Source organism: Aurantivibrio infirmus, assembly GCF_054767315.1.
Genome location: NZ_BAAFSK010000002.1, coordinates 230,686 through 288,356, shown reverse-complemented (window position 1 = coordinate 288,356; position 57,671 = coordinate 230,686). Strand labels below are relative to the sequence as shown.

The 57,671-nt window shown below is 43.1% G+C and carries 50 protein-coding genes (2 of these 50 only partly in view); 24 read left to right on the top strand and 26 right to left on the bottom strand.

The annotated features are described in order from the left end of the window. Positions 1 to 1,173: the 3' portion of a hypothetical protein gene (locus ACYUCY_RS04985; RefSeq protein ID WP_460225362.1), read on the top strand. The gene continues 153 nt to the left of window position 1, outside the view; only the last 1,173 of its 1,326 coding nucleotides appear in the window; its start codon lies off the left edge, out of view; the stop codon is at positions 1,171 to 1,173. Positions 1,174 to 1,261: 88 nt separating this feature from the next. Here ACYUCY_RS04985 and ACYUCY_RS04980 read toward each other — a convergent pair whose 3' ends face one another. Beyond that, positions 1,262 to 1,855, bottom strand: a complete 594-nt coding sequence (locus ACYUCY_RS04980; protein WP_460225361.1) for a hypothetical protein — start codon at positions 1,853 to 1,855, stop codon at positions 1,262 to 1,264. A gap of 152 nt (positions 1,856 to 2,007) precedes the next feature. Between ACYUCY_RS04980 and ACYUCY_RS04975 the strand changes: the two genes are divergently transcribed. Continuing rightward, complete coding sequence (locus ACYUCY_RS04975) at positions 2,008 to 2,481, top strand: MarR family winged helix-turn-helix transcriptional regulator (protein WP_460225360.1); 474 nt, start codon at positions 2,008 to 2,010, stop codon at positions 2,479 to 2,481. A gap of 79 nt (positions 2,482 to 2,560) precedes the next feature. On the opposite strand, the gene ACYUCY_RS04970 is transcribed toward ACYUCY_RS04975, so the two are convergent. Together ACYUCY_RS04970 and ACYUCY_RS04965 are read right to left on the bottom strand one after the other, a co-directional pair. Further along, positions 2,561 to 3,718 (bottom strand): DUF3089 domain-containing protein, encoded by a 1,158-nt coding sequence (locus tag ACYUCY_RS04970; protein ID WP_460225359.1) that lies wholly within the window; start codon positions 3,716 to 3,718, stop codon positions 2,561 to 2,563. Between the two features lie 295 nt (positions 3,719 to 4,013). After that, the gene (locus ACYUCY_RS04965; RefSeq protein ID WP_460225358.1) at positions 4,014 to 4,712 is read right to left on the bottom strand and encodes a hypothetical protein; all 699 of its coding nucleotides are present in this window, start codon (positions 4,710 to 4,712) and stop codon (positions 4,014 to 4,016) included. A gap of 308 nt (positions 4,713 to 5,020) precedes the next feature. Here ACYUCY_RS04965 and ACYUCY_RS04960 point away from each other — a divergent pair, with 308 nt between their 5' ends. Next, entirely contained in the window at positions 5,021 to 8,914 is a 3,894-nt protein-coding gene (locus ACYUCY_RS04960; protein WP_460225357.1) for a response regulator, read from the top strand. 2 nt (positions 8,915 to 8,916) lie between these two features. Next, complete coding sequence (locus ACYUCY_RS04955) at positions 8,917 to 9,891, top strand: GGDEF domain-containing response regulator (RefSeq protein ID WP_460225356.1); 975 nt, start codon at positions 8,917 to 8,919, stop codon at positions 9,889 to 9,891. Here ACYUCY_RS04955 and ACYUCY_RS04950 read toward each other — a convergent pair. Both ACYUCY_RS04950 and ovoA read right to left on the bottom strand, forming a co-directional pair. Further along, the gene (locus ACYUCY_RS04950; RefSeq protein ID WP_460225355.1) at positions 9,882 to 11,036 is read right to left on the bottom strand and encodes an aminotransferase class I/II-fold pyridoxal phosphate-dependent enzyme; all 1,155 of its coding nucleotides are present in this window, start codon (positions 11,034 to 11,036) and stop codon (positions 9,882 to 9,884) included. The genes ACYUCY_RS04955 and ACYUCY_RS04950 overlap by 10 nt on opposite strands. A 30-nt stretch (positions 11,037 to 11,066) precedes the next feature. Beyond that, positions 11,067 to 13,256 carry a 5-histidylcysteine sulfoxide synthase gene (ovoA, locus tag ACYUCY_RS04945; protein WP_460225354.1) on the bottom strand — a complete coding sequence of 730 codons (2,190 nt, stop codon included), beginning with the start codon at positions 13,254 to 13,256 and terminating at the stop codon, positions 11,067 to 11,069. Between the two features lie 434 nt (positions 13,257 to 13,690). On the opposite strand from ovoA, the gene ACYUCY_RS04940 reads away from it, so the two are divergent. The 3 genes from ACYUCY_RS04940 (at position 13,691) to ACYUCY_RS04930 (ending at position 15,818) form a co-directional block, all read left to right on the top strand. Next, positions 13,691 to 14,470 carry an SDR family NAD(P)-dependent oxidoreductase gene (locus tag ACYUCY_RS04940; protein ID WP_460225353.1) on the top strand — a complete coding sequence of 260 codons (780 nt, stop codon included), beginning with the start codon at positions 13,691 to 13,693 and terminating at the stop codon, positions 14,468 to 14,470. Positions 14,471 to 14,841: 371 nt separating this feature from the next. Further along, entirely contained in the window at positions 14,842 to 15,225 is a 384-nt protein-coding gene (locus tag ACYUCY_RS04935) for a YidB family protein (protein WP_460225352.1), read from the top strand. 212 nt (positions 15,226 to 15,437) lie between these two features. Then, on the top strand, positions 15,438 to 15,818 hold the full coding sequence (locus ACYUCY_RS04930) for a PA4575 family protein (RefSeq protein ID WP_460225351.1): 381 nt from the start codon (positions 15,438 to 15,440) through the stop codon (positions 15,816 to 15,818). On the opposite strand, the gene ACYUCY_RS04925 is transcribed toward ACYUCY_RS04930, so the two are convergent. From ACYUCY_RS04925 to ACYUCY_RS04905, 5 genes are all read right to left on the bottom strand, one after another. Further along, the gene (locus ACYUCY_RS04925; RefSeq protein WP_460225350.1) at positions 15,815 to 16,210 is read right to left on the bottom strand and encodes a hypothetical protein; all 396 of its coding nucleotides are present in this window, start codon (positions 16,208 to 16,210) and stop codon (positions 15,815 to 15,817) included. The two genes, ACYUCY_RS04930 and ACYUCY_RS04925, sit on opposite strands and share 4 nt — an antisense overlap. Positions 16,211 to 16,236: 26 nt before the next feature. Next, positions 16,237 to 17,853, bottom strand: coding sequence for a S41 family peptidase (locus ACYUCY_RS04920; RefSeq protein ID WP_460225349.1), 1,617 nt, complete (start codon positions 17,851 to 17,853; stop codon positions 16,237 to 16,239). Between the two features lie 342 nt (positions 17,854 to 18,195). After that, the gene (locus ACYUCY_RS04915; RefSeq protein WP_460225348.1) at positions 18,196 to 20,352 is read right to left on the bottom strand and encodes a S46 family peptidase; all 2,157 of its coding nucleotides are present in this window, start codon (positions 20,350 to 20,352) and stop codon (positions 18,196 to 18,198) included. Between the two features lie 84 nt (positions 20,353 to 20,436). Then, complete coding sequence (locus tag ACYUCY_RS04910; RefSeq protein WP_460225347.1) at positions 20,437 to 21,417, bottom strand: alpha/beta hydrolase; 981 nt, start codon at positions 21,415 to 21,417, stop codon at positions 20,437 to 20,439. A 104-nt stretch (positions 21,418 to 21,521) separates the two neighbouring features. Then, positions 21,522 to 22,610, bottom strand: coding sequence for a hypothetical protein (locus ACYUCY_RS04905; protein ID WP_460225346.1), 1,089 nt, complete (start codon positions 22,608 to 22,610; stop codon positions 21,522 to 21,524). A gap of 450 nt (positions 22,611 to 23,060) precedes the next feature. Here ACYUCY_RS04905 and ACYUCY_RS04900 point away from each other — a divergent pair, with 450 nt between their 5' ends. From ACYUCY_RS04900 to rpsT, 5 genes are all read left to right on the top strand, one after another. Continuing rightward, positions 23,061 to 23,753, top strand: coding sequence for an OmpA family protein (locus tag ACYUCY_RS04900; RefSeq protein ID WP_460225345.1), 693 nt, complete (start codon positions 23,061 to 23,063; stop codon positions 23,751 to 23,753). Positions 23,754 to 23,941: 188 nt separating this feature from the next. Continuing rightward, on the top strand, positions 23,942 to 24,199 hold the full coding sequence (locus tag ACYUCY_RS04895) for a hypothetical protein (protein ID WP_460225344.1): 258 nt from the start codon (positions 23,942 to 23,944) through the stop codon (positions 24,197 to 24,199). Positions 24,200 to 24,312: 113 nt separating this feature from the next. Beyond that, positions 24,313 to 25,008 (top strand): proteobacterial dedicated sortase system response regulator, encoded by a 696-nt coding sequence (pdsR, locus tag ACYUCY_RS04890; RefSeq protein ID WP_460225343.1) that lies wholly within the window; start codon positions 24,313 to 24,315, stop codon positions 25,006 to 25,008. A 302-nt stretch (positions 25,009 to 25,310) separates the two neighbouring features. Further along, positions 25,311 to 27,533, top strand: a complete 2,223-nt coding sequence (locus ACYUCY_RS04885) for an ATP-binding protein (protein WP_460225342.1) — start codon at positions 25,311 to 25,313, stop codon at positions 27,531 to 27,533. 197 nt (positions 27,534 to 27,730) lie between these two features. Next, positions 27,731 to 27,997: a 30S ribosomal protein S20 gene (gene rpsT / locus ACYUCY_RS04880; RefSeq protein WP_460225341.1), complete on the top strand. Its 267-nt coding sequence runs from the start codon at positions 27,731 to 27,733 to the stop codon at positions 27,995 to 27,997. 109 nt (positions 27,998 to 28,106) lie between these two features. Here rpsT and proB read toward each other — a convergent pair whose 3' ends face one another. From proB to rplU, 4 genes are all read right to left on the bottom strand, one after another. Beyond that, positions 28,107 to 29,240, bottom strand: coding sequence for a glutamate 5-kinase (proB, locus tag ACYUCY_RS04875; protein ID WP_460225340.1), 1,134 nt, complete (start codon positions 29,238 to 29,240; stop codon positions 28,107 to 28,109). 75 nt (positions 29,241 to 29,315) lie between these two features. Next, entirely contained in the window at positions 29,316 to 30,512 is a 1,197-nt protein-coding gene (gene cgtA, locus ACYUCY_RS04870; RefSeq protein WP_460225339.1) for an Obg family GTPase CgtA, read from the bottom strand. Between the two features lie 146 nt (positions 30,513 to 30,658). Then, positions 30,659 to 30,916, bottom strand: coding sequence for a 50S ribosomal protein L27 (gene rpmA / locus ACYUCY_RS04865; protein WP_460225338.1), 258 nt, complete (start codon positions 30,914 to 30,916; stop codon positions 30,659 to 30,661). 70 nt (positions 30,917 to 30,986) lie between these two features. Then, the gene (gene rplU / locus ACYUCY_RS04860; protein WP_460225337.1) at positions 30,987 to 31,301 is read right to left on the bottom strand and encodes a 50S ribosomal protein L21; all 315 of its coding nucleotides are present in this window, start codon (positions 31,299 to 31,301) and stop codon (positions 30,987 to 30,989) included. Between the two features lie 394 nt (positions 31,302 to 31,695). Between rplU and ACYUCY_RS04855 the strand changes: the two genes are divergently transcribed. Together ACYUCY_RS04855 and pgi are read left to right on the top strand one after the other, a co-directional pair. Further along, the gene (locus ACYUCY_RS04855; protein ID WP_460225708.1) at positions 31,696 to 32,676 is read left to right on the top strand and encodes a polyprenyl synthetase family protein; all 981 of its coding nucleotides are present in this window, start codon (positions 31,696 to 31,698) and stop codon (positions 32,674 to 32,676) included. A gap of 103 nt (positions 32,677 to 32,779) precedes the next feature. Further along, on the top strand, positions 32,780 to 34,417 hold the full coding sequence (gene pgi / locus ACYUCY_RS04850) for a glucose-6-phosphate isomerase (protein WP_460225336.1): 1,638 nt from the start codon (positions 32,780 to 32,782) through the stop codon (positions 34,415 to 34,417). Between the two features lie 92 nt (positions 34,418 to 34,509). Here pgi and ACYUCY_RS04845 read toward each other — a convergent pair whose 3' ends face one another. Next, positions 34,510 to 35,859 carry a phosphohexomutase domain-containing protein gene (locus ACYUCY_RS04845; RefSeq protein ID WP_460225335.1) on the bottom strand — a complete coding sequence of 450 codons (1,350 nt, stop codon included), beginning with the start codon at positions 35,857 to 35,859 and terminating at the stop codon, positions 34,510 to 34,512. Between the two features lie 73 nt (positions 35,860 to 35,932). Beyond that, complete coding sequence (gene galU, locus ACYUCY_RS04840; RefSeq protein WP_460225334.1) at positions 35,933 to 36,766, bottom strand: UTP--glucose-1-phosphate uridylyltransferase GalU; 834 nt, start codon at positions 36,764 to 36,766, stop codon at positions 35,933 to 35,935. Between the two features lie 293 nt (positions 36,767 to 37,059). On the opposite strand from galU, the gene fabA reads away from it, so the two are divergent. Together fabA and fabB are read left to right on the top strand one after the other, a co-directional pair. After that, positions 37,060 to 37,593 (top strand): 3-hydroxyacyl-[acyl-carrier-protein] dehydratase FabA, encoded by a 534-nt coding sequence (fabA, locus tag ACYUCY_RS04835; protein ID WP_460225707.1) that lies wholly within the window; start codon positions 37,060 to 37,062, stop codon positions 37,591 to 37,593. A 449-nt stretch (positions 37,594 to 38,042) separates the two neighbouring features. After that, the gene (gene fabB, locus ACYUCY_RS04830) at positions 38,043 to 39,260 is read left to right on the top strand and encodes a beta-ketoacyl-ACP synthase I (protein WP_460225333.1); all 1,218 of its coding nucleotides are present in this window, start codon (positions 38,043 to 38,045) and stop codon (positions 39,258 to 39,260) included. A gap of 126 nt (positions 39,261 to 39,386) precedes the next feature. Here the strand turns inward: fabB and ACYUCY_RS04825 are convergent, their stop codons facing one another. The 6 genes from ACYUCY_RS04825 to pomA form a co-directional block, all read right to left on the bottom strand. Further along, entirely contained in the window at positions 39,387 to 40,355 is a 969-nt protein-coding gene (locus ACYUCY_RS04825) for a sugar nucleotide-binding protein (RefSeq protein WP_460225332.1), read from the bottom strand. Between the two features lie 144 nt (positions 40,356 to 40,499). Then, the gene (locus ACYUCY_RS04820; protein WP_460225331.1) at positions 40,500 to 41,369 is read right to left on the bottom strand and encodes a hypothetical protein; all 870 of its coding nucleotides are present in this window, start codon (positions 41,367 to 41,369) and stop codon (positions 40,500 to 40,502) included. 130 nt (positions 41,370 to 41,499) lie between these two features. Continuing rightward, on the bottom strand, positions 41,500 to 42,090 hold the full coding sequence (locus ACYUCY_RS04815; protein WP_460225330.1) for an HNH endonuclease: 591 nt from the start codon (positions 42,088 to 42,090) through the stop codon (positions 41,500 to 41,502). 1,525 nt (positions 42,091 to 43,615) lie between these two features. Then, entirely contained in the window at positions 43,616 to 44,197 is a 582-nt protein-coding gene (locus ACYUCY_RS04810; protein WP_460225329.1) for a PilZ domain-containing protein, read from the bottom strand. A gap of 27 nt (positions 44,198 to 44,224) precedes the next feature. Beyond that, positions 44,225 to 45,208: a flagellar motor protein MotB gene (locus ACYUCY_RS04805; RefSeq protein WP_460225328.1), complete on the bottom strand. Its 984-nt coding sequence runs from the start codon at positions 45,206 to 45,208 to the stop codon at positions 44,225 to 44,227. Positions 45,209 to 45,265: 57 nt separating this feature from the next. After that, entirely contained in the window at positions 45,266 to 46,030 is a 765-nt protein-coding gene (gene pomA / locus ACYUCY_RS04800; protein ID WP_460225327.1) for a flagellar motor protein PomA, read from the bottom strand. 425 nt (positions 46,031 to 46,455) lie between these two features. Here pomA and ACYUCY_RS04795 point away from each other — a divergent pair, with 425 nt between their 5' ends. From ACYUCY_RS04795 to ACYUCY_RS04760, 8 genes are all read left to right on the top strand, one after another. Then, a complete protein-coding gene (locus ACYUCY_RS04795) occupies positions 46,456 to 46,710 on the top strand; it encodes an exodeoxyribonuclease VII small subunit (RefSeq protein ID WP_460225326.1) in 255 nt (84 codons plus the stop codon). Continuing rightward, positions 46,707 to 47,612, top strand: a complete 906-nt coding sequence (gene ispA / locus ACYUCY_RS04790) for a (2E,6E)-farnesyl diphosphate synthase (RefSeq protein WP_460225325.1) — start codon at positions 46,707 to 46,709, stop codon at positions 47,610 to 47,612. The genes ACYUCY_RS04795 and ispA overlap by 4 nt, the downstream gene beginning before the upstream one ends. Before the next feature lie 210 nt (positions 47,613 to 47,822). Then, entirely contained in the window at positions 47,823 to 49,736 is a 1,914-nt protein-coding gene (gene dxs, locus ACYUCY_RS04785; RefSeq protein WP_460225324.1) for a 1-deoxy-D-xylulose-5-phosphate synthase, read from the top strand. Between the two features lie 90 nt (positions 49,737 to 49,826). Then, complete coding sequence (locus tag ACYUCY_RS04780; protein ID WP_460225323.1) at positions 49,827 to 50,588, top strand: class I SAM-dependent methyltransferase; 762 nt, start codon at positions 49,827 to 49,829, stop codon at positions 50,586 to 50,588. Positions 50,589 to 50,823: 235 nt separating this feature from the next. Then, on the top strand, positions 50,824 to 51,351 hold the full coding sequence (locus tag ACYUCY_RS04775; RefSeq protein WP_460225322.1) for a DUF4136 domain-containing protein: 528 nt from the start codon (positions 50,824 to 50,826) through the stop codon (positions 51,349 to 51,351). 366 nt (positions 51,352 to 51,717) lie between these two features. Further along, positions 51,718 to 52,881 (top strand): DUF418 domain-containing protein, encoded by a 1,164-nt coding sequence (locus tag ACYUCY_RS04770; RefSeq protein ID WP_460225321.1) that lies wholly within the window; start codon positions 51,718 to 51,720, stop codon positions 52,879 to 52,881. 62 nt (positions 52,882 to 52,943) lie between these two features. After that, complete coding sequence (locus ACYUCY_RS04765) at positions 52,944 to 54,272, top strand: MATE family efflux transporter (RefSeq protein ID WP_460225320.1); 1,329 nt, start codon at positions 52,944 to 52,946, stop codon at positions 54,270 to 54,272. A gap of 209 nt (positions 54,273 to 54,481) precedes the next feature. Continuing rightward, complete coding sequence (locus tag ACYUCY_RS04760) at positions 54,482 to 54,964, top strand: NAD/FAD-utilizing enzyme (RefSeq protein ID WP_460225319.1); 483 nt, start codon at positions 54,482 to 54,484, stop codon at positions 54,962 to 54,964. Positions 54,965 to 55,051: 87 nt separating this feature from the next. Here the strand turns inward: ACYUCY_RS04760 and ribA are convergent, their stop codons facing one another. The 4 genes in view from ribA to thiL are tightly spaced (at most 48 nt apart) and all read right to left on the bottom strand, a layout consistent with a single transcriptional unit that may run on beyond the window. Beyond that, positions 55,052 to 55,651 (bottom strand): GTP cyclohydrolase II, encoded by a 600-nt coding sequence (gene ribA / locus ACYUCY_RS04755; RefSeq protein WP_460225318.1) that lies wholly within the window; start codon positions 55,649 to 55,651, stop codon positions 55,052 to 55,054. A gap of 35 nt (positions 55,652 to 55,686) precedes the next feature. Next, entirely contained in the window at positions 55,687 to 56,337 is a 651-nt protein-coding gene (locus ACYUCY_RS04750) for a retropepsin-like aspartic protease family protein (protein WP_460225317.1), read from the bottom strand. 48 nt (positions 56,338 to 56,385) lie between these two features. Next, on the bottom strand, positions 56,386 to 56,874 hold the full coding sequence (locus ACYUCY_RS04745) for a phosphatidylglycerophosphatase A family protein (RefSeq protein WP_460225316.1): 489 nt from the start codon (positions 56,872 to 56,874) through the stop codon (positions 56,386 to 56,388). Next, positions 56,867 to 57,671, bottom strand: the 3' portion of a protein-coding gene (gene thiL / locus ACYUCY_RS04740; protein WP_460225315.1) for a thiamine-phosphate kinase. 158 nt of this gene lie beyond the right edge of the window; the window shows 805 of its 963 coding nt (coding positions 159–963); the start codon falls outside the window, past its right edge; it ends in the stop codon at positions 56,867 to 56,869. The genes ACYUCY_RS04745 and thiL overlap by 8 nt, the downstream gene beginning before the upstream one ends.

Genomic DNA, 57,671 nt, shown 5'->3' with positions numbered 1-57,671 from the left:
AGCGGTGGAAGCTATTCCGCGACACTTAATTCGCCGGACTCTGGAGCCATCAAAAATATCGCAGCTACCAAGGCCTCATTCGCTGACAACAAACTCATCATCGACGTTGCCGATTTAAGTGGTAAGTTCGAAGGCGATTTTGCTGACGGTACGATTGTCGGCGATTGGACTCAACCCGGACAAACCATCCCTTTGACATTAACGCCGTTTGTGGATGGCCCTCTCGATGAATCGATTTTGCAGGCTTATGTGGGTCGCTGGGAAGGTAGCTTAGCCTTACCCGGACAAAGTCTTACTATCGTAATTAATTTTGAAAAAACAGCTAATGGAAAATTAAGTGGCACCATGGAAAGCCCCGATCAAGGCGCGCAAAAATTCCCGGTCGAGAATATTCAGGCGTCTACCTCTGATTTAAAAATTGAAGTCAATGCTATTCGCGGAATTTACACGGCGAAACTGTCAAGCGAGGGACTGCAAGGTGATTGGAGTCAAGGTCGTAGCTTTCCACTCAACATGAAAAGAAAAACACTCGACCCTCTTGAATTTGCTTTGGATTTATCTGCTGATGAAAAACAGCTATTTATGGGGACCTGGCATGGCGAAATGACGACACCGGTCGGCCCAGTGGCTGCCGTGTTTCGAATTGAAGAAGTCGAAGAAGGGTCTATTCTTGGTTTCTTTGACAGCCCTGATCGCGGCGCTAAAAATATTGCCCTTAAAACTGTAAGTCGCGAAGGAGATGATGTTAGCTTTATTGCCCGCAGCGGCAGTACCTTTAAAGGCAAAATTGTCGATGGAAAATTAGTTGGTGACTACAGTCAGCAAGGTCAAAAATTTCCCGTCACCCTCGAACAAGGAGATTTGCCGCCGCTAGTCGTTGCGGCACCTAAGTCTTTACTTGGCAACTGGCAGGGGAAAATTACCACACCGCGCGGTGAATTTACTGTGGTATTTCGATTCGAAGAAACGAGTGCTGGAGTTGTCGTATTTCTTGATAGCCCAGACCAAGGCATGGCCGGAGCGCGAATTAGAATCGCATCGCTTACTGACAATACTGTAAAAATTGCCTCGCCCTTAATTGGAATCAGCTACGAAGGGACACTATCCGACAATAAAATCGAAGGCAAAGCAACTCAGGGAGGACAGACTTTCGATTTAAATTTAGAAAGATAGTTTTTGTTAGCCGATTACTAATACCGCTAAATAAAAAAGCCAACTCTCAAGAGGGTTGGCTTTTTTATTGTCCTAAAACTTTAATCTTTTAATTAAGCAAAGCTTCTAATTGTTTCGCAATCGCTTTCTCTTCATCGCTTAAGCTAATATTTTTACATCGCGGGTCAGTTTTTTGTATAACCGATAACATTTTTTTTGTTAATGGCAAAGGATCACAACCGTGGCCTGTTTCGCAAACTAAATCCCATTTCTTTTCAGCTTTGACATGACAGCCAAAACAATTCCCGCCAAATTTGTTCACAACATCAACAAAACCACGTTTTGCAATTTTACTACTTTCAGCAGACACCTCTAATTCGAAAAATTCCCAATCGTTAGTGGCAACGCTAAAACCTTCATCATGTTTAACCATCACTTCTCCCGGCACTAATTGCACTACAGAACCAGGAGGGTATTTTCCGCCATTTTCCGAGTTAGCTATCTCAAGAGTCTTTTCTATATCTCCGAGCAAATTATCGACGAAAAATCCACGCACGGGTGTCATTTCCATAACACAGCCAAAACTTTCGTCTTTGACCTCGACTGAACTCGTTGCTTCCGCGGCAATAAGGCTTGCAGAAAACAAGGAAAATATAATAAAAACGCTGGAAATACGTATATTGTTTTGCGGAAATAGTTTCATAAAACACCTTGCAGGAAGCAGATCGTCATTTAGATTGTTAGCAAATAGTTTGCGCACAATATATTATCGACCCATATTCGTCAATTGATTTGCGCACAAATTAATGTAATGGTTCGCATACCCTACTGAAGTTAGAGATTATTGGACTTTTTATGTCGATGCTAAATTTGGACCTCCAGGTCTGCCATTCTCTGTATTCCGCAACCAATGCCTTAATTAGGGCATATCGGCCGCTACTGGAACCCCTCGGACTTACTTACCCGCAGTACATCGTGATGTTAAGCCTATGGCAAAACGATGGCGTCAATATTAAAACCTTGAGTACCCATACGCGCTTAGATTCCGGAACACTAACACCTATCTTGAAAAGGCTTGAAAAACAGAGACTTTTAAGTCGAAAAATTTACGATGGCGATGAGAGACAAAAGCGAATTGTGTTAACAACTGAAGGGAAAAAACTAAAAAGAAGAGCTGAAAAAATCCCAGCCAAGTTAAGCTGTATTACGGCACCCGATACCAAACTTACCGGCTTAAGCGACGAGGAAACCAGACAACAACAAGCAAAAAATGCTGAAACGCTAAAACAATTATGCGAAGGTTTATTTCAAGTTCTCCAGCATAAATAGAAAAATTATGAGATATAAAAATGGCCCTTCTGATGACAGAAGAGCCATTTTATCCATCCTTTTAAAGACTTAGCGCCAATTATTTTTGGTAAGCAGCGATTTGTTTTTCGGCGATATTCACAAGATCGCCCATCGCTAGCGCGACATCAATAAGATGTAACCCCCAACCAGCATCGGGCGTGCCACCTGCGCCAATAACGTCACCAGCAATGATGTCTGTACGTGGATCATTCGGGTCACCATTAACGGTAACCTCCAAATACGAATGACTACCGTTGTTAACACATTCCGAACTAATCAATCCCGGTACACTAACAAAATCAGTGTCGACTTTTTTGCCTGCTGCCCACTCTTCCAAACCTGTGCGACCGCTTGCGCTTAGATAAGAATGAAGCTCGTTGTTGCCTTTGGCAAGCTGCGCGGGATTGGTACAAGCGCTTACCGTTCCTTCGCCGCCACGACCAAACAACGCATTTTCTGCCGGTGGAACATCAGAACGAAATGAAGCGTAGGTAATAATACATTGGGTTTGATCTGCCGACGTACAAAGCGGCATTGATTTAAAAGAGCCCCCTACTGTTTCGCCTTCAGGCACTTGTACGTTGGTGCCCAACAACATTGCAGAGATAATTTGTTTTTGAATAGGCTTACCATCAATCTCAGCGGCAATAAGTCGAGTAAGTACACCTGAACCCTGCGAATGACCTACTAAGATAACACCACGACCGTTATTGTCATGCTGCAAATAATAATTCCAAGCATTAAGCACATCGTCGTAACCCATAGCTCTGTCAGGCATCGCTCGATTTTCATCGGTGGAATTTCTAGCGCGAAGTGCGCCAAGCGATATTTGTCTATACATTGGCGCAAATACACGGCATTGCGAAGCAAAACGCGCAAATTGCGATTTAATAACGCTGTATTCCTCAGGCCCGGCTACCAAATCACTATTGGGTGTTGCATCTAAAGAAACGGTTGGATAAACATAGAAGCAATCGACATCAGCTGCTCTATTTGCTTGCCAAGTTTCTGTACTTAGGTCGCCACTAGCTTCGACAATTGTTGCGGTGTTATCAACAACACATGCACCCAAATTTTCACTGCCAGAGCGGCATAGCCAATTTTCTCTTTTTGAATAATCCGCTGGCGCCGTCTCAGCCTGAACAGACGTTAAACAAGTTACACACGCTAATGCAGTTAAGTTCAACAGATACTTAATCCTGAATTCTTTTTTCATTATTTTACCTTTAAGATTATTATTTGATTGATTTTACTCGGCCCACTAGAAACTATATATTTTAAAAGATCACGAGCTGCTTAGATTCGGCTAAGAGTAATAGTGTTCTAAGAAATAGCTATTTGGATACTTTCAATTATTTTTATAAAAAGTATTAAATCTAATTATACTGCATCTAAAAAGTCAGCCAAGTGTTGAATAGTTGAGTTTGTCGAATTTACATTCGTTAACTTATATCTGTTTGTTGATTGATGCCTTTCGTCATAAAAAAGAATGACTAACGCAATTACATATTTTAAAGATCGTTTTGTTTAAACAAATGGGGATTTTTTCGGACGAACTTTTGTATCCAAAGTTCAATAAACGAATGTTCCTTGCGCTCCATATACCACCACCCGAAACCACTTATCGTAATCGCACCTAATGTATCGACAATTAAATCCCACATGGTATCAGTTAAACCAGACGGATCATCAAGCATAGCTTTCTGCATATTGGTGTTAAAAAACTGGTCCATTATAAACTCGAAAATCTCCCACACTGCACCAACGGCAATCGCAAAAAGGCAGGCAAACAGCGCAACAAATCTCGGACGCATACTTAAGTCCGCGCGCTCATTTTCATTCAGAATGTATACCAGCAGGAAGCCAAAGATTCCTAATAACAATCCAGAACTTGTATGCAACACTATATCCCACCACCAGATCTTGTCGTAATAGCTACGAATTTCACCCAAAAACAAGGAAGAAAAAATAAATATCACGGCAAGGATTTGAAATTCAGAAGGGATCTGTAGCTGAAAGCGACGGCCGAGAATGAGCGGGATGAGTATGACCGACATGATTGCAATAATGAGAAAAACATTTAACCAAAGTCCATTGTAAATCGACGCCGCCAATTCAACCGCCATAATCACATGCAAAACGATAACCAAACCCCAATGAATACGACGAGCCATGTCACCAATTGGCGTACTTATGGTTTTCTGTTTCACTTTTTCTCCGAGATTATTCCAAAACGCCACAGTCATCCTGCAGTGCTTTATAAGTTTATGCTCTAAAAAATAGTTTTAAAGTGACCACTTTATCAGGGCCTGGCCCGATTCGAAACAACAAGACATGTTTACGTACAGAGAATTGATAATAATGTCTTTTACTCCCCTGCGGTATTAATCCAAAAGTGGTGAAATTAGCTATGCTGATCTATTCTCAAGCTATATAAACCATCTTTTTCGAAGCGGATTCACCGCTTGTATGGCGATAGGGATTTAATCTTAAAAGTGCGCTCAAGGGTAGGCGCTCATTGAGCTCAATAGCAATGGCACATTATCAGCGGACTATTATTACTTCCACCGCCAACAAAGTCTTACTTTCCCTTTTTATCTTGGGAATTGTATTTGTCTGTATCTCTGTATTGGCATTCGAAGCAAATCGTTACGAAAACTTAGTAGATGAATTCGAAACCCGTGCCAATACTCAGGTCAGCTTGCGACGTCAAGCAATACTCACTGAGCTAGAGGAGTTCCGCAAGAACGTTGTTTTTCTCTCTTTAACTCCTCCTATTAAAGGGATCATACGCGCCATACAAAATGGTGGCGTCGACCCCCAAGAGAATAATGCTAAACAAATTTGGCTGAATCGACTGAGTGTTATTTTTTCGGGCTTTCTGCAAGCTAACCCTCAAGTAAACCAAGCGCGATATATTCAGCTCCACAATAACGGAATCGAAATTGTTCGAGTAGATCGCCGCGCAGATGATATTGTTATCGTAACTGGAGATGGACTACAGCAAAAAGGCCACCGAGATTACGTGGTTGACTCACTTCAAATCTCAGAGAACGAAGTATACATTTCAGATCTAACATTAAATCGAGAAAACGGGGTACTCGCTTATCCGCGCACTCCAACATTACGAGTTACCACGCCGGTCTTTGATGCTGACGGAAGAAGATTTGGGCTCATTGTTATCAACGTCGACGCTCAGCATTTATTGGAACAAATTAAGAATGCGTTTGATAACGAGTTTGAAGCCTATTTAACCAATGATTATGGGGATTTTTTATTACATCCCAACCCGGAGTTAACATTTGGATTTGAGACGGGAAGTCCGATTCATTGGGACCATCAATTTGAAGCCATCACTACCAGCAATAGCTTTAGTAAAATAACATCTCAGGCCACGCCAAAAAAAATCTACTACGGACTTGCTCAACAGATACCCTTAATGGATTCTTCTGACATGCGCTACCTGACATTAGCGGCCACGGTGTCGGACGACCACATACGAGGCATCATTTCAAATGGGCGACCGAAACTTATATTTTATACTGCGGTTATTTATATAATTATTGCGGCAATTGTATTCCTTACTTTTCTTGGTTTTCAGGAACGATTAAAAGCAAATGAGGAACACGCAAAACTCGCTGCCATCGTTGACAACTCAAATGATGCGATTGTTTCTGTAACGCTAGACGGTACTGTCACAAGCTGGAACAAGGCTGCAGAATCAATGTTTGGATATAGCAGCAAGGAAGCAATAGGGAGGTCAATATACGATTATTTAATTCCAAATGATGAAATTAAAGACGAGCAATTCCTTTTCGAAAAGATAAGTCGAGGAGAGACAATCCCTCCATACAATACAGTTCGTATTAAAAGTGACGGTAGCACTTTAGATGTATCCGTAACTGTTTCTCCTACTATTTCCTCAAATAAAGAAGTCGTCGGTGCGGCAAAGATCATTCGTGACATCAGTGAGCAAAAGAGGATTGAAGCAGAAGTGCACAACCTCAATATATCGCTAGAACAAAAAATATCAAAACGCACTAGTGAACTAAATATAGCAAAAGTCAAAGCCGAATCAGCAAACCAAGCCAAATCTGAATTTATTGCTAACATGAGTCATGAAATTCGGACGCCAATGAATGCAATCATAGGTATGTTACAACTGCTTCGACGAACAGAACAAAATTTTCAACAACAGAATTATTCAGAAAAAGCTGAATCCGCCGCCAATGCGTTACTAGCAATCATTAATGACATACTCGATTTTTCCAAAGTGGAGTCGGGCAAGCTCAGCTTAGATCTACACCCTTTTAGCCTCAATAAGCTAATGAGAGATATTGGCGTAATAATGGCAAATAACTTGGACGGTAAAAAAATTGAATTGCTATTTGATATTTCTAAAGACCTACCCGACACCCTGGTCGGCGACTCAACTCGCATACAACAAGTGCTCATTAACCTTGCTAGCAACGCGATAAAATTTACCCCGCAAGGAGAAATTATTATTTCGATAAGATCGATGAGCCATGAGGAAGACACAATTGCCCTTAATTTTTCTATCCAAGATTCAGGAATTGGTATTTCTAAAGAACAACAAGAAAAAATATTTGATGGCTTTTCGCAAGCAGAAGCATCAACGTCCAGACACTATGGTGGCACCGGCTTAGGTCTCGCCATCAGTCGACGATTTGTTGAACTCATGGGTGGTGAGCTAAAAATAGAGAGTGAAGTGGATAAAGGAAGCACTTTTAGCTTTACAATCAACTTGAGAATTGAAAAAGAAAAATACTCGAACAAAAAGAATTTGCTGAAACCTAACATTGAACACCTTAGGGTATTGTTGGTCGATGATAACTCAACTGCGAGAAAAATAATTGGCGGCATGCTTAGAGATTTCGGTTGGCAAGTTACCGTGAAGTATTCAGCGACTGATGCTTTAAAACAAATTTCCGAAGAAAAGTTAAATAATCAATTCTATGATCTCGTGATATTGGATGGTCAAATTTATGATGGTGATGTTTGGAATGCTGCTAAAGAACTAAAAGCTGGCAAATCAGAGACAAAACGAGCAGCAGTTATTGTGACTTCGTCATACGAGCAGGACATTTTAAATTTTAAGGATCTTAATGGTCTTACTGATGGGGTGCTTATAAAACCTATTACCAGCTCTACGCTCTTAGACGCAGTCGTTGATTCCTGCTTTTCTATTAAACAAGATGAATCCGACACGCTCCTTCCTGAAGATGTTAACAAGAAAACAAATACTCCCTTGGCTGGCATAGAAATTCTATTAGTAGAAGATAATCATAACAACCAGATAATCGCCAAAGAATTTTTAGAAGAAGAAGGCGCAAAGATCAAGATTGCTAGCAGCGGCCCGGAAGCTTTGGATATTTTAAAACGCGAAGCTAATAATTTTAATATTGTCCTTATGGATATACAGATGCCCGGTATCGATGGTTACGAAACCACGCGAGAAATTCACAATAGCTTAGGTTTGAAGTCACTACCAATTGTTGCTATGACGGCAAATGTCCTACCGAGTGACAGAGCTGAAGCGCTGGCAGCGGGAATGCTTGACCATATTGGAAAACCATTCAATCTGAAAAAATTGATTGAGGTTATTCTAAAGCATGCACGTACGCCGGTTTTAAAACCCATTGAAGATATTCCGAGTGAAAAGGGAGCTGAGAAAGTCAAAAGCGTGGTTCCTCCGGTAGCATTAGCATTTGCAAACAAGCACCGCATTGATATCGAAGGTGCGGTTATGCGATTCTCTGGAAGAATTTCGCTTTACCAACGCTTAATCCATCAGTTTGATGAATCGATGCAGAAATTACTCCAATCGGGGAAGGAACATATAGAAACTCAAGATTATAAATCCGCGCATCGTGATTACCATAGTTTAAAGGGAAATTTTGCGACTCTGGGTCTACAAGACCTAGCATCAATTTCCGAAACCCTTGAGAAACAACTTAAAAATAATCCCAACGAGATAGATGAGAGCATCGCTGACACGCTTATATCAGAGTTCGACACCTTAAGACCTAAACTTTCGGTATTAGCTAACCTGCTCGACCCCGAACCGCAAAATATCAGTGATACAGGAAACCCTAAAAATGTTACAAGCGACCATGAAACGCTTGAGGCTAGAAAGACCACGAATGAAGGAATTAAGAATAGGTATACAAACGAAAATCAACAGACATTACTTGCAGAATTTGAACGGTTGACGCAATTATTAGAAGCGCGAAACTTAGAAGCTACGAATCTTTTTGAGCAACTCCGCGGCGATATGATTTACATGTCGAAATTCGAATCTAAATCCTTAGCGAAATCGATTGACACTCTAGATTTTTCCACCGCTTTAATTACCTGCCAAGATTTAATCGAAGAAATACGAAGCGTTTAAGAATGGGTACTCAATTGTCTACTTTTGAAGAAAATAACTTAGCTTTCGGTACCGTAAAAAAACGGCCAAAAATTCTTATTGTCGACGATCAAGTCGCCAACATCAAGATTATGCAAAACGTCTTCGATGGTGATTACGAATTGTTCTTTGCACTAAACGGTACCGATGCTTTAACACTTTGTTTGAATAAACCACCCGATATAGTTTTACTCGACATTGAGATGGGCGAAATGAACGGTCTCGTGGTTTGCGAGAAGTTAAAGCAAGATCCCGAAACGGCGAATATACCAGTAATTTTTGTTACCAGTCACGACTCGATTCAACAAGAATCTGCCTGTTGGCAAGCAGGTGGGGTCGATTTCATTCATAAACCAATCAACGTAGTCACAACCAAACACCGAGTCACAACTCACCTCAAACTCAAGGAACAAAGTGATCTTTTATTACAGCTCGCGTTTCAGGACGGATTAACACAATTAGCTAACCGTAGACACTTCGATCAGAATCTGGAAAAGGAGTGGCTTCGAGGTATACGCAGTAAATCACCCATCGCGCTAATCATGATTGACATCGATCACTTCAAACAATTCAACGATTTTTACGGCCATCAAGAAGGCGATGACTGTTTACGACAAGTTGCTCAAGCGCTTCGCATAGCTATTAATCGGCCGGATGACATGGTTGCGCGTTATGGTGGGGAAGAATTTTGTTGCTTACTACCCAATACCGACATTAAAGGTGCTGAACTTGTAGCGAGTAATATAAAAACTACTGTTAACAATCTTGCAATTCCACATAAAAAATCTTCAGTCAGCGATCGGGTAACCCTCAGCATGGGCGTTGCAGTAATGATTCCTGACCAGACTAACCAAGCCTGCGAGCTGATCAAAAATGCAGACGAACTTTTATATCAGGCCAAAAATTCAGGGCGCTCTACGATAGCCTTAGCACATAAAACATTTCCAGCTCATCGTTGAGCAAGAATACTCTCGATTCCTTTTTCAAACGCATTAAGATCTTGCTGAAAGCTTTTTAAGCCTAAACCCAAACGAAAGTGCTGCTGGCAAGAACTCGAGTAATATTTTCCCGGAATAAGTGAAACCGAATGCTCGTTCATTAATGGCCGAATAAGATCTTCGCTATCGCCGGTAGCTGAAAAATCGGTTACAAAACGAGGAAAAGCTAAAAACCCGGCTTCGGGTATAATCCAGCGACATATATTAGAACAGCGCTTTTGAAATGCTTCGAAGACTTTTACGTTAGCGTTTATTAACTCAATATTGCGCTGCAGTATTGCCGATGAATTGCTCAGCGCAATCTTGCTGAGCAATTCATCGACCTTGCTACCGCAAATAGACAAGTATGACTTTATCGACATTACTCTTTGTATAAACTTCTCATCCTGAGAGGCGAGCCAACCGACACGAATACCGCCTAAGGCGTAGGCTTTTGACATAACGCCGATACTGATGCCTTTCTCGTAACAGCTTGCCGCAGTTGGAAGCTGGCGATCGGGTTCTGATTCCAAACCGCGAAATACTTCGTCTGATAAAACCCAAGTATTATTATCGCTAGCGCATTCTAAAATCGATTCAAATTCATTCTTAGCGAGTTGCGCACCCGTCGGATTATGGGGAAAATTTATTGCGAATAGTTTCTCATTCCCTTTTAAAGCTTTAATCGAATCGAATACCTCGTCCAAATCTAGCGTCCATTCCTTTTCGCTCTCTTTTAAACTAACAGTGCTTACTGAAGCGCCAATCCCTTGAGGAACCAAGCGTAAGGGAAAATAAATAGGTTCAACGCAGAGTACCGCGTCGCTAGCAGATAAAAGAGCATGGTAGCTAACAAAGATGGCTTCTTGAGCGCCGCAGAACGTGACAATGTTTTTTGCTTGCAGACCAGGATACTGCGCACTAATCAGTGTTCTTAGCTCTTCATCGCCCTGATCACTGGCATAAGGTAATTGCAAATCTTCCCATTGTTGAAGTTGCTCTTGATTTGCAAACGCCAACAATTCGCGCAAGCTATAAGCCTGCAAAAGCGCCGAGCCCATCTCGTGGCGTATGGACCCCGCGTTGTGCTTTTTGAACTCTGCCAGTTTGTCAGGAGGGAAAATCACTTTGGGCCTGCTTTGTAAATTTTCAAAAAGTTATTTCAATTGCCATACTGTCATTTGTGAGACCGTATGTTGAAATTTTCGCCCGGTTTCACGTATCACAAAAGGCACATCAATGGGTTCACTAATCATATCGAATTGCTCAGATAAACATTCTTTCAAACCATCGAGAGTGGTATAGCTCTCGCCGTTTATTTTGATACCACCTAGCCACTCTTCTTTTTCCGTGAACTCTTCAAGCCAGGTGTACGGAGAAGTTAAAATCAACACCCCAGATTTTTCTAAACGATCGCCAATCATGCTAAGGAATTTTTTCGGCGAATAAAGGCGATCAATTAGGTTACCAGCGAATATTAGATTGTAGCGATCGAATTTCTCATTTAAGTTGCAAGCGTCAGCCTGCATAAATTGGCATCGAGATGCGGTTGCAGCTAGACCGAGCGCTTGTAATTGCGCCTCTTTAAAATTAACAAGTTCGCCTTCTTCCTTGATTGTGTAGCGTTTGATTTCAGATTCTTGCAGCTCTGCCGCCGCTGCTATAAACCTCGCTGAAAAATCGACGCCATCGACATGATCAAACACTTTAGCTAATTCAAAACTGCTTCTACCCACAGCGCAGCCTAGATCCAATGCGCGTACAGTTTTTTTATCCTCCATAAATTTAAGGCATAAATCTGCGCATGCCTTCGCGAAATTGGCGACGCCAAAATACTCGTCACCATAATGAAATTCCAAATATTGAGAAACCTGATCGTCGGTTTCATAGGGGTTTAGTTCAACTTTCACCGGCACCTCCGATTCAATATAACGGAAACCCGCGTGCTGAAAAAAATGTCGTCTGAAAGCATAACGTGAATCCTTAATAGCGTAATTACCGGTAGAGAAAAAGCTACCGCCTTTAATTAAATTATGTTTGCCGTCAAAAGTCGGGGTTGAAAAATCATCGTATACCGGATGCACTTCAAAACCAGGTAAACCATCAATGGGAGTTTCAGTCCATTGCCACACATTACCAATCACATCATAAAACGTAGATCCGTTCGAACAAGCAGTAGCAAATTTATTCACGGGGCAGGCAGAAGCCCAATACTCTAAATTAATGTTTCCCGGCGCATGCTCCCAATCAGGTAGATCTTCGGGGATTTCATTTCTTAGACAATACCATTCGGCCTCGGTAGGTAAACGGATGGGTTTTCCCAGCTTTTCTGATTTCCAATTACAAAAGGCTTTGGCTTCCAAATAATTAACATCGACAGGCCAATCCCAAGGCATGGGAATTATCTGCGTCATGCTGCGGTATTTATAGGTATTTTGATCTGCTATCCAAAACTCCGGTTGGCTAACGTTGGCGTAACTCAACCAATCCCAGCCTTCCTCGGTCCAATAGCATTGCTTTTGATAGGCCCCAGCTTCAACAAAAGCTAAAAACTCTTTATTAGAAACCAAAAACTGGCTCGCTTTAAAATCGCTTACTTTTGTCGAGAGTTTTCCATATTCATTATCCCAACCGTAAAGCCGATCGTTTTTATCTTTATTTTGTTCGATCAAACGCCCACTAACGGTCTGAAGAGAATTATTTGGCGCGACCCCACTCTCTGTACAATCGGCAAATAAGGTATTGGGTTTTACTAGTTCGATAGGTAATTGGCGAATGAGAACGCTAGAGGTCTCTAGATGGATCCGTTCATGTTCGATCGCCATCATAATTATCCAAAACGGATCGCCCCAAGAAATGGGGAGTTTAAGCTCAGCGCTGCAAATGAAATCATCGACAAGCTTCCGTACATTGTCACGATACAACTTTACTTGTTTCGAGCTAGGCCACTGATAATGATTTTCGTCGAGATCATCCCATGACATTTCGTCAACACCAATGGCCAGCATAGATTCGATTTCCGCATCAAGTCGCGCCGGGATGAGTTTTGCCACATGGAGTTTATTCACGAAAAAGACGGCCGTATGGCCGTAATAAAATATCAACGGGTGGCGTAAACTATTGGCCTTATAGCGAAACGCTTCTTCACTTGCCAAACATTCAAACAAACATTCATTCAATGTATAGGTGCTATGAAAATAATTTCGAATTTCTTCGCGTTTTTTTTCAACACTGTTACCAGTTAATAAACAGGATCGTGTAATTTTTCTTTCCCGAATATCATTGGCGAACTTTGATTGAGAAAGTTGACTTAATTCTTCATCAGATCCAATTACTAGCTCACTCATCGCTCTATTGTGTACCTTAGTATTATTCTAAAATTTGAACTCATCGGGAAATGTAGTACTCGAAACCACCGTTATCGCAAATATCAACAAACCAAGGCTGTAGACTGGCGAAATAATAGGTGGATATTTAGCTTATTAATTAACAATCGTATTGTTAATAATATAGTAATGCTATTTATTGTTGTACCGTGTTTACTAATATTACACGCTAAAACCCCTATATACCCTTCGTAACATCAAACAATTTTTCGAACCTTCATTGTTAACACAACAATCCAGTAATACAATATGCCAAATCGTATGGCTACACGCTATATACGGGGTTTAGCAGAAAAAGATTACAGCTCGCGAAATTTAATACCACTTGCCTCTCAGACACCGGATACCTCACCTCAAGATTACCGCACACTTCACGCTTAACGAATAGGATTTTTATGAACGCAATTGATTTTTCACTGAAAGACAAAACGATATTAATTACCGGTGCCTCTAGCGGCATAGGTGCTACGCTTGCTAAAAGTTTAGCACTAGCCGGTGCACGGGTGGCAGTCGCGGCTCGCCGTGAAGAAAAACTGGCTGCATTAGTCATCGAGATAAATGAATTGTGTGACGATCCAAACAGAGCATTTGCTTTGTCAGTAGATGTCAGTAAACGGGAAAGTGTTAACGCTGGCATAACGCGCACTAATGAAAACTTTGGTCTTATTACAACAGTGATCAATAATGCTGGTGTTGCTGCACCGAAAAAGTTTTTAAACACCACTGAAAGTGATCGTGATTTTGTGATGAATACAAATTTTAACGGCGTTTGGAATGTAGCTCAAGAAGCTGCTTTGCAAATGGTCGAGAATAAAATTAAAGGCAGTATTGTCAATATTGCATCGGTGCTCGGTCTTGCTGCAAAACCCGGTCAAACTGCTTACTGCTCTTCAAAAGGTGCAGTCATTCAGCTAACTAGAAGCATGGCTTTGGACTTAATGAAACATGATATACGGGTAAATGCTATTGCCCCGGGTTGGTTTAAAACAGAAATGAACAGTGCCTACTTTGACTCTACCGCCGGACAAGAATATGTATCGGCTATGCCTGCAAAACGTCTGGGGAATCTTTCAGAACTTGCCGGTCCGGTGATAATGCTGTGTAGTGATGCTGCGTCTTTTATAAATGGCTCGGTAATTACTGTTGATGGCGCAATATCCGCAACCGCTATATAGCAAATGGAATTAAAAGCTGGCTGCGAATGAATTTGACGCCAGCTTAATAAATTCGCTTTTTTATTGGTTTGAATTTTACTTTGTTTGACATTTGCCCCATCGCTTAATCCTCTCTTTTTTGAAATCATACGCTTCCTTAATACGCGTGCTGCCCAGCAACCAAAGTAATACTGTTTTCGACGCACTGGCCCTACCCAAGCTTAGCTATTTTGAATACCGATCTTAATCATTGGGGCAACACTAAATGTTTTACTTTTGCTGACGCAAACCTAAGGCACAAGATTTTACTTGTTAGAAATTTGCCAAGTCCACCCAAGATGGGATATCAGATTTTTGGATGACAAATTTTAATGGAATGAGAGGAATTTCAAATGAACGTAATTGATATTGGTGCGCAACATATGATTGATAAAATTGGATTATCAACTGATGCCTCTACCGTCGGAAAAGCTATGCGTAGCTTATTCGATGATTCCGACGGGCAAATTAAATTTGGGGATTTTGCAGTTAAAATCGCCGCTAATAAAAATATTTCTTGCTTACTGAAAACATGGCTACAGGAGGGTGGCGATCATTCAATTTCTGCCTCGGATATTATGTCGATATTCGGGCCAAAAAAAATTGCCTATTTTGCTGATCAATTACACATTGATCCGCCATCAGCCGCCTTGGGTTTAGCAAGCGCCTTACCTAAAATGATGAGAAAAAATAACAGCGAAAACACAAACACAAATAAAAAAATGCGCTGCCAGTAGATTTACAAATAAAAACTCACACACCACAAGGACGTGGAATTTTATAGCAGAGCATTCACCTAATTAATTACTCGCTATAATCAAAGATGATGAGAAGACAATCGTTTTCAAACATGTGCTCTAATAAGTAAATTGATTTGATTTAGCCCTAATCGCGCCCTATCATTTCAAACCATATCGCCAACGATCAACACAATAGGCTAATCTGGAAGATGCGTTTAAATTACAATGCTCAATCAAACGATGGATCTAAGCCGTCAGTATTATTACTAAACGAGAATGATAGAGTAGAAATTTATCTTCGTGCCGAACCAGATGGGCAAACAACTCTATTAGCCTGCTCTGGTGACAAGGTTGCACTTCCAAAGAAAAGTTATCAGCAAGGTCCCTATGAAAGTATGGAGCAAGCGGTGGCGGCTCGACGGGCTATCGTACATGACTTGTTACGCAGAGGTTATACTTATTCGGAGGATGCGGTAGCGATCTGGGCTATCGCAGCACAAAGAGCGTTAAAACAAATTCGCGAAACTAAAAGATCGTCAAAAGCCAATTACAAATTTGACCCTAAGGATGTTTTTCCCGAAAAATATTAATTTTTTATGCAAAATGACTTAGCGAGTAAATAACGATTTGCGTTTTTTTGATGGATTAAAAAACATTGTTCGCCATTGATCACTAATCTGAACTGATCCGGTACAGACAAATCCCTTCCTAAGATTCGATTATTATCCGGCCCCTTTTGCCTCGCCCTTTCAATAATAAGCAAACTGGTTTTCGTTAAAACATCATCAGCCAAGGTGACGGAAACACCATTTAAGGCTTCAGACACCACCTGGGTAAGCTCGGACTGGGATTGTGGCGTAGTGCGAACCAAAACAGCAGGAAAATCTGATGTATTGTGAAAGGTTCTTTGCTGGCAGGACACCAATAACAAAACACCCGATAAAATTAAACTTCCACAAGTAAACTTTTTAGCTATTTGCATTCTAGCGTTCTTTTCAATTGATCCAATTACTCACCCAAATTTACATTCGGCGTCATAATTCTGTTTTGTAGCCATTGCGGCTTACGGATATAGCCGTCGATTGAAGTTGGCTGCGTCGTTAAGAAATTATTATTGGTGTTATTGTTAAATACTTGCTTGCTCGGCGCGGGACAGGTTCCAGGATTCTGTCGATAAACTAATGCTGCATGCAAGCGTGCCTCGTTAATACTCCCAAGGTTATGAGAAAAGTCATCTCCAACCTCACATCCTTGAACCAGCGTGCCCGCTGTACCGGTGGCATTCGCTGGTGAAAAACCATCTGAATACTCACCAAAACCCAGTGCATTCTCACCTTTGAATTGAATTGAAAAATATGTCGTTCCGCAATTGTCTTGCGGATAAAAACCATAGGGCTTACCACATGTTGTTGTGCCAATTTGAATAACCTCGACACCGACACCACGCAAACCATTAATGATAGATTCACTCGCAGAACAGGTTTGCGAACCCGTTAGAACAAATACCCGATTGAGGTTGAGCGTGGGTAACGGTTGCCCCTGTGCAGCAGAAAGTCCAATGGTGGAATTATAAAAAGGAACCGGACGAAGTTGCGCGCCGGTAACTGGGTCGACGCGTTGATGTTTATCATTAAATTTAAGGTCTTCGAATGTTTCGCCGTCGGTTTGCGCATTACCTGCAATCATGTAAGACAATTGACTGGCGATTGCAAGGTAACCACCGCCGTTATATCTCACATCTAAAACCAGATCATTTATACCGTTTTGATTAAGTTGATTAACTGCATTAATTAAAGATTGTTCCGATGTGGCAACGTGGTCATTAAATAACATGTAGCCGACGTTACCTGAACTTGTCGAAATAGTTTTCACATTTTTAACTGGAGTAAAAGTTACGTTAGCGGAAGTCATCGAAAAGCTACGCGTACTGGTTGATCCAACATCCCTGACGACAAAATCATGTGTTTGATTCGGCATCGAGGGGTACATACCTTCTAGAAAAGTTTCTATTTCTAAATTTGTAGTGCTGTTGACAACATCTACGCCATCTATAGAAAGCACCTCGGCTCCGCGAGATAAATTAGCGTCGCCACTTGTCGCTGGTGTATTTGCCTCGGTATAAGCCACCAAAAACTTTCTTGGTGGGGTCATTTTAATTGCGATCCACTGCAAACCGTATCCAGATGATGCTCCAGATTGCGAACGTGTTAACCATTCTTCAGTGGGTAATAGAAAGTGAAAATTATCTTTAGGGTTTCCGGAAGGCGTTAACGCTTCGGTAATAAGTTGATCAAAATAATCAACTGTTGAAAAGTTAGCGGGATTTTTATCAACTATTTCGTTATACCAAAGATATAAGTCGTTGCTCCAAGAACGGAGCCAATTATTCTCATCCAATACGCTACCTTGAACATCTGGGTAATCAGTACCGGTCTCTGGGTTAATACCTGATCGAGGGGCGGCACATTTCGCCGCAAACTGACTCGCATCAGCAAATACGCCGCTACTCCACGCTGTGCTTGCCGGTACATTAACGGTAGGAGGGCTTGCTGGAGCATCACTACCTCCTCCACCGCCGCCCCCACAGGCGGCTAAGCTTAAGGTCGCTAAGACTACAAGAGACAAACGCCCTGCTCTATTGTTCAGGTAGCCTGTAATTGTTTTAAAATTTTGCACCACTAACGTCGACTCTAAAAAATATAATTTGATATAGACCACAATGGATAGCTTGCCATTGATCAATACGAAAGATCCATTTTCGTGGATTCAAGCCAATGCGATTGAAAGTTGAAAGATAAATCCGGATACCCTTTGAGGATAATGAAGGGTTTAAAAAGCATACAACAACTGGAGGGATTACGCGAAGGGGTTCCTAAAATAATGAGACCTAGTTAATGAAATATTCTCGTAGGAAACGGTTGCCAGCACCCCAAAAGGGGCCTGGCAATTAATGTCAACTCATAAGACTCAATGGACAATATCCATTTCTTCCAATAAATTAGTTGCTTCGTCAAGTAAAGTCATAACCCAGAGCATGTAACGGGTGTCTACTGATATCGCGCGATTTTTTTCTTCATCAAAATCCCAATCGCCGATAATACTTTCATACACACCGTCAAATAACAGTCCAACTAGTTGACCTTTGCTATTCAAAGTCGCCGAACCAGAATTACCCCCAGTAATATCCAGCGTCGTTAAAAAATTGACTGGGACGGAATCAATATCTTCGAGCGTGTAACCGGCGTAATTTTTTCGTTTAATCAATTCGAGCTGCTGTTTAGGTGCATTAAAAGGATCAACACCCGTATCCTTTTCTAGAATCCCCTCAAGGCGTGTAAAGGGTCGATTGACTAATCCATCTTTAGGCTGGTTCCCCAGTAAACGACCGAACGTTACCCGTAAAGTACTGTTGGCATCGGCGTAGATAATCTTGCCTTTACTCTGATTGAATTGGATTAAAGCTTCCATGTAACGAGGGCGCCATATTTGAAATTGTCCGTATAGCTCTTTGTCGGCCAACTCGCGTTGCATCCGCTCTTCGTGCGTTGCGACTGCATACTGAATAAAAGGATCTTTGCTTTTTTGAAAATCTTCAACTGATTTATTCATCCACTCGAGGCGTATATTTTCTTTGTCCAAGGTAGATTTCTTATATAGCTTGGATGTTTGTTTATGGATTTTTTTAAGATCAACCGAATCACTTATCTTAAAAAACTTATCGTAAGAAGCAATTCGTTGTTGTCGTGGTAACTTCGCATACTGAAGCAACATATGATCAAGCATGGCGTTATCAATTGTTTCATCATAACGTCGCGATAAGCGGCGTAAGGATTGCTCAAAGCGAATGGCGTCACGCTCTTGGTAGCCAGGCTCGCGTTCTTCATCTGGCTTTTGTTTTTCCAAGGCTAAGCGATAAAGTTGAGCGGCTACCGATGGCAAACTTGCATAAGAAAAATAAGACATCACCAGATCGAGTTCCTTAGTCGACTGGTTTTGTTCAATCAAAGTATTGAGCTCACTTACCGCACTACCGTATTTTTTTTGCCGTGTACTATCTTCTGATAACCATTGTGCCAATTCAGCTTCCATCGCTTGGCGACGCTGTAAAAAATCACTGTGCTGAAAACTCTCCGTCATCGATTGATAGTTTTTTGCATAATTCGATAAACTTGCAAAAGTACTTTCGTAACTGATTCGCGCTTCGCTTCCCTCCTCCGAATTCATCACGATAATATCCATTAGGTCTTCGCGCAGTTTTCTTGCCTTTGGATAAAACCAGGTAAATTGATTTTCGATTTCTTGCGCTGTTCGGTATCGGTTGGTACTACCGGGGTAGCCCGCTGCCATAACAAAATCTCCCGCTTGCAATCCTGTTGCGGAAATTTGTAAAAAACTCGCCGGCACATAGGGAACATTGTCCGCACTGTAGTCGTTTGGCTTGCCATCACTTCCGACATAGGCCCGATAAAAACCAAAATCCCCAGTATGCCGCGGCCACTGCCAATTATCGATATCGCCGCCGTACTTACCGATACTTGTTGCCGGGGCATACACTAGACGCACATCGCGGATTTCTAATTGTTTAACTAAAAAGTATTCCAATCCATGATGAAAGGAGGGCACACTACAACGATGAATTTCAGTTTTCTCGCAATCGGCGATTAAGGCTTTTTCGTTTGCTTCGATAAGCTGATAGCGCTCAAGCCCGCTCATGTTTTCGCTGACACCAGCCAATACCGAGTCACTCACATTGGTAACGGACTCGGTAACGTAAACACGCGAGCCGGGAACTGCGGGTAATTCCGCCGAAAAATCTTTGGCGAGAAAACCGTTTTCCAGCAAATTATTTTCCGGCGTACTGTTAAACTGCACTGAACCATAAACACAATGATGATTTGTAACGACCAAACCTTTTGGTGACACAAAAGATGCACTGCAACCACCCAAACTGACAATGGCATTCATAGGAAATTCATCAAGACTATTTAACTTGCTCGGGTCTAACTCCAAACCCAGTGACGTTAACTGGGTTTTCAAGGCTGGTAGCTGATAAGGCTGCCACATGCCTTCCTCAGCGTTTACCCATAACGATACCAAGCTCAACAGTAAAATAATTTTTCGCATAGCAACCATCCTTTGATTTATTAATTGATACGAATTTTTTCGACGAACTAATCTTGGGAAGTTATAAAAAATAACGCCATTGTATTAGCTAGAAATTTTAAGTCCTCGACGTAAGGCATCTGTTAACTCATTAATCTGACGTTTACTCACATCCGCAATAAATTGGGTAGAACCATGAAAAGTACCGGGATAATTATGCAATTCGACAGGAACACCTGCTGCCATCAAATTCATTGCGTAGAGAATACCCTCATCGCGCAATGGATCGAACTCCATGGTATTAATGTAAGCCGGTGGCAGGTTTTCAAAATTACTTTCTCGACCTGGAGCAGCTAACGCCGGTACATTTTCACTGCCTCGGGAGTAGTCATCGCCCAAATAATAAGTCCAACTCAACTCACCTTTTGCTCGATCCCAAATCGGCGTATCCACAAATTGACGCGCACTCGGCGTTGTCATGCGATCATCAAGCTCAGGAATACAAAGACACTGAAAGCAAATTGCTGGCCCCGATTTATCTCTCGCCAACAACGTCACCGCTGCAGACAATCCTCCGCCCGCACTTACGCCATAAATACCGATACGATTCTTATCAACGGACAAACTATCTGCCTGCTCATACAGCCAACAAAGTGCGGCATAACAATCATGTAGACCTGCGGGAAACGGATTCTCCGGCGCTAATCGATAGTCAACTGAAACTACGACAATCCCTAAACGTTTTGCATATCTTGCCGCCGCAGCATGATCTGTTTCCAGACTACCCAGAACGTAACCACCCCCATGTACATAAACCAAGGCGGAAACCTTAGCATCTCCATGTTTAGTATTTTTTTCTTGAGAAATTAGTTGTTGCGGAATATACAACCTAACTTTTACTGATTGCGAACACGATTCGACAAACACGTCTTTATCTTCAATCGTTAATCCCGACGTATCGATATTGGCGTTCCTCGCTTGCGCTAACTGTTCAAAGTGTTGACGAGATTTTTTGACATCTTGCAAGGTGCTGGCAGGTAACCCTTCCAAAACTTTTTTAAATTCTTCATCGAATTTATACGTCATTATTTAACTCTGATTTTTATAGGAGACCTAATTTATAGAAGAACGAATTTTCTGTCGTTTATAAATAGACGTAATAAAATTAAATTCATCGTCAATCCGATTTTTTAACCTTCATCTTCATCCGTCGCAATCGATTCTTGACCCGCAGCTTCTTGCACTCGAGCACCTTGCAAGATTCCCGGTAATGCGTAATTACCTTCATGACAAGCATATTCGTGAACCGGTCCTTCGGTGACATTAAAACTCATTTCACCTCGCCAAGGCTGGGAATAATACTCCGAATCTTCGACCAAAAACTCATAAAATATTTGTTGTTCTGAATAACGCGTAAAACGCTCGGTGACCTTACCAGTCTCAGACATATACACTGGCCCGCGACTCGCTTGTTGCTGATTCCAATTTGTGGTTTCAACAACCAAGGTATCGCCCTCCCAATAGGCAGATGAATTTCCCGCCCAGCGCGGTAAGCTGACACTTTGCTGACGGCTGTCTCTGATGGGAATAATGCGAGCATCGTGAATCATTTCTACCAGAATCATTAAATGATCGTCAGTTTGGACAATTTGGTAAGTATTGTTGTAGAGAACATTTAGCATCGGCGGACCGGCGGTACCGCCAAAGCCCATCAAACAGCGGTCTGATAAAGTACGCCCTTCTGGGCCATCGTTGCTACGAGTCGCTCGCAATGCTGCCCGCTTTTCACGACCGGCCTCTGAAAAAGGTATGCGACCATTCTCTGGATCAACAATCCACGATGAACGAATCTCCCCTTTAACCAAACCATGGTGACTGCCCGTGTCGACCCAGAAAGCGTTATAACCACCGCCGGATAAGAGATCGCTGCCATCAAGCAGAGTAGCGTTCTCCTCAGGGCTATTCGGTAGCGCATCTTCTTTAGTGCGGATATTGTAAAAGTCACGACCCTCTATTTCCGCAGCAACTTGAGGCGACAGCACTAAGGATTCAACACCCTCTTTACGTTGCAAGTCAGTTACCGACACATTTGTCCAAATACCTTGTAGGCTGGGTTTGCCGTTGGCCATCCGGGGTAGCTGATTGCCACTTCCCTCTCCAATATGTTCCGATTGTTGATTAGTGTTTTCACTGCAGGCACTTAAACCAAAAACGCAGGCCAGGAGCAAGAGCAAGAAGGTTTTGCTCTGGTTGATAAGTTGCTGGGTTGCTTTGTTCATAGGAAGTTCTCTCGATTTATCGTTTTTATATTGTGCTTCTCCGCAACAACACCTTTATTATTTTTGCTATGGCGGGCGGTGTTTGGATAAACATCGAAGAATTGACAGACGCTTACTTTACCTACTGTGATAGGCCTTCTCAAGCGTGGATGCTCCCTAGGGAAAGTAAAAACATGTAAGCCTGTATGAGATTATCGAGCTTGTTTTTAGCCCTGCTTGCCCCTTCTTTCACCCCCTCTCGGCCTGCCTTATTTCGCCACAATTGATCCCAACATCACCGCTTTTGCAACATTCTAGCTACCCAATGTTTTTGTTTACTGTGTTTAAGCGCAAGGGAAACGGCTACTGCAAAATCTTATCCCGCTTACGTTTTTATAAAAAAATATTTTTTAATTTAAAGCATCCTTTCATTGAAAGGCATCGTGCGAATAAAACAGAGAGGACATTACAATGAAAAAATTATTATTGGCCACCAGCATCGCCGCGGTATCCGCTTCAACTACCCCACTCGCATCGGCAGGGGAAACCGCTACGGGAATTAAACAGGGAGCCACAATAACCAGCTCAGCGATTATTGGCGGCGTTGCAGGTGGGCCGCTAGGATTTTTCATTGGCGCGATTGGCGGCGCCTACTTCGGAGAGCAAATTAAAAAAGCTGATGAGGCGAAAATCACTGAACTAGAACTAGCGGAGAAAGAAATGCAAGTTGCGGAATTAAAAACACAATTGTTAACAGCGGATTCTAAAGTCGGGGAACTGTCAGAAATCGCATTGGACAAACTAGAGTTTCAAGTTTTATTTCACACCGGGGCGGATCAACTAACCGATCGGGGTAAAGCGCGTGTCTCTGCACTAGCCAGTTTTTTGCAAAAACATCCCGGACTTTCCGTGCGCTTAACTGGTCACGCCGATCCTCGTGGCACCGATGAGTATAACAACGTACTTTCAGACCATCGCGCCATCAGTGTTCAACAATCGCTGATTGCGGCAGGGATCCAAAATTACCGAATTGAAAGACGTGCGGTTGGTGCAAACTTATCAAGGTCATTGAAAGGCGATTATGAGTCTTACGCAATTGATCGACGTGTTGATATCGAAATTTTCAGTCCTGTCACCGTCAACGCTGTAGTGCAAGCTCACTAAAAGCCACCAAGGTCTTATAACGGTGATTTTTATTTATAGATTCGCTTTTTGGGTACCTTTAAAAATTAGGATCTTTTCGTGAGAGCGAGGAAGCACCGCGCGGACGATGTGCACGGATGCACAAGTGTCGCGAAGCACAGGACGTGCGAGAGTGACGAACCGCAGTTGCAGAAAGTAAATGAGGATTTATGAAAACCTTCCTGGTTTTCACCCTACGGGTTGCTTTCGCAATCAAAAGTGTTCCAAACACTTTTGTCGAGCACGGAGGCTATGTACAGGAAGTACGGTATGCCGAAAGTGCAGGAGCATTTTTCGGTGACGCAGCTCTCGCGGAAAAAGACAATTTTTGGAGATACCCAATTGGAAATTACACACGGAAGTGGCTGACTAGATCACGGAAGTTTAGTCAGCACACCAAGCTCACTCCAGAGCCCTGTTTGGCCTAGATGAAATATGCTAGGCCTTTTTTGATCTACAAATTTAAGCTTCACCTTTTCGCCAAACACTACCCGTCAATAACATAATTATGCTAATGTTCCGCAGCACTTAGAGTGAGATTATGAATAGAGAAATCGCAATTGTAGAAGATGAAATGGCCTTAGCTGCCAACTATCGTGACTCTTTGGCTCGCCAAGGTTTTCGAGTAAAACATTTCAAAAATCGCCCTGAAGCGCTTGAAGGTTTCAAACTAAAACTGCCTGACCTCGCGATTATCGATGTTGGCCTCGAAGATGAAATCGAGGGTGGCTTTGATTTGTGCCGCGAATTACGTTCAATGGCGCCCAACCTACCCATCATTTTTTTATCGGCGCGCGATAGCGAGCTCGATGCAATTTCAGGTTTGCGCTTAGGCGCAGATGATTATCTCACCAAAGATATTAGTCAGCCTCATATGTTAGCGCGCATTGTTGCCCTATTCCGTCGAATCGATGCCTTACAGCGACCCGTCAGTGAAGATCAAAAAATTGAACGCGGAAAATTACAACTAAACCTTGATCGCATGTCGACTCATTGGGGCGAAGTGCCTGTTAATTTAACAGTAACGGAGTTTTGGATTGTGTATGCGCTCGCGAAACGTCCAGGCCATGTAAAAAACCGGCAACAACTAATGGATGCAGCGAATGTTGTGCTTGACGATAACTCAATAACATCTCACATAAAAAGAATTAGAAAAAAATTCCAACAACTCGATGAAAACTTCGATGATCTTCATACCGCATACGGCATGGGATATCGTTGGTCAAATGATAATTAGTTTTTATTTTTTAAAAAATAGCATGAAGCTTGCGCAGGAAGTGCGTGAGCGACGAACCGCAGTTGTAGAAAGTTGCTTCTGCACTTCCAACATCCATGTTGGGCGTACACGAAGTAATTGAGGATTTATAAAAACCGTCCCGTTTTCCACCCTTCGGGTTACCTTAGCAATCAAAGGTGTTCCAAACACTTTTGTCGAGCACGGCGCTTATATATAGGATGTATTGTATGCAGATTTGCAGGAGCATAAAATCTGTGACACCGCTAGCGTGAACACATGCTATTTATTCAGAGGTTCCTTTAATGCGTTTACGACGGCAGCTTTTAATAGTCAGCTTATTTATCTTGTATTTGCCTTGGGCTGGCTGCCAGTATATTCGCGAAATGGAAAATGTATTACGCGATGGGCAAACCGGTGCCTTAAAAGCGACTACGCAAGCAATTGCAGCAAGATTAGCAAGCGAAAGCTTGATCATAAATCCAGAGAAATATTCCCAACTCCTCGACGGCAAACAACAGATATATTTTCATGCTTTAACCACGCCCGCCATTGTCGATGGTTTTGGTGATGATTGGCAGGCATTTGAATTTTCACCTTTGCATTTTTCGGAATCGCCTTCCGACGAATTGGTAAATGCTAGCGCGGCCTCCAACACTTCGATTACCTCACTCGATGTTTATACCGGAAAACTTGGTGGCACCCTGTATTTTTATTTCGAAGTAATCGATGCCACCGAAGATTGGCACAATCCTCAAAAAACTTTTATTGCCAGTGGCGATCATATCGTTTTAAGAACCTTACACGAAGGAAAAATAGTAAATTATTTTATTCGTACCAGCGGACCAGGTAGCTTTACCGCGAGGCATATAAACGATGCCGGGGACATTCGTCAAGAATATCAAATTCGCGGTGAATGGCGACAAACTCGGAACGGTTACGCAATCGAATTTCAATCTCCCGAACGTGTAATTGGTGATTATCTCGACCTGAGTTATGTGGACTCCGGCTTGAGCAAGCAAGAAAATAATACCGATGGAGACGGGTTCTCAAATTTTGATTCATCGCCAAACGAAGCGAGAGATTTTTTTTCAAGATCCGATAACGATCAAGCAAAATATTTGGGTACGATTGCTAAGGATTCGAATCCAACACCTTGGGCGAGTCCGGCACCTTCGTTAAAAAACATACTCAGGCCATACAGTAATAAAGGCCAGGTGATCACCGTAGTTGATAAAAAACAGTGGCTCTTAACACAAAGCGGTGAACTGCCAGAGCAAACAACAATCGTTACCAGGGATAACATTTCGGATCTGCTACTCGAAAAAATATATCGTGCAGTTTTAGGAAATCAAAATTTTCCACCTTATGAAAATGCTCGTGTTAGTGGTCGTCTAGATGGTGAAGAAATAATTGCTGCCTTAGCCGGATCAGCAAGTGCAAATTGGTATCAGAATAATACCCAGGGTGTTGGTCGTGTTGCTTCACCCATTTTATTAGACGGAGAGGTAATCGGCGCAGTTACCGTTGAAGAGAGTAGTAATTCTTTAGTCGCGGGATCAAATTCCGCTTTCAACCGATTATTTTTCTACACCGTTATGGGCATTGCTGTGGTCGGTTTTGTTTTATTGGCTTACGCCTCATTATTGTCCTATCGCATTCGCCGTTTAAATCATGCCGCTGACAATGCGATCGGCGATGATGGAAAAATTCGCAATGATTTTATCCATTCCAAAGCTCGGGATGAGATAGGTGATTTAACACGAAGTTACGCGCAACTTTTGTCACGTCTCCGTGATTACACAGATTACTTACGCACGTTATCCAGCAAGTTATCTCACGAATTGCGTACACCCTTAGCGGTTGTTCGCTCTTCCCTCGAAAATCTTGAACACGAAACGCTGAGTAGAGATGCGGCGGAATATACTTCACGAGCACTCGATGGCAGTAATCGTTTGGCCAGCATCCTAAACGCTATGAGTGCGGCGAATCGTATCGAAGAAAGTATTGGTCAAGCCCAAGTGGAAACTTTCGCTCTTGATCAACTGCTTTCAGAGTTGGGCAAAGCCTATCAAGATACTTATCAAGGTCTCACTATCTCAACGCGTTTCGAAGAACACGCCGATGGCTTTTCAAGCCGCGGCTCTCCAGATTTGATCGTCCAAATGCTCGATAAACTGGTGGATAACGCCGCCGACTTTTGCCCCAAAGGCGGTGTTATTGAGATTGCCCTCTCCCGCTCCAAACAAGATCTTCTACTTATCGTGAGTAATGATGGCCCTCCACTTCCAGAACATATGCAAGGTCAGCTATTCGATTCACTGGTTTCGGTGCGAGATGGCAAGGAAGCGCCCACTGAATCTGCCAAAGCCAACAAGCCCAAAGACGACGGCACACATTTGGGGCTGGGTTTATACATTGTTCGTTTAATTGTCGACTTTCACGGCGGCCAGGTATCTGCTCGCAATCGCAAAGGCGGTAAGGGAGTCGAGTTTGTGATTATATTGCCAGCTTCCCAGGGTTCATGAGCCTATCGTCCCCGGACCAGCCAGTTCACCATACCCACTGAGGAAACCATACTGATTGACGTCCTGGCGGCACAATTGGTTGACACTGTTTATGAAACCGGCATAATGTCGCGCCTCAAATTACTTAGCGGGCAGCTATTCAGCTCGCTAATAATTGTTAAAGAATTTATTAGAATTTAAGAAAGATAGGAGCTCTTGTGGCTAATTTTCCCCAATCGAAGAAACGTGCTCGCCAGAATGTTAAAGCACGTGCACATAACGCCAGCTTGCGCTCTATGGTGCGCACCTACCTCAAGAAGGTAATAGCGGCAATTGAAGCCAAAGATGTTGAGGCAGCGAAAAGCGCCTATTCAGCCGCTGTACCGGTTATCGATCGCATGGCCGACAAAGGCATCATTCATAAGAATAAAGCAGCTCGTCATAAAAGCCGCTTAAATGCTCAGATTAAAGCTATCGCCGCCTAATTTAAGTTCATATTTGAGCGATAGCTCAGATAAGTAACTCGCCATTAAAAAAGCCGCTGACAAGTCATTGCCAGCGGCTTTTTTTGTCCTCAAATTTTGCGGCCTGCGCCTATAACAACACCAAGTTATCGCGATGAATCAATTCCTCATCGTCTTGGTAACCCAGTAGCGCTTCGATTTCAGCGCTAGCATGACCAGCAATGCGCCGGGACTCCTCACTGCTGTAATTAACCAAGCCGCGAGCGATCTCAGCGCCATTAGTATCAAGGCAAATGACCATATCTCCACGGGTAAACTCACCCTGAACTGACTTAACACCGACAGGCAATAAGCTTCGCCCTTGCTGACGCAGTACTTTGACCGCCCCGGCATCCAAACTCAGAGTTCCTCGCGATTGCAACTGGCCCGCCAGCCAACGTTTTCTGGCGGCTTGAGGCTGCTGACTGGCATCCAAGGTCGTGCCAAGCGAATCACCTGCGGCAATTTTTAATAGAACATTGTCGATACGCCCACCAACAATAACTGTACTGGCGCCAGAGCGAGCAGCCAGCTTAGCGGCTTTAACTTTGGTAATCATTCCACCGCGACCTAAACTCCCACCCTCAGAAGCCATCTGCTTTAGGCGATCGTCATCGACGGCAGCATTCTTAATTAACTTCGCTTGTGGATTTTTACGGGGATCGGCATCAAACATGCCGTCTTGATCGGTGAGGATAATCAACTTGTCGGCGTCAATTAGGTTGGCGACTAAAGCCGCAAGAGTATCGTTGTCGCCAAAGCGGATCTCATCCGTCACCACGGTGTCATTTTCATTGATGACCGCAATCACTCCCAAGGACATCAAAGTCTTCAGCGTAGAGCGCGCGTTTAGATAGCGCTGACGATTGCTCAAGTCGTCGTGATCCACTAAGACTTGTGCGGTATGCAAACCAAATTTCTGAAAGGCTTGCTCATAGGTTTGCACCAAGCCCATTTGACCAACTGCCGCCGCCGCCTGCAGCTCATGAATTGCAGTTGGGCGAATTTCCCAACCCAGACGATTCATTCCTGCCGCAACGGCACCCGACGAAACCAATACATATTCAATATCGTAATCTTTCAACTGCGCCATCTGCGCAACCCAGACATTAATTGCCTCAACATCAAGACCCTGGCCATTATTGGTCAACAAAGCGCTACCAATCTTTATGACCCAACGTTGTTTGGCACTTGCCGTTATTTGATTACTTTTAAATTCAGTCATCGCTTTAGTTTTACTTAGTAGAGCTGCTTAATTGGTAGGGTTCACGTTAATAAACTGTCATGACGAAGTATCGACTTAGGGCGTGTAGCTCACTTCAACATCATAATCATCGTCGTCTTCATCTTCATCATCGGCTTGACCGGATTTTCGCAACTGACGCCTTTGTTCACGGAGCAAATCGATGCGCTCGCGAGCCTCACTTTGCATTTGCTTCTGCAGTTGAATCTCTGCCTCAGCAAGATCAGGATCTTCCGCCTCACGCTCCCAATACTCTTCCAATACATTAAGAATTTCGCCACTCAACGATTCTGTACCAGACTTACTGATTGCCGCGATTTTACACACCCGGCCTTGCCAATTTATCGCTTTAACTAATTCATCGCAGCGCTCCTCAATTTCCTCTTCGGGCAGCAGATCAATCTTGTTGAGCAAAAGCCATTGCTCGCGCTTTGCTAAAGTCGGGCTAAATATTTCCAATTCTCGCTGAATCGCCTGGAAGTTTTCCGCAGGGCTCGAGCCATCGAAAGGTGCCATATCAACTAAATGCAAAAGTATCCGACAGCGTGTTAAATGCTTTAAAAAGCGAATTCCTAGCCCGGCGCCTTCCGAAGCACCAACCACCAAGCCGGGTAAATCTGCAATCACAAAACTACGATGCTTTTGCACCTGAACGACACCGAGGTTTGGAATCATCGTGGTAAAAGGATAATCCGCAACTTTCGGTTTGGCTGCGGAAACAGCGCGAATAAATGTCGATTTACCGGCATTGGGCAAACCCAACAGGCCAACATCCGCCAAGACCTTCATTTCAAGTTTGAGATTGCGCTGTTCGCCAGGAGATCCGGGTGAGGTTTGGCGAGGCGCTCTGTTAGTACTGGACTTAAAGCGGGCATTACCCAAGCCATGAAACCCACCCTGGGCCACTAACAAGCGTTGATTGACCTCCGTTAGATCACCAATTATTTCTTGGCTATCGGTATCAATGACTGTTGTACCAACCGGTACCGGTAAGATTAAGTCTTCACCATTAGCACCACGGCAATCCTTACCGCGGCCGGATTCTCCCGTTTGCGCGCGGTACGTTGGTTGGTAACGATAATCCACCAAGGTATTAATACTGTCATTGGCCTCAAGGAAGATACTGCCACCATCACCACCATCGCCACCATCAGGGCCGCCACGGGGAATGTATTTTTCTCGACGAAAACTCAGGCAGCCGCTACCGCCATTACCGGCATGGACTGAGATTGGCGCCTCGTCTACAAATTTCATGGCATTTCTCTTATTGGCTACTGACTACAAAAACTGTGGATGAACTTTAAACGACTTTCTGAAACAAAAAAGCCCCATCTCAAGAGACGGGGCTTCTTTTTATAACTGTCCTCAATGCCCCGATTCTATGATCGGAGCCAAAGGAACTAGGCGCTGACCACACTGACAAAACGGCGGTTTTTCGGGCCTTTAACTTCAAATTTAATCGCACCATCGGCTTTCGCGAATAGGGTGTGATCTTTACCAATACCTACATTCACTCCTGGGTGAAACTGAGTACCTCTTTGGCGAACAATAATGTTGCCAGCAACGGCTTGCTGACCACCAAAAAGTTTTACACCGAGTCGCTTGCTTTCGGAATCGCGACCGTTACGAGTACTACCGCCTGCTTTTTTATGAGCCATGATTTGCTCCCTTAAATTCTGTTGTTAACTATTAATAGCTACGAATAATCTTTATCGAAGGATGTGAGGCTTAAGCCGAAATCCCGGTGATTTTTACTTCGGTATACCACTGACGATGACCTTGGCGCTTCATGTGGTGCTTACGTCGACGGAACTTGATGATTTTCACTTTATCGTGACGACCAATGCTAACAACCTCGGCTGTTACCTTGGCACCTGCTACTGTCGGCGCGCCAATTTTGACATCACCTTCATTAGCGATAAGCAGGACGCTGTCGAAATCGACTTTATCGCCTGGCTCAACGCCGATAATTTTTTCCAGCTTAAGGGTTTCACCCTCGATTACGCGGTGTTGCTTACCGCCAGCTTCAATTACTGCGTACATACTTGCTCCAAATAAGGCCTTAGCCTGGTGGACGTCACGAAGCGGCCAGCTGCAAGAATCATATTAAAGACAAATTTTTGCGGCTTAATCTAATGGCCCTTTGGGGGCTTGCGACGTTAGATTGAGATCTGAAATTCAGGGCCGGGGATTCTACGGGAAATCCGCCCTGTCCGCAATGCCTTAAGGCCCTAAAACTCCGGGCTTCGGCATTACCTTTCGCCGCGTTTTAGCCCATCGCCCACAGCCATGGGAACCTGAACCCTCAACTCAAGGAAGAGGGCTTGCCATGCAAAAAACTTTACTTGGATCTTTGTCGACCTGCGACCTTCTCACCTTGACAGTACTAACGAGCAACCCTAGGATTCATCGCTTTGTCCTCAGCACGGATTCCTGGATGCTCCCTTTTCACCAAGTTGTAAAAAACGACTTCGCTGACGTTAATCAGCTCATCATTGATCAACTCCATTCCGACGTAGACCTTGTCGAAAATATCGGCCACTACTTAGTGGAAGCAGGAGGCAAACGCTTGCGGCCTTTGTTGGTGTTGCTTACCAGCAATGCGTTAGCGAGCACCGAAAGCAAAGAATTTTTAAAACTTGCCGCCATCATTGAATTTATTCACACGGCGACCTTATTGCATGATGACGTGGTAGATGTTTCCAGCCTGCGACGCGGCAGGCTCACCGCGAATGCGAAATGGGGCAATGCGCCCAGCGTACTTGTCGGCGATTTTCTGTATTCCCGTGCATTTCAACTCATGGTTGAAATCGGCAATATGAAAATCATGAATATTCTCGCCGACACCACCAATATTATTTCTGAGGGCGAAGTTCAACAACTCGTTAACGCTAAAAACCCAGATGTTAGCGAAGACGTTTACATGGAAGTCATCTACAAAAAAACTGCGATTTTATTTTCCGCCGCCTGCGAAACAGCAGCGGTGTTGGCACAATCTACGCATAAGAAACTAAGTTCATCAGATATAGATGCATTAAAACAATATGGCTTTCACGTTGGCATGGCGTTTCAGTTAGTTGATGACGTGCTTGACTACAGTGGCGACGCGGAAACACTGGGCAAGAATATTGGTGATGATTTATCGGAGGGCAAACCAACCCTACCGCTCATCGTTGCAATGCGACATGCTGAAGCAAATGATGCGGAAATAATCGCAAATGCGCTCCGCAATGGTTCAAGTGAACAGTTAAATAAAATCGTCAGCATTGTCCAAGAGAATAACGGCCTCACATACACCCAAGAAAAAGCGAAATATCACGTCGACCAAGCGCTTAACTGTTTAAATGGAATTTCAGATTCGGAATATTCACAAGCAATGAAAGAATTGGCCAATTTCGCAATCAGCAGGAGCTACTAAGTAGAACTTGTAAACAGAACCTATTGGTAAATGGTTGGCGAAAAAATAATGCGGATTAGCGAACACCTCTCCGTTCGCAAAAATTTTAAAATGGATAAGCCCGATGCCCCAAACCAAAAACTCTATTGCTTCACGACTCCCTTCTTGGCAAGCACTCTGGGAAAAAAAACAACTGTGGGATAAAACAACTCTTGTCGACGAATTCAACAAAGACAGCAGACGGGCAAGCACCCTCTCCCTCTCCGCCTGCGATTTATTTTTAGATTATTCTAAAAATCACATTAATGAAGAAACCCTCGATCTGTTAGTTCAGCTCACCAAAGAAGCCTCATTAAAAGACAAAATTAACGAATTATTTTCAGGCGAAAAAATTAACAACACTGAAAATAGAAAAGTACTGCACACCGCATTGCGCTCGCCACGAACCTCTAGCGAAGAAGAGCAGGCCGTTCATGGCACTTTAAAAAAGATGTCAGCCTTCGTGGATAAAATTCACAGTCAAGAATGGCGAGGCTTCAGCGGCAAAGCAATAACTGATATCGTTAATATTGGCATTGGCGGCTCAGACTTGGGGCCTCGTATGGCCACTGCCGCTTTAACGCCTTTTCATGTTTCTCAAATTAAAGTGCATTTTGTTGCGAACGTAGATGGTGCCGATATATCCACTTGCCTCGCCGGACTCAATCCTGAATCAACATTATTTATCGTCGCCTCAAAATCATTTACTACACTAGAAACTTTAGAAAATGCTAAGTCTGCTCGCCGCTGGATGAAGAGTGCCGATTGCACGGACAACGATATTGCGAAACATTTTGTTTCAATAACGGCTAATGTCAAAACCGCCGTTGAATTTGGAATTGATGAAAATAATATTTTTCCAATGTGGGACTGGGTTGGCGGGCGCTACTCACTATGGTCAGCAATAGGTTTACCAATAGCGTTAGCAATAGGCTTTAAAGAATTCAAAAACTTATTGCAGGGTGCGCACGAAATGGACGAGCACTTTCGAAACGCCGAAGCAAAAAATAATTTACCTGTAATTCAAGCCTTAATTGCGTTTTGGTACAACCAATTTTGGGACGCACAAAGCCAGGTAATTTTGCCCTACAACAACTTACTCCAACACTTCCCGGCTTTTTTGCAACAACTCGACATGGAAAGCTTAGGTAAGTCGGTCGATCGTGATGGCGGCCCGGTCGATGGTCCAACAGGAATGATTATCTGGGGCAGCGAGGGAACCAACGGCCAACATTCGTTTCACCAATTATTGCACCAAGGAAATCGTTGTGTTCCTGCAGATTTTATTATTAACAAACGTTCTCAGTACAAATTGAAACATCAACAAGAACATTTGATTGCCTGCTGCTTAAGTCAAAGCCAGGCTTTGCTACAAGGTAAATCTTTAGCACAAGCAACACAGGAACTACTGGATGCAGGCCTCGATGCAAAACAAGCTAATGAACTGGCAAAACATAAAGTGATTCCAGGTAATCGCCCTAGTAGCACGTTGATTATGGATGAGTTATCACCAAAAAACTTGGGCGCACTCATTGCGTTATACGAACATAAAGTATTTGTGTTGAGTGTGCTGAGCAATACCAATGCTTTCGACCAGTGGGGTGTTGAGCTAGGCAAACAGCTAAGCGGGCCGATCTATGCGGCGCTCACTTCGAGCAAAAAAAATGAGCTCGATAGGCTTGACGGCTCTACTCAACAACTAATTGACTTGCTTTCAAAATAAACTTTCTTAAATACTACGCTCATCAAGAATCGAAAGTAAAAAAATGGCCTCGTACATTTCTGCAGAGGCCATTTGCTTAACTCTTATCAATATTAATCTAATAGTGACAACAACTCATCGCGTTTTTCTTCCATCAATTTTATATCGCCCCTACTCTCCACGTTCAAACGAACTACCGGTTCGGTATTGGACATGCGTAAATTAAATCGCCAATCTTCAAAAGCGACACTCAAACCATCGACGTGCTCAACACTGAGTGCATTCTTAGCATAAAACGCTTCCGCTTTAGCTATTGCCACTTTTGGATCGGAAATTTTTCGATTTATCTCGCCACTACAGGGAAACTCAGCAATACATTCACTCACTAAGGTTGATAGGCTTTTATTTTTAACACTCACCAACTCACTCACCAGCAACCAAGGAATCATGCCACTATCGCAATAAGCAAAATCTTTAAAATAATGATGGGCGCTCATTTCACCACCGTAAATTGCATCCTCTTTACGCATTCGCTCTTTAATAAACGCGTGGCCCGTTTTACTTTCGATTGCTAGACCAGAATTTTTTTCTGCAATGTTTTGCGTATTCCAAATCAAGCGAGGGTCATGAACGACTTTTGCGCCAGGCGACTTAATTAAGAAGGCCTCGGCAAGCAAACCTACCAAGTAATAACCCTCGATAAATTCGCCGGTTTCATCAAAGAAAAAACATCGGTCAAAATCACCATCCCAAGCAATACCAAAGTCAGCACCGTGTTGTTTTACTGCCTCAATCGTCGCAGGCCTATTTTCGGGCAACAAAGGATTAGGGATACCGTGAGGGAAAGTCCCATCTGGCTCGTGATGAATCTTTATAAATTCGAAAGGAAGATATTTTTCGATAGCATCGATGGCCATACCGGCACCACCGTTGCCCGCGTTAACAACAATCTTTAACGGCTTAAGGTTGTCTATATTGACATAAGTCAGTAAATGCTTAATGTATTCAGATCGATTGTCGAGTGAAACAACTTCGCCTTTGTTAGTTGTTTTTTTAAAATCGTTTTTTTCTGCCATGGCCTTAATATCTAAAAGACCTGTATCGCCACTAATCGGTTTTGAACCTTCGCGCACCAATTTCATGCCGTTATAATCAATGGGGTTGTGGCTAGCCGTCACACAAACACCCCCATCGACATCGAGATGAAAAGCGGCAAAATAAATCTCTTCCGTTCCACACTGACCAATATGAATAACATCCGCCCCAGCATCAGTAATACCATCAACAAGAGCGTTGGTGATTTCTGGACTCGTTAGCCGAATATCATGACCGACAACGATTTTTTTTGCATTTAGATATTCAGCAAAAGCTCGCCCTATGCGATAGGCGATATCAATATTTAATTCATCTGGCACCCGGCCTCTAATATCATAGGCCTTAAAACAAGTTAAATCTGTACTCACAAAAATTACCTTTTTTAATACTAAACTTATTAATGCGCGAAAATTTTAACTCGCAAACAAAAAAATGGGATCGTTAGATCTCATTATAAATATTTTCATAAACGAAATTTGTCGCTTCGACAAAACCAGAGACACTGCCACAATCAAAGCGTTTGCCTTTGAACTTATAAGCCATAACACATCCGGTTTTAGCCTGTGTTAACAGCGCGTCAGTAAGCTGTATCTCACCGTTCTTTCCTGGTGGTGTACTTTCAATTACTTCAAAAATATCAGGAGTCAAAATATAACGACCAATAATCGCCAAATTTGAAGGCGCCTCGTCTGCAGTAGGCTTTTCTACCATGTCGCTAACCTGATAAAGATTGTCTTTAATTTTTTCTCCTGCAATCACACCGAACTTATGGATATCTTCTTTGGGAATTTCTTGAATCGCGACGATACTGCAACGAAACTGCTTATAAAGCTTAACCATTTGCATTAAAACGCCGTCTTCACCGCTTTCAGTCACGCAAAGGTCATCTGACAAAACCACACCGAACGGTTCGTCGCCTATCAAACGACGGCCATTGAGAATTGCATCACCTAAGCCGCGCATTTCTTTTTGCCGAGTCATGGAAAAACTGGCTTTATTCATGACGTTACGAATACTAGCAAGATATTTTTCTTTATCTGAGCCCGCAATTTGGTGTTCCAGCTCAAAGCTAACATCAAAGTGATCTGCAATTGCGCGCTTTCCGCGACCAGTAACCAAACCAATTTCCGTTAGACCGGCCTCAATTGCCTCCTCTACCCCATATTGAACCAGGGGTTTATTTACGACGGGTAACATCTCTTTGGGCATCGCCTTAGTCGCAGGTAAAAAACGAGTTCCGTATCCTGCCACCGGGAACAAACACTTTTTGATCATTAAAATCTCCTTAGATTTTTATGTTTATAGTTTTTGCCTTGCTTCCGCCCAATCTTTATACAAGCGAGAAATACACAGCTGAAACTTTTAACAAGTCCTAATCGAATGAAAGCACATACCATACCACAAAAGCCGATACCGCTTTATGACGACAATAAGATTGCCATATAGCTTCGTTTTGGCGCTAGACAACTCCCTAGGAGCCGGTAGAATGGCCACCTTTTCTTGGGCCGGGAATTACTCCCAGCGCAACTTCGATGTCCGAAGTGCGCGACAACGGTAGCACACAGACTATGACAACAATTGAGAGACAGAGCGCCTACAGCTTTGATGAATTAATAGAATGTGGAAATGGCCGTATGTTTGGCCCAGGCAACGCCCAATTACCTGTCCCTAACATGCTCATGCTCGACAAAATCAGTCACATAAGTGAGAAGGGCGGCGAATACGGCAAGGGAGAAATCATTGCCGAGCTTGATATCAATCCCGACCTTTGGTTTTTCCAGTGTCATTTTCCCGGAGACCCCGTAATGCCAGGTTGCCTAGGCCTCGACGCAATGTGGCAACTGGTTGGCTTCTTCCTCGCATGGAAAGGTAATCCCGGTAGAGGCAGAGCGCTAGGAGCAGGTGAAGTGAAGTTTGCAGGCCAAGTGCTGCCAACCGACAAAAAGGTTACCTACCATATTAATTTGAAGCGCGTGATCGAACGCAAGTTAGTCATGGGAATTGCTGACGGACGCGTCTCTGTTGACCAAAAAGAAATTTATGTTGCGAAGGATCTCAGAGTAGGCTTATTTCAAAATGTTGATGGCGCTTTAAACGGCTAATCGGCATACCGAAGCCAAGATCTCAGAATGCTATTGACTGAGTATTCTGTCTGATTAATATTAGCTGCTTGCCAGCCTCTAGAATTTAACCTGAAAGGACCAGCCAACTCACACTTACCCAACTATCGCTATATTGATACGGACGTTTTGGAATTTTGGTAAGTTGCTCGAGAACAACCCTATACCGAGTTAATAAACGACTATTATTTAACGTAAAGTGCATAAAAATAGCACTTGTTTTTACTGTGATAACAAAGTGAAAAAGGAAAGCCCTAAATCTTGTTTGACGATAGGGCTAGAAACCAGGCTCAGCTCTCCCAGTGTTTTTGGTTTCTCGCATTTTCAATGCATATTTACGTGCTTGAAAATGGCAACACAAGTCAGTGTTGAAAAGCGCTCCTAAATAAAAAGTAAGCGCTTACGCTATTAGCTAATGTAAGAGGAAATCTATGAGACGTGTTGTGGTCACCGGATTCGGGATCGTATCTTGTTTAGGCAATGACAGACATACTGTGCTTGACGCACTAAAAGAGTGCAAGTCGGGCATCAAGTTTAAACAGGAATACCAGGATTACGGTTTTCGCAGTCAAGTTGCTGGCAGCGTTGAGATCGATTTAAAAGAACTCATCGATCGTAAAGCAAAGCGCTTTATGGGTGACGCCGCCGGTTATGCTTATGTATCAATGCAGCAAGCGATTGAAGATGCTGGTTTAAGTGCAGACATGGTTTCCAACGATAGAACTGGAATCGTTATGGGTTCTGGTGGCGCATCTGCAATCAACAATGTTGAAGCCGTTGATATTTTGCGCGCCAGGGGCATCAAAAAAGTTGGGCCCTATCGAGTGACTCAAACTATGGCCAGCACGGTTTCCGCTTGCCTTGCCACACCGTTTAAAATTCGTGGCGTGAACTACTCTATCTCTTCCGCTTGCTCAACCAGTGCCCACTGTATCGGTAATGCGATGGAATTAATTCAACTCGGCAAACAAGATATCGTTTTTGCTGGGGGTGGAGAAGAGGAACATTGGACCTCCAGCTGTTTATTCGATGCCATGGGTGCGCTTTCAACTAAATATAACGACAGCCCAGGAAGTGCCTCTCGCGCCTACGATCAAGACCGAGATGGCTTCGTCATCGCTGGCGGCGGTGGCTGTGTCGTTATCGAAGAACTCGAACATGCGTTAGCTCGCGGCGCTAAGATTTATGCCGAATTAACCGGTTATGGTGCTACTTCTGACGGCTATGACATGGTGTCTCCTTCTGGTGAAGGCGCAGTACGCTGCATGCAGCAAGCGATGCAAACTGCCAAGTCCCCAGTCGATTACATCAATACCCACGGCACCAGCACACCGGTTGGCGACACCAAAGAATTGCATGCAATTCGTGAAGTTTTTCCCGATGCGGCGCCTTTCATCAGCTCAACCAAATCTTTAACCGGACACTCTCTAGGTGCGACAGGTGTTCAGGAAGCGGTTTATTCGTTGTTGATGATGGAAAATAATTTCCTATGTGCGTCGGCGAATATCAACAAGCTCGATGAAGAAGCCGAAGGCCTACCCATTCTTCTCGAACGAAAAGACGACGTGGAATTAAATTGCGTTATGTCAAACAGCTTCGGGTTTGGCGGCACTAATGCCAGCTTGGTTTTTGAGCGCTACAAAGACTAATTATTTTTAGCATCTATACAAAAGAAAATCTTTTTTGAGTCTTTTAAAAAAGATTTTCTTATTTTATTTTTTGGCAGCTTTTTGTCCCAAAAATAAAATACTCTTTTGACCGCGATGACAAAAGTTTCACTTCTTAAGCTGCACGTCCGTAGCCAGCTGATCAGGTTCTAAAAGCCCAGTCTCTTCCGCCCACATTTTTATTCTTGATGTCAGCCCTTGACGCCAACTTCTTGGTCGCACACCAAAATTATTCTCGATACGCTTACAGCTCAGTGCCGCACTGATTGGCTCCAATGATTTTATCTTCAGCGTATCAATTGAATTATTACTTTCTGTTTCATCCTCATGAGTCGCAGCGGCGCTAATAATTTCTCCTTTCGCTTCCAAAAACTCAGCGTAAGCCGTTTGCACTTGCTGTCCGAATTCGAATTCGTTACACGTATCAGCACTGCAATAATGAAAATATCCCCAATTCGTTGCACCAGACATGACTTGACGAATCACGGTATTAATTACACGAATGATATCGTCTTGCCAAGTCGGCGCGCCCCGTCGATATGCTGACAACTCCACCCCTTCCGAGCTACCCAAGCCTTTAAGTGTTTTGGTCAAAATGTTTTCAGTTGTGGTGTCAATTATCCAACTAAAGCGAAGTATCAAAAAGCTTTCCAGGCTTTCCTCAAAGCACTTTTCAGCTGACACTAACATTTCGCCATAGTCGCTTAACGGGGACACCGGATCTTTTTCGAGATAACTATTTTTTCTATCACCACCAAAAACGTGATAATCAGAAATGTGGACTGCGATCGCATTGACCGCCGCACAAGAAGACGCAATATTTTTAATTGCAGACTTAAAATAGGGGTACGGGTCTTCCAATTCAAGCTTGAATAATGGTGTACCGAGAAAATTAACTACTAAAAATGGGGTATGGGTTTCCAATAGACGTCCTACTTCTTCAGAACTTTCCCAATCTATATCACTGCTCTTAATTCCCACAACGGGTTGATTGCCGGAATCTAATCCGTCAAAAATCTTGCTCGCAACATCGCTGTCAACACCGATGATTAATACTCGCTTGCTCGCGATATTCATAAATGAATTCTTTTAACCTGCAAAATATCTAGGGATATCTATAAAAGTGTTTGGAAAAAGGTAAAGACTTTAACACACATCGATAATTTATTGAGGATCCAAATTGTTTAAAACCGAAAATCAATCAGCTTTTTCGAGTAAGAATTATTTTAATTGATAAACCCAATTCATTGTTCGATTATCACACACAATTAACCGTTCATTTAAATCCATACACTGTTGTAGACCGCTTGGCCTTTTTTCGCTAAAGCGTTGCTCAACGAGCATTGTTGCCTTATCTTTTTTTAAGAAGCCATACATGGTTTCAAAACGATCAGCGAAAATTTCTTCCGAATCAGACAACTCCAAATACGTGTAATAAAATTTGGTATACGACATGGTCACACCACCCAAACCGATATCGAGCATCTTTTGAATATATAAAGCGTAACTCTCGACCAGGTAATTATTTAATTCGGTTTCGTTTTTAGGATCACCGTGAAAACGGGCCATGCCCAATTCGTTATCTTCGCTGAGAACATCTTTTGCTAAATATCGATTATGTTTATTGTCTATCAACTCATACAAGCGATTTTTACAGACAATTTGTATCGAGCGAAATTCACATTGAGCCAAGGGGTTTTGCGCCGCCCTTCCGTTAGGTTTTTCTCTTTGCGATTCTGGTCGTAACGAAACTGTAATCGGTTTAAGCGCTGCATCTTTAGTTTCAGGTTCGCTGGTCTTTTCCGGCTCTCGCTCGCTAGCTCTTGCAGACGAGACTGGCTTTTCTGGAACAGGTACATCTAAGCCCAATTTTCGAGCAGGCCTTTTTAATAACATTGCTTGGATTTTTGGTTGGTTGCGACGGAAGTCCGCAAAACTAGGTAGTGTTGAGCCTTCAGCGGTCAGTTGGATTTTACAAAATAATTGTTCGAGGGGAGTACGCGCCTGATTACTACAAGCGGTATTCCCATAGCTGGTCATCGCGAAACCAGAAAGTGTCGTCAGCAGAATAATGAAGGAAATGGATTTCATGGGCCTAAGAATAGCCCTTAATCTAATCTTCTGTCCTTAACAAACGCGGAGCAATTGACCAAATTGATAACTGAGGTGTTAAACGGATCGGGGGGTAAGAATCACAAGCTTATCAGCGGGTACTTAAAGACTAACTAACGGCAAATTGAGCGATATCGCGATCCTTACCACGACTATGCTTTGAAAATTGTGGGCGCAAAAATTCTATTTGATCACCGCGGATACGCTTACTGTTAGTCAGCGCCAGATACTCAGCGTAGTTGGGTCGATACGGCAGAGCGATCAACTCCATTGAAATCTCACTGAGTAGACTATCGCCTTTATGTTGATTACAGCGACGGCAAGCGGCAACAACATTTTCCCATTTATCTAAACCGCCACGGCTTTTCGGCACAACATGGTCGCGAGATAAGACATGAGAGGGGAAGAATTGCCCGCAATACATACACTGGTGGTTATCGCGAGAAAATAAGGAGGGATTGGTCAAGGCGACTTGAGTTCGCATACGGGGAATTTGACTGCCACCACAAGCGATGATCGCTGGCAGATCTATGCTTGATCGAATTCCGGTGCCGCGACAAACGCCCCCTTTTACTGTGCGCGCTACCCCCCCTAAACTCCAGGCAACCATATTCCGGGCATGCATACCCACCGCATCTTTCCAGTGCAACCATTCAACAGGTTGACCCGCTATATTGAGCCTAAGAATGCGTGCTTCCACGACACCTCCGAAAACATTGGATTAGCAACTTCAGACAATAGTTCTTACCTATGACAGTTTTTATTACACCTCGCAACCCAGCGCAAATTCCGCTAATCAATAATATTTGGCCCTGCAAAAGCGTACGAAGACGAACTGGATTGAAATTAGCTAGATCAAGATGAACAAAGAATAAGCGAACACAGGACGGATCATAAGTCGAAATGACGCTTCTATGATAACCATAAAAGCTGGGATAGCAGGAAAACGTAATGCAACAGCGACCTAACCAAAGGCTAAGATCTGACGCAATGGATGGCATACAGAACGTGGGGGAGTTTTGCCAGGATAGATTATTGAACGCGACACCTCTTGCTTAATATGCTGGGTAATGACTTCAATCTGATCTGTGACGTTTAGGATGACTCCAACAACTTGGTATTTTCAGTTAGTCAATTTCAAAACCTTTTCAAATGCCAGACCAAGCTTGAATTAAGCTTGTGCAATTCTCATGCAGTAAGAAACTGACCCCGTATATTAGGCAAAGCGAAGTAATAGTCAACGATTTAAGGCGCTAAATGAACGCTTGGATCACCTGCGATTACGATAAGAAGAGAATGCTTTCTCACTTATTGCGTGGATTTTCACGCCACAAATAAACAGAGTTCGAAACTAACTAAGATTAGCGGACGCAAACAAAAACACCGCTAGAGCTGACTCTAGCGGTGTTTTTTTAAGTCTCTATTCCTCGAGATCGGCCGCAATCCTTGACTTCCCTGCCTGGCATCCTTGCAGCTTCCGTGCTGAATCCTTGAACTTTGTCTCCGTGACAATGCTTATTCTACGGATTCGCGAAGTTAACAATAGTGGTAAATCTCACATTGTTTTGTAGGATATATCTCACAAGCATCAGCCATCTCCCATGCGTAGTTTCGAAACGAAGAATTCAAACAAAATCACTTCATATTTATGACATGTTTTACATAATTTCTTTTAAGTCATTTCATTCGAGGCTCCGCTCCCCTACCGACCAAAGCAGTTCGTCAAATAAGAGCAATTCTCACACCCCAAGAAGATTTGAACTTTCAAGAAGAGTTTGAAACAGAAGGAGTGTGTTAATAAATAGTAGATTTTCGCGCTAGAAAAAATTCGTGGGCGATGTGCACGTATGCAAAAGTGTCGCGGAACACAGGAAGCGTAAGAAAGGCCAAGCGGAGCTAACGCCGCTAAAATGAAACCAGACTACTGATGAAACCGCGCCAAAAAAAGCGGCGCTTAGAAGACTAAGCGCCGCTCAACTCACAGGATGGTCCAATCATCCCTTGTACATCCATGTCCAACGTCCGTGTTGATTCTCCTTGGCTCATGCATCCTTTCAAGACACATTATGGACAGGAGTCGGGGTTCTGAAAATAAGCGATGATCACAGATTTCTGTGCGAAATTGCTTACAAGATGTGTGCGATTTTGGACAGAAAAACCTGGAGATAATCGTTAGATGAACGAGACGGGGCTTTGAATGCGGGATATCTAAAGAATTTTTGTACTCAGTGTGTTGATTGCTCGCTAGCTTGGCGAGCAACCTGCATCATCGTGCTTTGTCGTTTAACAATATGCTGAATAAGTACTTCTTGATCGCTGCTTTCCATCCCGTGAAAATCGATTCGCACAAAGCGTTCGCCGGTCTCAGCAAAATAATTTGAACCTACGACAGTGCCATAGGTAAAGACGTGGGCTTCGGTCGGATAAAGCGCAATGTCCAAGCTAACGATCTGACCTTCAACTAGCTCATCCATGACATAAAAAGCAATACCACAGGCGCTGATGTTAACTTCTTGAATCTTGTGCGCCAGCCGCTCGATTAAACGACTCTCCAATTCGAGATGGCTAATAACACTATTAATTTTTTTATTCATTGCGGAAAGTAACTCTTCCAACAAAGCGTCCTTACTGGCCAATTCCGCGAGAAGACCTTCAATCGCCTCATCATAATTCGAAATCATATTGAAAGCGTTTTCTGCGGATTGCTCTCCTGCTTGTTGCGCTTCAATTTCTTCGTCGCTTAAAATTTTGTAAGCAACTCCTACGGTGTCGGTAATTCGAAAAAAACGGCGTCTTTCATCGCTCATGTAAACGTCCCAATGCAATTATTTTTGTCAAAATATTTCTGTCGGATTTAAATCAAATAAATAGTCGGGATCGATATCCAAAGATCGAAGAATGTCCTGACCATCTTCTCTCAATACATCTAAATCAGATTGATCTAAGTTATCGCCAAGATCTTGTCGTATTACAATTTCAACGCGGCGATTTCGAATTCTGTTTTCCTCTGTATCATTGGGCACCAGAGGAACGGTGTCAGAAAATCCCGCCACTTCGAAGCGACGACTATTGATAAGGCCATCGTCCATAAGTTCGTGAGCCACTGTAACCGCACGAGATGAAGACAGTTCCCAATTGGAGCGATAGCGTGCAGTTGCGATGGGAATATTATCTGTGTGTCCCTGTATTTGAATTTTTCCTGGTTTTTCAATAAGTACGCGCTGAATTTCAGTTATGACATCTTCAATGTTTTCAGATAACTCGGCGGAACCCGAGCGAAACGAACCTTTCTCTCGAATTCGAATGATAATTTTTCGACCGTGAGTTTCGATTTCAATTTCGCCTTCATTGATTTGTTTTGATAATGTATTGGCTAATGAAATCGCGTCTTTTTCAGTTTCTTTTACCAACTCTTCCAATTGTTCTTTGATGCGCGCTTTTACTCCGGCTTCTGCATCAAGATCGCCTTGTTCAATGTCGTACTCTTCTGCGCATTGAACTTCCAAACTTACTGTCGCTACATCTTGAGCTTTTTGCCAAATTTCATTAATCGGTGTCGGCTCGGGTTTACCGGGGCTAAATTCTTGCGCAATAATGCTGGTACCTTTCGGAATGTCGTTCACGTTCAATTTGTTTTGCACACCGAATGCTTGCGCCATAGAACCCGCTAATCGCTTAAATTTTAAGGCATCCATTTCGGAAAACGACAACAGTAAGACGAAAAAACACATCAACAAAGACATCAAATCAGCAAAGGTTCCCATCCATGCTGGTAACCCAGGCGGGCAGTCGCATTTCGTTTCTTCGTCGTCACTCATTTCGAATCAATACCCTTGTACAATTTCATAGCTTTTGTCCGCTGAAGGATTCAATGGCTATCCACTGGCCTCAGCAACTTCACGCTTACTTTCGGGCAAATACGTACGCAACATTGAATCAATAACGCGAGGATTTTGCCCGCCTTGGATAGCCAGCAAAGCATCGATGATTAGATTTTTTACCATTGCTTCTTCACCGGCACGAAGCTTTAACTTATCTGAAATAGGACCGCATAAAGCATTGGCCAACACTGCTCCGTACAAGGTCGTTAACAAAGCCACCGCCATTGCCGGGCCAATCGATTTGGGGTCATCCATATTCGCTAACATTGCAACCAAACCAATCAAAGTACCGATCATCCCCATCGCTGGCGCCATATCAGCGAGTGCCGCAAATATTGAGGAACCTTGCAAGTGTCGCTCTTCTGCTAAGTTTTTATCTTTGGAGAGCATGGTTTTAACGACGTCAGGATCATGACCATCGACTAATAATTGAATGCCTTTTTGCAAAAACGGGCTGCCGACTTCTTTTCCTTCTAGCGACAAAAGTCCTCCCTTTCTCGCCGCATCAGCTAGCTCAACAATCTCATCAATGAGCTCCAGGGGATCTTCTAATTTGAACATGAAACTTTTCCCAGCCACTTTAAAAGCACCGAGGAATTGACCCAGGCCAAACTTCGCCATAACTGCAAAGGCACTACCACCAAATACGATGACGACAGAAGGGATGTTGACGAACATCATTAACTCGCCGCTCAACATCATAGAAGCGACAATAAGCGCCATTGCGCCAATCAAACCAACAAGTGTAGCGAGATCCACTAACAACTCCTTTTACAAACGCTTAAGCACCACTGTCTTAGTAATACCTATGTACATCAATGAAAAACAATTTGGGGCTGCCCTCACTATTCTTAGGAGCCGGGACATGCTCATGATGCTCATTTCCTATTCATTGCATCGGCTGCTCAACGGATTCCATGAGCCCAAAAGATGCTTTTGGTGCCACAATGAAGGCCTAGACCCAGCCAGATTCAGTACGGAAGACAACCTTTATTAAAGTCTAGACGGCAGTCCATGATTTTGCGCAGGACAGGCAAAAAACCTTGGGATATTCACCGGCATACTCCTGAATACTAAAATCGAGACTCGGATATCGGTGCAAATACCGTTAGAATGCCACCACTCTTGGGTCACCCTAGCGCTAGGAACCCTATGCATCACCTGTCAGTTGAAAAGAGAAGATTATGGCTGGGAAAACCAAACAAAAACCTGTCGACTTTGAAAAATCCCTGAGTCAGCTTGAAGCTTTAGTTAACAAGCTGGAGGCTGGGGATCTCTCCTTAGAGGATTCATTACAAGCCTTTGAAGAGGGCGTGAAGTTAACACGAGAGTGTCAGAGCCGACTGGTCGAAGCCGAACAAAGAGTGCAGATTTTGGTCGAGCAACAAGGTGAACTGGTATCCGAAGATTTTGATACCGAGGATGAACCCGAAGAATGACCGGCGATTTCACAAGCTACCTCACTACCCGCCAACAACGAATCAACCAATACTTACGCTCGCAGCTAGACGACTTGCCTCGAATAGCCCCGCGGCTAATAGAGGCAATGAGCTATAGCTTGTTCAACAACGGCAAGCGCGTTCGCCCTATCCTCGCATACGCGAGTGCCGAGGCTCTCGGCGCTAAATTAAGTGACCTGCCCCTTATTGATAAGGTCGCTGGCGCTCTGGAATCCATTCACACTTACAGCCTGATTCATGACGATCTACCGGCAATGGATGACGATGATTTACGTCGCGGTCTACCGACCTGCCACATAGCCTTCGATGAAGCCACCGCAATCCTAGCTGGTGACGGCCTGCACACCTTGGCATTTGAGCTACTGGTTAGCGAAGCAAATACGGTTTCAGATCCGGCGATAGTTACCAAGCTAGTAGCCGAACTCGCACGTGCTTCCGGCCCTTGTGGGATGATCGCAGGCCAATCAATCGACCTCGATTCGGTCGCCAAGCAATTAAGTCTTCCGCAACTTGAAGAAATGCATCGCTATAAAACCGGAGCATTGATTCGCGCCAGTGTCTTAATGGGTGCTATCGCTACTGGAACCACCAATGAGCAGCAACTACGTGCGCTAGAATCTTATGCGAATTCGATTGGTCTTGCCTTTCAAGTCCAGGATGACATTCTCGACGTGACTGGAGATGCCGGTACTTTGGGTAAGCAGGCCGGTGCTGATGCTCGCAAAGAAAAACCCACATATGTCTCCTTACTTGGTTTGGAGCAAGCAAAGCGCAAAGCTGCAGAGCTACATCAGCGCGCTTTATCAGCGCTAGAAGTATTTGAGGAGTCGGCTGAACCGCTGCGAACATTGTCCTCATATATCATCAATCGCGACCGTTGATTCCCTTATTTTGCGCCACTACGACTAGGAATCAGCTGGCGGTAGCAATACAATCACGAGCTAAATTAAAACGGGCTTTTGTCACTGCTTCAGGCGGTAAAGACGATAAATCCTCGACAATTTTCGACGCGATATAGACCTTATTTTTATTCGATCTTCGCTGCTTGCTCTCCGTCATTGCGGTGAAAATTCAAAACTAAACGAGCTGTAATGTTTAAAGAAATACCGACCCAACGCCCGCCAACACCGCTGCTGGATAAGATCGACAGCCCAGCTGATTTACGTGCACTGCCGGAAAAACAATTGCCCGACGTGGCCTATCAGCTGAGAGAATATTTGCTCTACTGTGTCGGCCAAAGTGGCGGTCATTTTGGCGCGGGCCTCGGCGTCGTTGAACTCACAGTTGCTCTGCATTTCATCTACAACACCCCTGATGATCGTTTGGTTTGGGATGTTGGCCATCAAACTTATCCCCATAAAATTCTCACCAACCGCCGCGAAGCGATGTGTTCGATTCGGCAAATGGATGGTATTAGTGGCTTTCCAAAACGCTCGGAAAGTCCTTTTGATACCTTTGGCGTTGGCCATTCAAGTACCTCGATAAGTGCCGCTTTAGGCATGGCACTGGGCAGCGATCTCGCAGGGAGCAAACGAAAACATGTAGCTGTTATTGGTGATGGTGCAATGACTGCCGGCATGGCATTTGAGGCCTTGCATCATGCCGCACATACGGAAAAAGATTTACTGGTTATTCTTAACGATAACAACATGTCGATTTCTAGAAATGTTGGCGGCCTCGCCACCTACTTTTCAAAAATCTGGGCAAGCAAATTTTACAATTCCATGCGTGAAGGCAGCAAAAGAGTATTAGAGAAAATTCCGCCCGCTTGGGAGTTCGCCCGCCGTACCGAAGAACATATGAAAGGATTTGTTTCTCCTGGAACTTTATTTGAAGAGATAGGCTTTAATTATGTTGGTCCCATTGATGGCCATGACCTGCCCAGTTTAGTTCGCTATTTAAGAAGCCTTAGCCAAGTCGGCGGACCCAAGCTTTTACATATCATCACCAAAAAAGGTAAAGGATTTCTTCCTGCCGAAGACGACCCCGTCGGTTATCACGCCTTGAACAAACTAGAACCAAGTCCGAAAATAAAAATTGCTGAAAATACTCAAAAACCAAAAGCACCAAAATACCAAGATGTATTTGGCGATTGGCTGTGTGATATGGCCGCTCAAGATCCGAAACTTGTGGGCATTACCCCCGCAATGTGTGAGGGTTCTGGGATGGTTAAATTTTCTGAAAAATTTCCTGAGCGTTTTCATGATGTCGCGATTGCAGAACAACACGCTGTAACATTAGCCGCGGGTATCGCCTGCGAGAATCAAAAACCTGTCGTTGCGATTTATTCTACATTTTTACAACGCGCTTACGATCAAGTTATTCACGATGTTGCAATTCAAAACTTAGATGTCACATTTGGCATCGATCGCGCTGGCATTGTTGGCGAAGATGGTCCCACTCACAGCGGAAACTTTGATCTTTCTTTTTTACGTTGTATTCCAAATATGCTGATTGCAACGCCGAGCGACGAAAACGAATGCCGGCAACTTTTATATACCGCCTATCAATTTATAGGTCCCGCCGCGGTTCGCTACCCGCGTGGTGCAGGCATTGGCGTAACTATTGAAAAAACAATGAACGAACTCCCGATCGGCAAAGCAGTCCAAAAACGTGGAGGTAAACACCTAAGCATTTTGAATTTTGGCACGCTGCTACCCACCGCAATGGCCGTCGCTGAACAACTTGATGCCAGTGTTTGGGATATGCGTTTCGTGAAACCGATAGATACCCAGGCAATTCTCGAAGCGGCGACTAAATCCGAATTGCTAATAACGCTCGAAGAGAACACCACCAAAGGCGGTGCTGGCTCAGCAGTCAACGAGTATCTTGCCGAAATTGGTATCAACGTGCCGATTTTAAATCTTGGCCTTCCTGATATTTTTATTGAACATGGAAAGCGTGAGCAGATTTTCGAAAAAATTGATCTCACCACGGAAAAAATTCTGGCTAACATTAAAGAAAGGCTTGAGCTAATTAAGGGCAGCAAAAAAGCGGCACTATAAATACTACACATAACGTACAAATCTACTTAATAATAAGCGCCAGCAATCACATAATAATTACTCATACATTCAACCAAAAGGAATAGCCCCATGAAAATTCTTAGCAAACTATTTTTATTCTTGGCAATGACCTGTACGTTAATCGCGGGATCTTATGCACAAACCACGCAAGAAAAAATTGCCGCGGCTATGAAAATGGATCATCGCACCGAGGCAGACCTAAAGCGAGACGCGAATAGAGATCCGCTGCAAGCTTTAGCTTTTATGGGTTTTAAAGATGACATGACTGTCGTTGAATATTTTCCAGCAGGAGGTGCTTGGTATACAAAAATTTTAGCCCCGGTCTTAGCAGAAAAAGGCGAGCTCTACGTTATTGACTCCGCAGCAACATTCACCCGCTGGGGAGAGTTACTAAATAACGAGGCATTTAAAACAGTTAAAAAAGTAGAAATTACTGCGCAATATAATCGCGCCGAAGGCCGCTACGAAATTGGCGACATTAAACTTAAAGATAACAACGCCGATTTATTCCTGAATATACGTGAATACCATAATTTAAATGCCGAAGATAAGGCCCGCGTCAACAAAGTCGCCTATGATTCTCTAAAACCAGGCGGCACCTACGTTATTATCGATCACACACGTCGCCATATGCAGCCTGAATCTCGCATACTGGGTCGTCGTGAAGATCCAGTACAAGTTATCATCGAAGCACAAGCCGCAGGTTTCGTTCTGGAGAAATCTTCCGATATGTTTTTCCGTGAAGCCGATGCCCTGGACTTAGAAGTTGGCAACGCTGCGGTAACAGGACAAACCGATCGTTTTTTTCTTGTATTTAAGAAACCCGAGTAAGTATATTTACATTTAAATTGAGTCGCAGATAACTGCTCTTCAATCTGCGGCCCAATAGCTTCTATGATTCATCGTGATTTTAATAAATCGAAATTAGCTTATGGAAATGCTCACAGTAAAAAACGATTTATTGATATCTATCATTTGCGCTACTGACTATTACTGCTAACCTGGCCATATACATTGAACTCTATTACTCATTTATTTGTAAACTCTACCGCTTGGAGCCATTAAGATGAACCTCGCAAAGTTATTTTTCGTCGCCGTCTCTTTTCTAATCGTCTCCTGTAGCCAAAGCCCTTACAAGATCGGCAGCTCCGTAACCTTGTGCTGCCCCGGTGACTATCAAGAATATTCTACCTATTCGCTGGGATCAAAAGACCTACCACTTTTTTTAAGCGCTTATGTACTTGAGGAATTTGACAAAGCAATTCAAGAGAAAGGCTTAGTTCGCAACGACAATATCCACGATTTGATCATTACACTGTCTTATAAACACATAAATCTCACCGCTGAACAAGAAAACATCGACCCATTTTTTCGTCAAGAAAGTATTAATACGGAATTAAAATTTATCGCTAAACTAATTGTCGAGATGCATGAAACGGCAACGAACAAACTAGTTTGGTCTGGCCAAATAAATAGAATTCATACGGTACGGCCAGGTGAATACATGCACGATGAACGCGCGCGAGGAGAGTTCCTTATGGCATTTCGGAAGATGCTTGCCAGCTACCCTAACGTCCAGCCTGAAGCCCTCTGATACCATCTTCAATTACCGCTTAGCGCCGCGCTGCGTTAAGCGTAACCTCTCAAAACTAACAGCAAGTCTATCCTTAATTCCTGATTTGCGGTAACGTTCTCGTTTAGCCGAAAGGTATACGATATAAAACGCGTTTAAATAACGACGCATCAGCGAACCCTCAGGTATTTGCTTGCAATGGAATTCACTAAAAGCGAAATAGACAAGGAATACCAGGCTTCTGAGAATAACGATGGCGATTTCGGAACCACCATTTCTGAACCAGACTCGACGCTTACACCAAAAATTATCGCGCCTAAAACAACATCCCCCAGAATACTAAACGTCGACCTTCTTCGCGGTATTGCTCTGTTAGGCATCTTGTCGATGAATATCGTTTCATTTGCAATGCCATTTCCAGCTTACCGTAATCCACACGCTTTTATGGGCGACAGTGCATTTAATCATTTGCTATTTGGACTCACCCATATCTTTGCCGATCAAAAGTGCATGGGGCTATTTTCCTTGCTCTTCGGAACCAGCGTGATGTTATTTATCAGCAAGCTAAAGTCTTCTGGCCGAGGCGTTAAACGCTACTACTACTCTCGAACGCTCTGGTTATTGCTGTTTGGTTTCTTACACGGACTTTTTTTGTGGGAAGGTGATATTCTTTTCTATTATGCTTTCTTAGGTTTATTTATTTATTGGTTTTGGCGTTTATTTCCATCCATCCAATTTGGCTTAGGCATCGCAATATTTTTATTAGCAATATATTTCGACAGCATGGGACAAGAATATATAAACTCATTATCAGCTGCGGAAATAAATTATCTTTCCTACCTATGGTTGCCCAGCGACTCCTACATTAACCTTGATACCCTCTCACATTTAGGTCCCTACCGGGACATGGTCGACTTTAGATGGAGGACAAACTTTAACTTTTTCGATAGCAGTGTTGGCGAACTTTCGATTAACATGCTTGGCCAGGGCCTCTCTCGTGCTTTAGGAATGATGTTAATCGGTATGGCATTTTTTAAGTGGGGCATTGTAACTGGCGAAAAAAGTTTTCAATTTTATCGAAATTTAACCTTTGTCGGTCTTGGTATTGGCCTACCACTTTCAAGTTTTGGATTATGGCAATTCTACTTGCACGACTGGGACTTCAGCTACGGTTTTTTTGACGGTCTTATTTACAATCATATTGCAACTTTGTTCACCGTATTTGGCTACATTGGTTTTTGGTCTATGTTGCACATGCTAGGCGTATTTATCTGGCTACAAAAAGGCTTATGTGCCGTTGGACGTATGGCTTTTACAAATTATCTTTGCCAATCTTTAATTTGCACTACTTTATTCTACGGTTACGGTTATGGATTCGGCTGGTTTGGACAGTTGGATCGAGCGCACGCTTTATTGGTCGTTGTTTTAATTTGGATTTTTCAAATCATTTTTTCACTTCTCTGGATGTCGATTTTTAATTATGGGCCCCTCGAATGGGTGTGGCGTCTTTTGACATATTTTAAACCCACACCGCTTTTGAAAAAATATTAAAATACTTCGACTACAATGGTCCAAGCGCATACTGCAAATAATACCGTAGCGACATACCACCGATGCTGGATTCAGAACCCTCCTATTCCTACCTGCTTCAAAAATCTTGGCCAATTATTTTGGCAAACTCTGCCGTACCACTGCTGGGCTTAACGGACACTTTTATTATCGGTAATTTTGGCAAGGTAGAAGAAATTGGTGCAATTGCCTTAGGCGCTACTATTTTCGCGATCTTATACTGGAGTTTCGGCTTTTTGCGCATGTCGACGACCGGCTTCGTCGCGCAAGCTTTTGGTAAAAATGATCATAACGAAATACGCGCGACCTTTGCACGCTCATTGCTTGTCGCATTTACCATCGGCATTTCTATAATAATCCTGCAAACTCTAATTAACTTTCTCATCGGAGTCGGACTCAGCGCTAGCGAAGAAGTAAAAAAAGTCACCTCAGATTATTTCTTGATTCGAGTCTGGGGTGCCCCCGCGACGTTAGGGATGTTCGTAGTAACCGGCGTATTGATAGGGCTGGGTAAAAGTCGTCTTCTACTCACTATTCAACTTTTTCTCAATGGACTCAATATTTTCCTAGATATTGTTTTCGTTGTTGGCTTCAAGTGGGGTGTTGAAGGCATAGCGGTAGGTACGGTGATCTCAGAATGGTCTGCTTTGATATTCGCATTTATTCTACTCCTTCCTTTAATGAGCAAACAAAGAAAACCAAATGAAGAATTTTGGCCAACACTTCTCATTTTCAACAGAAAAAAGATTAAGCGTACTATCGGCGCAAACTTCGATATATTTATTCGTACTTTGTTACTCGTACTGTCTTTTTATTGGTTTAACAACGAAAGTTCAAAGTTTAGCGATGAAATATTAGCGGCAAATTTTATATTGTTACAATTGATCACCTTCAGCGCGTTTTTTCTTGATGGTTACGCTTTCGTCGCCGAATCATTAATCGGCAAGGCCGTTGGCCTCAAAAATAAAGCACTTTTTATTACGACTATCCGCAAGACGAGCTTTTTGGCTTTAGGTACTGCAATTGCCTTAGCTTCTATTATTTATATGTTCGGCAACAACTTTATAGAACTGCTTACAGATATTGACATTGTTCGTGACTTCGCCCGCAGTTCACTCATTTTTGCCGCGCTCTATATTTTACTTTCCTGTGGGGCCTTTCAACTTGATGGGATATTTATTGGAGCCACCGCATCAAAATCTATGCGCAATGCTTCGATAGCATCTTTCGCCATCCTAATGACTACATGGATGATTTTGAGAGCCGATTTTAACAATCAATTACTTTGGATAACTTTTATCATTTATTTGCTTGCGAGGGCAATTACATTACTCTACTATTTTCCTCGTCTCCTAACTCAATTTAAAAGATGATTATCTAATATTGAATTGAGAAAGTTAGCTCAGCTAACACAATTACTTTAATTTCTAAAAACCACATTTTAATATACCGAATAATTTATCTTTGCACTTTTTGACCTAAGTCTTTCAACCTTAGGGAACATAACAAGATTTCTTCTATCTCTAGCATTACTGCATCAGCTATATAAGTCACACAGATTTTGTACACTGAGGAGTAGATCATGAAAACACATATGTTTCTTACTAATAATATCGACAATCTAGAAGCAACAGAAAACGAGCTCGAATCTTTAGGCATTCCTCGATCACACATTAAAATCTATAGCGACGATGAAGCCGGCCTCTATACTCACCATTTACCATCGGTACCAGATATTTCAAAACGAGATGTCATCCATAGTGGTTTTTTAGGCGCCGTAATTGGCGCTCTCGCCGCCATAATCATTTTAATCAGCGCAAATAGTATTGGCTGGACCACCAACTTTGGTTGGATGCCATTCGTATTTTTGGCCTTAGTAGTTTTCGGCTTTAGTGCTTGGGAAGGCGGGTTGATGGGGATTAATAAAATTAATCATCGCTTTCAGCGTGTACAAGAGTTGATACAAGACGGCGCTTATCTACTGATTGTCAGCGTTAACAAACCTGAAGAAGAAAAACTAGCGACAACGATGGGGAGGCACCCCGAAATGCGCTTAGTCAGCTAGTGGACTCAGATTAAACGCAGACTACTCAGAGACTAACTAGTTAATTTTACGATTTGAATTCGATCCACTAATCGTATTTGGTTTTAATTATTGGTCGTCAGAATCTAATAGATGGCCTAGCTTGCCTTTTTTGGTCTCTAGGTATTTGGCGTTATGAGGGTTTCTGCCGGTTTCGTGAGGCAAGCGCTCCGTAACGTCAACGCCTAATTTTTTTAATGCAGCAACTTTTTTCGGATTATTCGTCATCAGCTTTACTTTTTTAATGCCGAGATGATCCACCATAAATTTCAGAATCGAATAGTCCCGCATATCAGCACCGAAACCCAGTTGCTCATTCGCTTCAACAGTGTCAGCGCCTTTATCCTGTAAGCGATACGCCTTGATCTTATTTAGCAAACCAATTCCGCGCCCTTCTTGACGCAAGTAGAAAATGACCCCTCTACCTTCGATTGAAATTTTATGCATCGCAGCTTGTAGCTGTGCGCCACAATCGCAACGTAAACTAAACAAGGCATCACCCGTTAGACATTCAGAGTGTATCCGCGCCATAACGCTTTCACCATTTCCCACATCTCCCATAGTCAACGCAATGTGCTCTTTTTCAGTTTCCACCTCTTCAAAACCATGCATTTCAAAAATGCCCCAAGGCGTGGGAAGCTTTGACGATTCAACGTATCTAATTGTCACACTCGTTACTCTTTATATTTAGAAATAAATTTAATTCAAAACTTAGCTTCAAGAATTAACAAACCATTTTCCGTTCGCATTTCAACTCGACTTAAAAAACTATTTCCCAATAAAATTTTTGTCGGAAAATCGCCAAGAGAAACAGCGGCATCAACGTTATTCACTTCTACATCGCCTATTCGAACCGATTTTAATTTCACCCTATAAGCCTGAGCAATGCCATTTGCGGTCGACACCTGGATTCGCTCACCTTTTTCATAGCGAATTCCTAATTTTTCTGCTGTCGGCATGTTCATCGCTATGGTGGTCGCGCCTGTATCGACTAAAAAGTCAACCGCTCGTCCATTTATTCTTCCCTGAACATCATAGTGCCCTCCACTATTGGCATTTATTCGCACAGTTGCTTTTACAGGTTCAGTTGACTTCGTGGATATCGGAGCAAATTTTTCTATGGTTAAGGTTTGCTTAACACCTTGAACTTCAACGATTGCTGATCGTGAATCTGCGCTTAACAACAAAACCCCTTCGTCGCTTCGACTCCCTTTCTTCAATACCTGTTGGCGACCATCTATGATTAACACCGCCGTGTCCTTAAATAGACCTTTTACAACAATTTCCAAAGCGACCGCCGGCTTGGAAATAAAAAATATGGCAAAAACAAATGCTAAATATTTTATCTGCTTCATAAAAAATCCTTTCTTTTATTATGTACGTGCGATATTCAGCAGCGTCGACTAATAAAATTTAGACAGAGCGAATACAATTATCTGTAAACATAAAAAGGCATATATGGCTGCCAACACATCATCCAACATGATTCCGAAGCCACCTTCAACATGACGATCAAACCAAGCAATCGGCCAAGGTTTAAAAATATCGAACACACGAAACAATAAAAAACCTATAGCACACCAAATCAATCCTGCAGGAGCTAAAAACATGGTAATCCAATAACCAACCATTTCATCCCAAACGATTCCCGGATGATCATGACATTGCTGCGATTTAGCAGCCACGTCGCATAAATAAACACCCACTATAAATGTAAGCACCAAAAAAGCGGCGTACCAAAGCCAGGGCAAATCTTTGATAAGAAAAAAAAACGGAATCGCCACTAAGGTACCGAAGGTGCCTGGGGCTTTCGGCGCCAAGCCAGAGCCGAAACCAAAAGCCAACATCTCAATTGGGTGTTTAATTAAATATGGAAAACTGGGCTTATTCAAAATGCTGAAACCCGGCTTTTTCGACGCTTAATACTTTACCGCCGTTCATACAAGTTACATCGTCGCCGCGGGTAATTTCTCCGATTGCTGTAGCGGCAATTTTGTTTTGCTGAATAAGCCTTTCCATTTCATGGGATCGCTCTTCAGGTACGGTGAAACACAACTGATAGTCGTCACCACCCGATAAAGCCCACTCAATAAGCTTTTCTTTTTTTGCTAATTTTTTTAACGCTTCCGAAACTGGAATGCGCTCTAAATCTATCACAGCACCAACGCCACTTGATTTACAGATATGGCCAAGATCCGCCATCAAACCGTCGGAAATATCAATTGCGGAAGAGGCGACGCCACGCAGTAATTGCCCTTCGTTTATTCTTGGTGTGGGACGATAATAATGCGACATAAAATAATTAAATGCGGCCTTACCAACATTCAATTCATTTTTAATCACCGCAACTGCGGCAGCGCCATCACCAACATGACCGGTAACGTAAATAGTATCACCGACTTTTGCATTGCAACGCTGCAAAGCGCTTTCCGTACTGACAGATCCCATCACTTGAATCGTAATACTCAATGGGCCACGCGTGGTATCACCGCCAATCAAACTACAATTAAACAAATGTGAAGCTTGAAATAAACCGCGACTAAATCCATCCAGCCAATGATGATCTGCACTGGGCATTGTTAAGCCCAAGGAAAACCACAATGGTTCTGCTCCCATCGCAGCCAAGTCGCTTAAGTTAACTCGCAACGCACGCTCAGCAATTAATTCTGGATCAGCATTTTTTGGGAAA

What these genes read in the sequence shown, in the direction of transcription:
- fabA (WP_460225707.1), top strand. Translation starts at nt 37,060, where the DNA reads ATGACAACAATTGAGAGACAGAGCGCCTACAGCTTTGATGAATTAATA.
- ACYUCY_RS04810 (WP_460225329.1), bottom strand. Translation starts at nt 44,197, where the DNA reads ATGAGCGATGAAAGACGCCGTTTTTTTCGAATTACCGACACCGTAGGA.
- ACYUCY_RS04975 (WP_460225360.1), top strand. Translation starts at nt 2,008, where the DNA reads ATGTCGATGCTAAATTTGGACCTCCAGGTCTGCCATTCTCTGTATTCC.
- proB (WP_460225340.1), bottom strand. Translation starts at nt 29,240, where the DNA reads ATGACTGAATTTAAAAGTAATCAAATAACGGCAAGTGCCAAACAACGT.
- ACYUCY_RS04820 (WP_460225331.1), bottom strand. Translation starts at nt 41,369, where the DNA reads ATGAAATCCATTTCCTTCATTATTCTGCTGACGACACTTTCTGGTTTC.
- pgi (WP_460225336.1), top strand. Translation starts at nt 32,780, where the DNA reads ATGCCCCAAACCAAAAACTCTATTGCTTCACGACTCCCTTCTTGGCAA.
- ACYUCY_RS04935 (WP_460225352.1), top strand. Translation starts at nt 14,842, where the DNA reads ATGAACGTAATTGATATTGGTGCGCAACATATGATTGATAAAATTGGA.
- ACYUCY_RS04930 (WP_460225351.1), top strand. Translation starts at nt 15,438, where the DNA reads ATGCGTTTAAATTACAATGCTCAATCAAACGATGGATCTAAGCCGTCA.
- ispA (WP_460225325.1), top strand. Translation starts at nt 46,707, where the DNA reads ATGACCGGCGATTTCACAAGCTACCTCACTACCCGCCAACAACGAATC.
- ACYUCY_RS04760 (WP_460225319.1), top strand. Translation starts at nt 54,482, where the DNA reads ATGAAAACACATATGTTTCTTACTAATAATATCGACAATCTAGAAGCA.
- pdsR (WP_460225343.1), top strand. Translation starts at nt 24,313, where the DNA reads ATGAATAGAGAAATCGCAATTGTAGAAGATGAAATGGCCTTAGCTGCC.
- ACYUCY_RS04970 (WP_460225359.1), bottom strand. Translation starts at nt 3,718, where the DNA reads ATGAAAAAAGAATTCAGGATTAAGTATCTGTTGAACTTAACTGCATTA.
- ACYUCY_RS04805 (WP_460225328.1), bottom strand. Translation starts at nt 45,208, where the DNA reads ATGAGTGACGACGAAGAAACGAAATGCGACTGCCCGCCTGGGTTACCA.
- ACYUCY_RS04780 (WP_460225323.1), top strand. Translation starts at nt 49,827, where the DNA reads ATGAAAATTCTTAGCAAACTATTTTTATTCTTGGCAATGACCTGTACG.
- ovoA (WP_460225354.1), bottom strand. Translation starts at nt 13,256, where the DNA reads ATGAGTGAGCTAGTAATTGGATCTGATGAAGAATTAAGTCAACTTTCT.
- ACYUCY_RS04900 (WP_460225345.1), top strand. Translation starts at nt 23,061, where the DNA reads ATGAAAAAATTATTATTGGCCACCAGCATCGCCGCGGTATCCGCTTCA.
- ACYUCY_RS04855 (WP_460225708.1), top strand. Translation starts at nt 31,696, where the DNA reads ATGCTCCCTTTTCACCAAGTTGTAAAAAACGACTTCGCTGACGTTAAT.
- ACYUCY_RS04795 (WP_460225326.1), top strand. Translation starts at nt 46,456, where the DNA reads ATGGCTGGGAAAACCAAACAAAAACCTGTCGACTTTGAAAAATCCCTG.
- ACYUCY_RS04915 (WP_460225348.1), bottom strand. Translation starts at nt 20,352, where the DNA reads ATGCGAAAAATTATTTTACTGTTGAGCTTGGTATCGTTATGGGTAAAC.
- ACYUCY_RS04955 (WP_460225356.1), top strand. Translation starts at nt 8,917, where the DNA reads ATGGGTACTCAATTGTCTACTTTTGAAGAAAATAACTTAGCTTTCGGT.
- ACYUCY_RS04980 (WP_460225361.1), bottom strand. Translation starts at nt 1,855, where the DNA reads ATGAAACTATTTCCGCAAAACAATATACGTATTTCCAGCGTTTTTATT.
- ACYUCY_RS04765 (WP_460225320.1), top strand. Translation starts at nt 52,944, where the DNA reads ATGCTGGATTCAGAACCCTCCTATTCCTACCTGCTTCAAAAATCTTGG.
- ACYUCY_RS04885 (WP_460225342.1), top strand. Translation starts at nt 25,311, where the DNA reads ATGCGTTTACGACGGCAGCTTTTAATAGTCAGCTTATTTATCTTGTAT.
- ACYUCY_RS04895 (WP_460225344.1), top strand. Translation starts at nt 23,942, where the DNA reads ATGAAAACCTTCCTGGTTTTCACCCTACGGGTTGCTTTCGCAATCAAA.
- rpmA (WP_460225338.1), bottom strand. Translation starts at nt 30,916, where the DNA reads ATGGCTCATAAAAAAGCAGGCGGTAGTACTCGTAACGGTCGCGATTCC.
- ACYUCY_RS04925 (WP_460225350.1), bottom strand. Translation starts at nt 16,210, where the DNA reads ATGCAAATAGCTAAAAAGTTTACTTGTGGAAGTTTAATTTTATCGGGT.
- ACYUCY_RS04905 (WP_460225346.1), bottom strand. Translation starts at nt 22,610, where the DNA reads ATGAACAAAGCAACCCAGCAACTTATCAACCAGAGCAAAACCTTCTTG.
- cgtA (WP_460225339.1), bottom strand. Translation starts at nt 30,512, where the DNA reads ATGAAATTTGTAGACGAGGCGCCAATCTCAGTCCATGCCGGTAATGGC.
- rplU (WP_460225337.1), bottom strand. Translation starts at nt 31,301, where the DNA reads ATGTACGCAGTAATTGAAGCTGGCGGTAAGCAACACCGCGTAATCGAG.
- ACYUCY_RS04910 (WP_460225347.1), bottom strand. Translation starts at nt 21,417, where the DNA reads ATGACGTATAAATTCGATGAAGAATTTAAAAAAGTTTTGGAAGGGTTA.
- ACYUCY_RS04770 (WP_460225321.1), top strand. Translation starts at nt 51,718, where the DNA reads ATGAATATCGTTTCATTTGCAATGCCATTTCCAGCTTACCGTAATCCA.
- fabB (WP_460225333.1), top strand. Translation starts at nt 38,043, where the DNA reads ATGAGACGTGTTGTGGTCACCGGATTCGGGATCGTATCTTGTTTAGGC.
- ACYUCY_RS04940 (WP_460225353.1), top strand. Translation starts at nt 13,691, where the DNA reads ATGAACGCAATTGATTTTTCACTGAAAGACAAAACGATATTAATTACC.
- ACYUCY_RS04825 (WP_460225332.1), bottom strand. Translation starts at nt 40,355, where the DNA reads ATGAATATCGCGAGCAAGCGAGTATTAATCATCGGTGTTGACAGCGAT.
- dxs (WP_460225324.1), top strand. Translation starts at nt 47,823, where the DNA reads ATGTTTAAAGAAATACCGACCCAACGCCCGCCAACACCGCTGCTGGAT.
- galU (WP_460225334.1), bottom strand. Translation starts at nt 36,766, where the DNA reads ATGATCAAAAAGTGTTTGTTCCCGGTGGCAGGATACGGAACTCGTTTT.
- ACYUCY_RS04775 (WP_460225322.1), top strand. Translation starts at nt 50,824, where the DNA reads ATGAACCTCGCAAAGTTATTTTTCGTCGCCGTCTCTTTTCTAATCGTC.
- ACYUCY_RS04750 (WP_460225317.1), bottom strand. Translation starts at nt 56,337, where the DNA reads ATGAAGCAGATAAAATATTTAGCATTTGTTTTTGCCATATTTTTTATT.